Annotated in this window: 40 protein-coding genes and 1 pseudogene (2 of these 41 cut by a window edge); 29 read left to right on the top strand and 12 right to left on the bottom strand. The window is 72.0% G+C overall.

What is annotated here, in order from left to right; translation table 11 throughout:
• From ABT360_RS07370 to hflX, 3 genes are all read left to right on the top strand, one after another.
• Positions 1–1,926: the 3' portion of a RelA/SpoT family protein gene (locus tag ABT360_RS07370; protein ID WP_351812182.1), read on the top strand. Its footprint begins 225 nt before the window's first position; the window shows 1,926 of its 2,151 coding nt (coding positions 226–2,151); its start codon lies off the left edge, out of view; it ends in the stop codon at positions 1,924–1,926.
• A 203-nt stretch (positions 1,927–2,129) separates the two neighbouring features.
• The gene (locus ABT360_RS07365) at positions 2,130–3,641 is read left to right on the top strand and encodes a M1 family metallopeptidase (RefSeq protein WP_351812104.1); all 1,512 of its coding nucleotides are present in this window, start codon (positions 2,130–2,132) and stop codon (positions 3,639–3,641) included.
• A gap of 205 nt (positions 3,642–3,846) precedes the next feature.
• On the top strand, positions 3,847–5,340 hold the full coding sequence (gene hflX / locus ABT360_RS07360; protein ID WP_351812102.1) for a GTPase HflX: 1,494 nt from the start codon (positions 3,847–3,849) through the stop codon (positions 5,338–5,340).
• A gap of 94 nt (positions 5,341–5,434) precedes the next feature.
• Here hflX and ABT360_RS07355 read toward each other — a convergent pair whose 3' ends face one another.
• Positions 5,435–6,607 (bottom strand): trypsin-like serine peptidase, encoded by a 1,173-nt coding sequence (locus tag ABT360_RS07355; RefSeq protein ID WP_351812099.1) that lies wholly within the window; start codon positions 6,605–6,607, stop codon positions 5,435–5,437.
• 269 nt (positions 6,608–6,876) lie between these two features.
• Positions 6,877–8,052, bottom strand: coding sequence for a trypsin-like serine peptidase (locus ABT360_RS07350; protein WP_351812096.1), 1,176 nt, complete (start codon positions 8,050–8,052; stop codon positions 6,877–6,879).
• A 283-nt stretch (positions 8,053–8,335) separates the two neighbouring features.
• Between ABT360_RS07350 and ABT360_RS07345 the strand changes: the two genes are divergently transcribed.
• Genes ABT360_RS07345 through ABT360_RS07325 form a run of 5 tightly spaced genes read left to right on the top strand, consistent with a single transcriptional unit; the run spans position 8,336 to position 16,540 of the window.
• Entirely contained in the window at positions 8,336–9,703 is a 1,368-nt protein-coding gene (locus ABT360_RS07345; RefSeq protein WP_351812094.1) for a diaminobutyrate--2-oxoglutarate transaminase family protein, read from the top strand.
• Positions 9,704–9,734: 31 nt separating this feature from the next.
• A complete protein-coding gene (locus tag ABT360_RS07340) occupies positions 9,735–11,648 on the top strand; it encodes an IucA/IucC family protein (RefSeq protein WP_351812092.1) in 1,914 nt (637 codons plus the stop codon).
• A 40-nt stretch (positions 11,649–11,688) separates the two neighbouring features.
• Positions 11,689–12,423 carry a GNAT family N-acetyltransferase gene (locus ABT360_RS07335; RefSeq protein WP_351812090.1) on the top strand — a complete coding sequence of 245 codons (735 nt, stop codon included), beginning with the start codon at positions 11,689–11,691 and terminating at the stop codon, positions 12,421–12,423.
• A gap of 60 nt (positions 12,424–12,483) precedes the next feature.
• On the top strand, positions 12,484–14,499 hold the full coding sequence (locus ABT360_RS07330) for an IucA/IucC family protein (protein ID WP_351812087.1): 2,016 nt from the start codon (positions 12,484–12,486) through the stop codon (positions 14,497–14,499).
• 37 nt (positions 14,500–14,536) lie between these two features.
• The gene (locus ABT360_RS07325) at positions 14,537–16,540 is read left to right on the top strand and encodes an ATP-dependent DNA helicase (protein ID WP_351812084.1); all 2,004 of its coding nucleotides are present in this window, start codon (positions 14,537–14,539) and stop codon (positions 16,538–16,540) included.
• Between the two features lie 253 nt (positions 16,541–16,793).
• Here the strand turns inward: ABT360_RS07325 and lexA are convergent, their stop codons facing one another.
• Positions 16,794–17,582, bottom strand: coding sequence for a transcriptional repressor LexA (lexA, locus tag ABT360_RS07320; protein ID WP_351812081.1), 789 nt, complete (start codon positions 17,580–17,582; stop codon positions 16,794–16,796).
• A 541-nt stretch (positions 17,583–18,123) separates the two neighbouring features.
• Between lexA and nrdR the strand changes: the two genes are divergently transcribed.
• Positions 18,124–18,636: a transcriptional regulator NrdR gene (gene nrdR / locus ABT360_RS07315; protein WP_351812078.1), complete on the top strand. Its 513-nt coding sequence runs from the start codon at positions 18,124–18,126 to the stop codon at positions 18,634–18,636.
• A 154-nt stretch (positions 18,637–18,790) separates the two neighbouring features.
• The gene (locus tag ABT360_RS07310; RefSeq protein WP_351812075.1) at positions 18,791–21,682 is read left to right on the top strand and encodes a vitamin B12-dependent ribonucleotide reductase; all 2,892 of its coding nucleotides are present in this window, start codon (positions 18,791–18,793) and stop codon (positions 21,680–21,682) included.
• A gap of 155 nt (positions 21,683–21,837) precedes the next feature.
• Here the strand turns inward: ABT360_RS07310 and ABT360_RS07305 are convergent, their stop codons facing one another.
• Together ABT360_RS07305 and ABT360_RS07300 are read right to left on the bottom strand one after the other, a co-directional pair.
• Entirely contained in the window at positions 21,838–22,368 is a 531-nt protein-coding gene (locus ABT360_RS07305) for a TerD family protein (protein ID WP_351812072.1), read from the bottom strand.
• Between the two features lie 73 nt (positions 22,369–22,441).
• Positions 22,442–23,401 (bottom strand): DUF1152 domain-containing protein, encoded by a 960-nt coding sequence (locus tag ABT360_RS07300; protein WP_351812070.1) that lies wholly within the window; start codon positions 23,399–23,401, stop codon positions 22,442–22,444.
• 121 nt (positions 23,402–23,522) lie between these two features.
• Between ABT360_RS07300 and ABT360_RS07295 the strand changes: the two genes are divergently transcribed.
• The 6 genes from ABT360_RS07295 to ABT360_RS07270 all read left to right on the top strand — a co-directional run bounded on the left by ABT360_RS07295 (position 23,523) and on the right by ABT360_RS07270 (position 30,213).
• Positions 23,523–24,128, top strand: coding sequence for a YdbC family protein (locus tag ABT360_RS07295; RefSeq protein WP_351812067.1), 606 nt, complete (start codon positions 23,523–23,525; stop codon positions 24,126–24,128).
• Between the two features lie 152 nt (positions 24,129–24,280).
• On the top strand, positions 24,281–24,940 hold the full coding sequence (locus tag ABT360_RS07290) for a histidine phosphatase family protein (protein WP_351812064.1): 660 nt from the start codon (positions 24,281–24,283) through the stop codon (positions 24,938–24,940).
• Between the two features lie 12 nt (positions 24,941–24,952).
• On the top strand, positions 24,953–25,867 hold the full coding sequence (locus tag ABT360_RS07285; protein WP_351812061.1) for an ADP-ribosylglycohydrolase family protein: 915 nt from the start codon (positions 24,953–24,955) through the stop codon (positions 25,865–25,867).
• Positions 25,868–26,444: 577 nt separating this feature from the next.
• Positions 26,445–28,025: a DUF4153 domain-containing protein gene (locus ABT360_RS07280; protein ID WP_444852191.1), complete on the top strand. Its 1,581-nt coding sequence runs from the start codon at positions 26,445–26,447 to the stop codon at positions 28,023–28,025.
• Positions 28,026–28,726: 701 nt separating this feature from the next.
• Entirely contained in the window at positions 28,727–29,437 is a 711-nt protein-coding gene (locus ABT360_RS07275; protein ID WP_351812059.1) for a ribonuclease HII, read from the top strand.
• A 128-nt stretch (positions 29,438–29,565) separates the two neighbouring features.
• Positions 29,566–30,213 carry a hypothetical protein gene (locus ABT360_RS07270; RefSeq protein WP_351812056.1) on the top strand — a complete coding sequence of 216 codons (648 nt, stop codon included), beginning with the start codon at positions 29,566–29,568 and terminating at the stop codon, positions 30,211–30,213.
• A 477-nt stretch (positions 30,214–30,690) separates the two neighbouring features.
• Here ABT360_RS07270 and ABT360_RS07265 read toward each other — a convergent pair whose 3' ends face one another.
• Positions 30,691–31,320 carry a hypothetical protein gene (locus ABT360_RS07265; RefSeq protein WP_351812053.1) on the bottom strand — a complete coding sequence of 210 codons (630 nt, stop codon included), beginning with the start codon at positions 31,318–31,320 and terminating at the stop codon, positions 30,691–30,693.
• A 217-nt stretch (positions 31,321–31,537) separates the two neighbouring features.
• On the bottom strand, positions 31,538–33,718 hold the full coding sequence (locus ABT360_RS07260; RefSeq protein WP_351812050.1) for a RecQ family ATP-dependent DNA helicase: 2,181 nt from the start codon (positions 33,716–33,718) through the stop codon (positions 31,538–31,540).
• 223 nt (positions 33,719–33,941) lie between these two features.
• On the opposite strand from ABT360_RS07260, the gene ABT360_RS07255 reads away from it, so the two are divergent.
• From ABT360_RS07255 to ABT360_RS07235, 5 genes are all read left to right on the top strand, one after another.
• Complete coding sequence (locus ABT360_RS07255; protein ID WP_351812047.1) at positions 33,942–35,327, top strand: DUF4192 domain-containing protein; 1,386 nt, start codon at positions 33,942–33,944, stop codon at positions 35,325–35,327.
• A gap of 115 nt (positions 35,328–35,442) precedes the next feature.
• Positions 35,443–37,485 (top strand): glycogen debranching N-terminal domain-containing protein, encoded by a 2,043-nt coding sequence (locus tag ABT360_RS07250; RefSeq protein WP_351812044.1) that lies wholly within the window; start codon positions 35,443–35,445, stop codon positions 37,483–37,485.
• Positions 37,486–37,603: 118 nt separating this feature from the next.
• Complete coding sequence (locus ABT360_RS07245; protein ID WP_351812041.1) at positions 37,604–38,374, top strand: NUDIX hydrolase; 771 nt, start codon at positions 37,604–37,606, stop codon at positions 38,372–38,374.
• Between the two features lie 109 nt (positions 38,375–38,483).
• Positions 38,484–40,235, top strand: coding sequence for an ABC transporter ATP-binding protein (locus ABT360_RS07240; RefSeq protein ID WP_351812038.1), 1,752 nt, complete (start codon positions 38,484–38,486; stop codon positions 40,233–40,235).
• Positions 40,236–40,427: 192 nt separating this feature from the next.
• Positions 40,428–41,315 (top strand): FadR/GntR family transcriptional regulator, encoded by an 888-nt coding sequence (locus ABT360_RS07235; RefSeq protein ID WP_351812035.1) that lies wholly within the window; start codon positions 40,428–40,430, stop codon positions 41,313–41,315.
• A 348-nt stretch (positions 41,316–41,663) separates the two neighbouring features.
• Here ABT360_RS07235 and ABT360_RS07230 read toward each other — a convergent pair whose 3' ends face one another.
• Complete coding sequence (locus ABT360_RS07230; protein WP_179166852.1) at positions 41,664–41,831, bottom strand: hypothetical protein; 168 nt, start codon at positions 41,829–41,831, stop codon at positions 41,664–41,666.
• On the opposite strand from ABT360_RS07230, the gene ABT360_RS07225 reads away from it, so the two are divergent.
• Together ABT360_RS07225 and ABT360_RS07220 are read left to right on the top strand one after the other, a co-directional pair.
• Entirely contained in the window at positions 41,764–43,311 is a 1,548-nt protein-coding gene (locus ABT360_RS07225) for an RNA polymerase sigma factor (protein ID WP_351812032.1), read from the top strand. The genes ABT360_RS07230 and ABT360_RS07225 overlap by 68 nt on opposite strands.
• 154 nt (positions 43,312–43,465) lie before the next feature.
• On the top strand, positions 43,466–44,287 hold the full coding sequence (locus ABT360_RS07220) for a serine protease (RefSeq protein WP_351812029.1): 822 nt from the start codon (positions 43,466–43,468) through the stop codon (positions 44,285–44,287).
• Positions 44,288–44,697: 410 nt separating this feature from the next.
• Here ABT360_RS07220 and ABT360_RS07215 read toward each other — a convergent pair whose 3' ends face one another.
• Positions 44,698–44,925, bottom strand: coding sequence for a DUF7455 domain-containing protein (locus ABT360_RS07215; protein ID WP_073755413.1), 228 nt, complete (start codon positions 44,923–44,925; stop codon positions 44,698–44,700).
• 442 nt (positions 44,926–45,367) lie between these two features.
• Between ABT360_RS07215 and ABT360_RS07210 the strand changes: the two genes are divergently transcribed.
• The 3 genes from ABT360_RS07210 (at position 45,368) to ABT360_RS07200 (ending at position 49,743) form a co-directional block, all read left to right on the top strand.
• Positions 45,368–47,485, top strand: coding sequence for a DNA gyrase/topoisomerase IV subunit B (locus ABT360_RS07210; RefSeq protein WP_351812025.1), 2,118 nt, complete (start codon positions 45,368–45,370; stop codon positions 47,483–47,485).
• Between the two features lie 183 nt (positions 47,486–47,668).
• On the top strand, positions 47,669–48,154 hold the full coding sequence (locus ABT360_RS07205; protein WP_351812023.1) for a DUF485 domain-containing protein: 486 nt from the start codon (positions 47,669–47,671) through the stop codon (positions 48,152–48,154).
• On the top strand, positions 48,151–49,743 hold the full coding sequence (locus ABT360_RS07200) for a solute symporter family protein (RefSeq protein WP_351812020.1): 1,593 nt from the start codon (positions 48,151–48,153) through the stop codon (positions 49,741–49,743). Before ABT360_RS07205 ends, ABT360_RS07200 begins: the two co-directional genes overlap by 4 nt.
• A 5-nt stretch (positions 49,744–49,748) precedes the next feature.
• Here the strand turns inward: ABT360_RS07200 and ABT360_RS07195 are convergent, their stop codons facing one another.
• Positions 49,749–50,426 carry a DUF7342 family protein gene (locus tag ABT360_RS07195; protein WP_351812017.1) on the bottom strand — a complete coding sequence of 226 codons (678 nt, stop codon included), beginning with the start codon at positions 50,424–50,426 and terminating at the stop codon, positions 49,749–49,751.
• A 470-nt stretch (positions 50,427–50,896) separates the two neighbouring features.
• A pseudogene (locus ABT360_RS07190) lies at positions 50,897–52,609 on the bottom strand (sensor histidine kinase); the annotation flags it as partial.
• A gap of 452 nt (positions 52,610–53,061) precedes the next feature.
• Here ABT360_RS07190 and ABT360_RS07185 point away from each other — a divergent pair.
• Together ABT360_RS07185 and ABT360_RS35350 are read left to right on the top strand one after the other, a co-directional pair.
• Positions 53,062–54,111 carry a CobW family GTP-binding protein gene (locus ABT360_RS07185; protein ID WP_351812177.1) on the top strand — a complete coding sequence of 350 codons (1,050 nt, stop codon included), beginning with the start codon at positions 53,062–53,064 and terminating at the stop codon, positions 54,109–54,111.
• Between the two features lie 213 nt (positions 54,112–54,324).
• Positions 54,325–54,450 (top strand): hypothetical protein, encoded by a 126-nt coding sequence (locus tag ABT360_RS35350; protein WP_444852190.1) that lies wholly within the window; start codon positions 54,325–54,327, stop codon positions 54,448–54,450.
• A gap of 83 nt (positions 54,451–54,533) precedes the next feature.
• Here ABT360_RS35350 and ABT360_RS07175 read toward each other — a convergent pair whose 3' ends face one another.
• Positions 54,534–56,987: a DNA gyrase/topoisomerase IV subunit A gene (locus ABT360_RS07175; RefSeq protein WP_351812014.1), complete on the bottom strand. Its 2,454-nt coding sequence runs from the start codon at positions 56,985–56,987 to the stop codon at positions 54,534–54,536.
• Between the two features lie 264 nt (positions 56,988–57,251).
• On the opposite strand from ABT360_RS07175, the gene ABT360_RS07170 reads away from it, so the two are divergent.
• Positions 57,252–57,671: the 5' end (the start) of a M16 family metallopeptidase gene (locus tag ABT360_RS07170; RefSeq protein ID WP_351812011.1), read on the top strand. It continues 924 nt past the right edge of the window; 420 of the gene's 1,344 nt are visible here — the first part of the coding sequence; the start codon lies at positions 57,252–57,254; its stop codon lies off the right edge, out of view.

The following is a 57,671-nucleotide window of genomic DNA, read 5'->3' as shown; positions in this document are numbered from 1 at the left end:
TTCCGCAAGAGCGGCGAGCCGTACATCACCCACCCCCTCGCCGTCACGCTGATCCTCGCCGAACTGGGCGCTGAGACCACCACCTTGACCGCCTCCCTCCTCCACGACACCGTCGAGGACACGGACGTGACCCTGGATCAGGTGAGGGAGGAGTTCGGCGAGGAGGTCTGTTACCTGGTCGACGGGGTCACCAAACTGGAGAAGGTCGACTACGGGGCCGCCGCCGAGCCCGAGACCTTCCGCAAGATGCTCGTCGCCACCGGCAACGACGTACGCGTCATGTCGATCAAACTCGCCGACCGGCTGCACAACATGCGCACCCTCGGCGTGATGCGCCCCGAGAAGCAGGTCCGCATCGCCAAGGTGACGCGCGACGTCCTGATCCCGCTCGCCGAGCGGCTCGGCGTACAGGCCCTCAAGACCGAACTGGAGGACCTGGTCTTCGCCATCCTCCACCCCGCCGAGTACGAGAACACCCGCGCCCTCATCGCCGACAACGCCACCGCCCCGGACGCGCTGGCCGCCATCGCCGACGACGTCCGGACGGTGCTCAGGGAGGCCCGGATCCCGGCCGAAGTGCTGGTGCGGCCACGCCACTTCGTCTCCGTGCACCGCGTCCGGCTCAAGCGCGGTGAACTGCGCGGCACCGACTTCGGGCGGCTGCTCGTCCTGGTCGGGGACGACGCCGACTGCTACGGAGTGCTCGGCGAGCTGCACACCTGCTTCACCCCGGTGATCTCCGAGTTCAAGGACTTCATCGCCGCGCCCAAGTTCAACCTCTACCAGTCGCTCCACACGGCCGTCGCCGCACCCGACGGAGCCGTCGCCGAAGTCCTCATCCGCACGCACCAGATGCACAAGGTCGCCGAGGCCGGAGTCGTCGCCCTCGGCAATCCGTACGCGGCGCCCGCCGAAGGCGTCGAGCCCACGGGCGAGGACGGCGAGCGCAGCGACCCCACCCGGCCCGGCTGGCTCTCCCGGCTGCTCGCCTGGCAGCAGTCCACCCCCGACCCCGACACCTTCTGGACCTCGCTCCGCGCCGACCTCGCCCAGGACGGCGAGATCACCGTCTTCCGCCCGGACGGCGGCACGCTCGCCCTGCCGGCCGGCGCGACGTGCGTGGACGCCGCGTACGCGCAGTACGGCGAGGCGGCCCACACCTGCGTCGGCGCCCGCGTCAACGGCCGCCTCGCAGCTCTGGGTACCGTCCTGAACGACGGCGACACGGTGCAACTGCTGCTCGCCCGGGGCGAGGCGGGGGTGGAGGCCCGCGCAGGCGACATCGCCCAGCCCGATCCCGCCTCCGGGCCCTCGCCCGACTGGCTGAGGCACGCCCGTACCCCGGCCGCCCGGATCGCCATCACCGGCTGGCTCACCGCGCACCCCGAGGGCGTCAAGGTCCCGGCGGCCGCCCCCCGCCCGCCGTCCACCGCCGTGAGCGCCGACCCCCCGGCCGCCCGGGACGCCGCGGCGAACGCCGTCGTGGCCGACCTGCCGGACGCCTCGGTGCGGCTGGCCCGCTGCTGCACGCCCGTGCCGCCGGACGCGGTCACCGGCTTTCCGGTGCGCGGCGGAAACGTCACCGTCCACCGGGCCGGATGCCCCGCCGTACGGCGCATGGAGGCGGCCGGGCGGGTGCCGGTCGACGTGCGGTGGGGAGAGGCGGCCGAGTGCCGGGTCACGCTGGTCGCCGAATCGTTCGGCAGGCCGCGGCTGCTCGCCGATCTCACAGAGGCCATCGCCACGGCCGGCGCGGCGATCGTCTCGGCCACCGTCGAACCGCCCAGCGAGCAGCGCGTCCGCCACACCTACACGCTCCAGCTCGCCGACGCCGCCGAGCTGCCCGCCCTGATGCGCGCCATGCGCGACGTGCCCGGGGTCTACGACGTCAGCCGCGCCCAGCACCCGACCCCCGCCCCCCACTGAGTCCCCGCGCCCCCTCCCGGGCCCCGCAGGCTCCCCCGTGTCCGTTCCTGGGCCCCGCAGGCTTCCCCGTGTCCGTTCCCGGGCCCCGGAGGCTTCCCCGGGCCCGTTCCGCGCACCCTCCCGGCGGCGGGCCCGAGGCCGTTCGGGTGCGCGGGGAGCGCGCCGTCGTGGTCCGGGCCCGGTGCGCTGGTAGCGGTTGCCCCATGCCCCTCACATCGCGTGCACCTCGCACAGCTCGCACCTCGCGGCGCCTCCGGGCGGCCCTGGTGGCGGCGGCCTCGGCCGGCCTGATCGGCGCGGCGCTGCCCTCACCCCAGCCGCTCGGCATCGGCGACCCGCTCTTCCCGCAGCTCGGCAACCCCGGGTACGACGTCCTCGCGTACGACATCGCCTTCACCTACCGGGGCGACAACAGCAAGCCGCTGGACGCCGTCACCAAGATCGACGCGCGGGCCACCGACCGGCTCGACCGCGTCAACCTGGACTTCACCCACGGCACCGTCCGCTCGGTCGAGGTCGACGGCCGGCCCGCCGAGTTCGCGTCCAGCGGCGAGGACCTGGTGATCGAGCCGTCCCGGGCGGTCGGGCCCGGCGAACGGTTCCACATCGCCGTCACCCACACCAGCGACCCGGCCGGCCCCAGGAACGCGGGCGGCTGGGTCCGCACCGCCGACGGCCTGGCGATGGCCAACCAGGCCGACGCCGCCCACCGCGTCTTCCCCGGCAACGACCATCCCGCCGACAAGGCGTACTTCACCTTCCACGTCACCGCGCCCAAGGACCTGACGGTGGTCGCCAACGGGCAGCACGTGGCCCGGTCGCTCAGCGGTGACACCGGTACCTGGACGTACCGCGGCACCCGGCCCATGGCCACCGAGCTCGCCCAGGTGTCCATCGGCCGCTCCACCGTCGTCCGCCGTACCGGCCCGCACGGTCTGCCGGTGCGCGACGTCGTGCCGTCCGCAGACGTCGAGCGGATGGAACCCTGGCTGAAGCGGACCCCCGCCCACCTGGAGTGGATGGAGCGCAAGGTCGGCCCCTACCCCTTCGAGACGTACGGCGTGCTCGTCGCCGACGCCGACACCGGCTTCGAGCTGGAGACCCAGACGCTCTCCCTCTTCGAGCGCTCACTGTTCACCCGGGGCACCCTCCCCGAGTGGTTCGTCGAGTCGATCATGGTGCACGAACTGGCCCACCACTGGTTCGGCAACAGCGTCTCGCCGCGCCGGTGGGCCGACCTGTGGCTCAACGAAGGACACGCCACCTGGTACGAGGCGCTGTACGCGGAGGAGACGGCCCAGCAGCCCCTGGAGCAGCGCATGCGCCAGGCGTACACCGACTCCGACCGCTGGCGCGCCGCGGGCGGGCCGCCGGCCGCGCCCAGGCCGCCCGCGGCGGGTCAGAAGATCAGCCTGTTCCGGCCGGTCGTCTACGACGGCAGCGCCCTGGTCCTGTACGCGCTGCGGCAGGAGATCGGCAAGGCCGCCTTCGAGCGGCTGGAGCGGCGCTGGGTGACGCAGTACGCGCACTCCACGGCGAGCACCGCCGATTTCGTACGGCTCGCGTCGGAGGAGGCGGGGCGGGACCTGACCGCGTTCCTCAAGGACTGGCTGTACGGCGAGCGCACCCCGAAGATGCCGGGCCACCCGGACTGGCGCAGCAAGGCCCCGGCCAAGGGCGCCACGAAGGCACCGGCCCCCGCGGCCAAGCGCTGACCGGCGCTTCCACGCTCCGAAAACCCGCGTGACGGGCCCGGCCGTGCCGTGCGACCATCAACGGGTCGGCGGCGCTGCCGGGCCCCTGGAATGCCGAGGGCCCGCCCCGGGAATCAATCGGGGGAGTCACGCGTTGTGACTGACGAGCCGCTCGAGTCGGCGTGGGCCGCCCGGGCACCCACGATTCCCACGACGTAAGGATCCAATGACCTCCTCTTCATCCCCTTCCCAGGACGCGCAGAGCTTCGCGGACAAGACCCGCACCGAGAGCCTTCGGGCCGATGCCCTGATGGAAGAGGACGTCGCCTGGAGCTTCGAGATCGACGGAGAGCGGGACGGCGACCAGTTCGACCGCTCCGAGCGAGCCGCGCTGCGCCGTGTGGCGGGTCTCTCCACCGAGCTCGAAGACGTCACCGAGGTCGAGTACCGGCAGCTGCGCCTGGAGCGTGTGGTGCTGGTCGGCGTATGGACCTCGGGGACCGTGCAGGACGCGGAGAACTCCCTCGCGGAGCTGGCGGCGCTCGCCGAGACGGCGGGTGCGCTGGTGCTCGACGGAGTGATCCAGCGCCGCGACAAGCCCGACCCGGCCACGTACATCGGCTCCGGCAAGGCGAACGAGCTGCGTGACATCGTGCTCGAGACCGGGGCCGACACCGTCGTCTGCGACGGTGAGCTCAGCCCCGGCCAGCTGATCCACCTCGAGGACGTCGTCAAGGTCAAGGTGGTCGACCGGACCGCCCTGATCCTCGACATCTTCGCCCAGCACGCCAAGTCCCGTGAGGGCAAGGCGCAGGTCGCGCTCGCGCAGATGCAGTACATGCTGCCGCGGCTGCGAGGCTGGGGTCAGTCGCTGTCCCGGCAGATGGGTGGCGGCGGCGGTGGCGGCATGGCCACCCGTGGTCCCGGTGAGACCAAGATCGAGACGGACCGGCGACGGATCCGCGAGAAGATGGCGAAGATGCGCCGTGAGATCGCGGAGATGAAGACGGGCCGTGACATCAAGCGGCAGGAGCGGCGGCGCAACAAGGTGCCGTCGGTCGCGATCGCCGGGTACACCAACGCCGGCAAGTCGTCCCTGCTGAACCGGCTGACGGGCGCGGGCGTGCTCGTGGAGAACGCGCTGTTCGCCACCCTCGACCCGACCGTGCGCCGGGCCGAGACCCCGAGCGGCCGCCTCTACACGCTGGCCGACACCGTCGGGTTCGTACGGCACCTGCCGCACCACCTCGTCGAGGCGTTCCGCTCCACCATGGAGGAGGTCGGTGACTCCGACCTGATCCTGCACGTGGTGGACGGCTCGCACCCCGCGCCGGAGGAGCAGCTGGCCGCCGTGCGCGAGGTGATCCGCGACGTGGGCGCGCTGGACGTGCCGGAGATCGTGGTGATCAACAAGGCGGACGCCGCCGACCCGCTCGTACTGCAGCGGCTGCTGCGCATCGAGCGGCACTCGATCGCGGTGTCGGCGCGGACCGGCGCGGGCATCGACGAGCTGCTCGCGCTGATCGACGCCGAGCTGCCGCGGCCGCAGGTCGAGATCGAGGCGCTCTTGCCGTACACGCAGGGCGCGCTGGTCTCGCGTGCGCACGCCGAGGGCGAGGTCCTCTCCGAGGAGCACACGCCGGAGGGCACGCTGCTCAAGGCGCGGGTGCACGAGGAACTGGCCGCCTTCCTGGCGCCGTACATCCCCGCGGCGCACTGACGGTTCCGACGGCCGTGTGAACGCCCGAAGGCCCGCTCCCTCTTCGTGAGGGGGCGGGCCTTCGAGTTCACCGGGCGTGCATCAGCCGCCCCTGCTACTGGCCGGCGAACTTCTCGCTCATCATCGTGTAGATCTGCTCCGCGCCCCGGTCGAGACGGGGGCCGGCCAGCCAGCCCGCGGTCACCGGGCCGATGGAGGTGTTGGACACCAGCGCCAGCTTCCCGCCCGGCTTCTCGATGAACCAGCCGCCGCCGGATGACCCGCCGGTCATGGTGCAGCCGATCCGCCACATGGTCGGCGTACCGGGCGTCAGCGTGAGGCGGCCGGGGCGGTCGACGCACTTGTGCATCAGCGCACCGTCGTACGGAGGGGCGGCGGGGTAGCCCCAGGCGCCCATCGCGGGGATGCCCGCCGCCTGGGGGGCGTTGAAGTCGACGTCGAGCGCGACGCCGACCGTCTCCTCCAGGGACTTGGTGCCGTTCTCCGGCTTCACATGCATCACGGCGTAGTCGTACGGGGCGCCCTCGCCGCCGGTCGGGCCGCCCTGCGAGATCCACTCGCCGGAGGTCGAGACCCAGTCCGCCCAGTAGACGCCGTAGGGGGCGACTTCCTGCGGAGCGGCCTTCTCCAGCGCGGCCGGGGACTTGCCCAGGTCGTTGTACGCGGGGACGAAGGCGATGTTGCGGAACCAGCCGCCCGCCTTCCCGGCGTGCACGCAGTGGCCCGCGGTCCACACGAGGTTGGACTTGCCGGGGTTCTTGGGGTCCTTGATGACGGTCGCGGAGCAGACCATCGAGCCCTCGGGGGCGTCGAAGAAGACCTTGCCGACGGGCGCGGCGTTCCGGTGGTACGGCTTCTCCTCCGCCACGGCCTCCACCGGCCGCGGCTCGGGGTCGGTGGCGCCCTGGTCGCCCGTGACGGCCCCGGCGGCCATCGTCTTCTGCGGGGACTTGGCGGACTGCATCCGCTCGGGCTTCCACAGCCCCTCGATCACCGGGTTGACGAAGTCCTTGGCCTCACGCAGCCATGTGTCCTTGTCCCAGTTCTTCCACTCGCCGTTCTTCCACTTTTCCGGGTCGACGCCGTGCTCCCTGAGCTTGTCGGCGAGATCGGCCGGCAGCTCCGCGCCACTGGTTCCGGTGTCGGCGGGGCTCGAGGAGGCGGATGTGCCGCCCGCCTCGTCCCCGGTGGGGCCACAGGCGGTGGCCGTCAGCGTGAGAGCCGCGGCCAGGCCGGTGACGGCCAGGAGCGGACGTATGGATCGCATGAGAACGATTCCCCCTGATAACGCATGTGCATCGTGGAATGCCATGAACCTGACACGCAAATGGGCGGTCTTCCGGGACCGCCCGCGCGCGAATGCGCCCCTACTCTATGCCGGTCCGGCCAGGGGCAGTCGCCACCCACGGTGACCTGCACGGAGTCTCCACCGGCTGGTCAGACGGCCGGAATCGGGAAGCAGGGCGCCCGGAGGCCCGGGCCGGGCGCCGGGCGTTCCGGTTCACCACCGGAACGCCCGGGCACATGCCCGCCGGCCTACTGGCCCGCGAACTTCTTGCTGACCGCTTCGTAGATGCCCTTGGCCTCGTCACCCAGCCGCGGACCGGCCAGCCACCCCGCCGTCACCGGGCCGATGGAGGTGTTGGAGACCAGCGCGGGCTTGCCGTCCTTGCCCTGCGCGACCCACCCGCCGCCGGAGGAACCGCCCGTCATGGTGCAGCCGATGCGGTACATCGTCGGCTGGGCGGCGTCGAGGGACAGCCGGCCCGGCTTGTCCGCGCACTGGAACATCTGCTGGCCGTCGAACGGCGGCGCCGCCGGGTAACCGGTCGCCTCCATCTTCGCGATCTCCGGCGCGGCCGGGGCGGCGAACTCGACCGGAAGCGCCGAACCGACCGTCTCCTCCAGCGACTTGCCGTTGCCGCCCTTCTCCGGAGTCACGTGGATGACCGCGTAGTCGTACGGAGCGCCCTGGCCACCGGTGGCCGCACCCTGGGAGATCCACTGCTCGGAGGTCTGCGCCCAGTCGCCCCACCACACGCCGTAGGGCGCCATGTCCTCGCGGGTCGCGTTCTCCAGCGCGGCGCCGGTCTTGCCGCTGTCGTTGTACGAGGGGACGAACGCGATGTTCCGGTACCAGCCGCCGTCCTTGCCGGCGTGCACGCAGTGGCCCGCCGTCCAGACGAGGTTGGACTTGCCCGGGTTCGCGGGGTCCTTCACCACGGTCGCGGAGCAGACCATCGAGCCCTGGGGGCCGTCGAAGAGGACCTTGCCGGCCTCCGGGACGTTGTCGTGGAACGGCGCCTTCACGGCCTGGGCCTCGACCGGCTCGGGCGTCGGGTCCGTCACGCCCTCGTCACCGTCGACGTCCCCGTCCTCGACCGGCCGTTCGGGCTGTTCCGCGTCCCGCATCCGGTCCGGGTCCCACAGGTCCTCGATGATCGGGTTGACGTAGTCCTTGGCCTCACGCAGCCATGTGTCCTTGTCCCAGTTCTTCCACTCGCCGTTCCTCCACTTGTCCAGGTCGATCCCGTGCTCCTTGAGCCGGTCCTTCAGATCGTCCGGAATCGTGATCTTGCCGTCGGACGTCTGGCTCGCGGAAGCGGTCGGCTCACCGCCCGCGTTGTCCTCGCTCGGGCCACAGGCAGTGGCCGTCAGCGCCAGCGCCGCGGCGACGGAGGCTGCGGCGAGCAGCGGACGAATGGGTCGCATGTCGTGATCCCCCTGGAACTTCGTGACAGAGCACTTCTGAGCACGTCTTGACTCGTCTGGACTTCGGCACCGGAGTGCGGCCCCCACTATGCCGGTGCCGATGGGGACGGCGTGCGGCAGGGCGGCGGTTCCCCGGCCGCAAGGATCTTCACCGCGGCCGTGATCGGGAAGAGATGTCGTCGTTGGTACGTACGGGGGACGCAGAGTCACGCCCGTCGCCGCCGTGCGTCGGACGAGCCGCACACCGATGAGCAGCGCAAACGTTACCGGGAGGACCCGAGCCGTGGCCGTGACCGAATCAGCCCCGGTGGCACCGACGTCCGGGCAGGAAGGGATCCTTCGCCGCCAGTCGCTCCGCGAATCGGCCGCCCGCACCTATGCGCGCGCCCTGCCCATCGTCCCCGTGCGGGCACGTGGCCTGACCATCGAAGGGGCCGACGGGCGCCGCTACCTCGACTGCCTCTCCGGCGCGGGAACCCTGGCCCTCGGCCACAACCACCCCGTGATCCTGGAGGCCATCAAGAAGGTCCTCGACTCGGGCGCCCCCCTCCACGTCCTCGACCTGGCCACACCGGTCAAGGACGCCTTCACCACCGAACTGTTCGCCACGCTGCCCCGCCGGCTCGCCGACGACGCACGGATCCAGTTCTGCGGCCCGGCCGGCACGGACGCCGTCGAGGCGGCGCTCAAACTGGTGCGCAACGCGACCGGCCGGCAGGGCCTGCTCGCCTTCACCGGCGCGTACCACGGCATGACGGCCGGCGCCCTGGCCGCCTCCGGCGGAGCCACCGACGTACAGGTCACCCGCCTGCCCTACCCGCACGACTACCGCTGCCCCTTCGGCGTCGGCGGCGAGCGCGGCGCCGAGATCGCCGCCCGCTGGACCGAGAGCCTCCTCGACGACCCCAAGTCCGGCGTCCCCCACCCCGCCGGGATGATCCTCGAACCCGTCCAGGGCGAGGGCGGCGTGATCCCCGCCCCCGACACCTGGCTGCGCCGGATGCGCCGGATCACCGCCGACCGCTCCATCCCGCTCATCGCCGACGAGGTGCAGACCGGCGTCGGCCGCACCGGCGCGTTCTGGGCCGTCGAGCACAGCGGTGTCGTCCCCGACGTGATGGTCATGTCCAAGGCCATCGGCGGTTCCCTCCCCCTGGCCGTCATCGTCTACCGGTCCGGGCTGGACGTCTGGCAGCCCGGCGCCCACGCCGGCACCTTCCGCGGCAACCAGCTCGCCATGGCGGCCGGTGCGGCCACCCTCGCCTTCGTCCGCGAGAACCACCTCGCCGAGCGGGCCGCGACCCTCGGGACGCGCATGCTGGGACAGCTCCAGGGCCTGGCCGCCGCCGACCCCCGCATCGGGGACGTGCGGGGCCGGGGCCTCATGATCGGCGTCGAGCTGGTCGCCCCGGACACCTCCGCCGACGTTCCGCCCGCGGACCCCGCCCTCGCCGCGACCGTCCAGCGCGAGTGCCTCCGACGCGGGCTCATCGTCGAACTCGGCGGCCGCCACAACGCCGTCGTACGCCTCCTCCCTCCCCTGACGCTCACCGACGAACAGGCGGCGGCCGTCCTCGACCGCTTCGCCGACGCCCTGGCCGCCGCCGAGCGCACCCCTCCCCACCCGAACGACCCAGGACCGTCCCGCTGAACCCGAACCTCCTCACCAGAAAGCCCCCGCCGTGAACCCCACCCCCGTACCCGAAGCACCCGGCGCCGACGGCCCTCCCACCGCCCCCGGCGGCCCCCGCCCGGGCGAGTCGACGACAGTGCCGCGCCAGTATTCGGGAGGGTACGAAGACCTGCCCGGCCCCATGCCGGCCGCGACGGGCACGGCAGCCGCGAGCGGACCCCACGCCGACGGCCCCGACCCCCTCGACCACCCGGACGCGCACCACGCCGCCGACGCGGCGACCACCGAGAACCTCCTCCGCTGCTGGGTACGCGAGAAGAACCTCGCCCAACCGGCCGGAAACACCCTGCGCATCCCCCTCGACGCCACCGGGACCGCCCTCCTCGTCCCCGTCCACTACTGGTCGCCCACCGGCTGGCACCGCTTCGGCCCGCCCACCCTCGGAGGCGCCCCGTCCACCGCCCCGCCCGCCGACGCGGTGACCGTCGCCGCCCTCATCGGCCGCGAGTCCGGCAGCGGAGCCGACCACCGGGAGAGCGCCGACCTGGTCGGCCGCGTCGCCGACTCCGTACGCCGCACCGCCGACTTCATCACCCACCGGCGCGGCCACCCCGGCCCCACCGCCGACGCCGACCTCTTCCTCACCGCCGAACAGTCCCTGCTGCTCGGCCACCCCCTCCACCCCACCCCCAAGAGCCGCGAAGGCCTCTCCGACTCCGAAGCCCGGCTCTACTCACCCGAGTTGTCCGGCTCCTTCCCCCTGCACTGGATGGCCGTCGACCGGTCCGTACTCGCCGCCGACTCCGCCTGGACCGAACAGGGCCGCCCCCGGACCGCCGACCACCTCACCGCCCGCCTCGCCGGCGACCTCGCCCTCCCCGGCGACACCGCCGCCCTGCCCCTCCACCCCTGGCAGGCCCGCGAACTCCTCCACCGCCCCGCCGTCGCCGAACTCCTCTCCGCCGGCCTGCTCCACGACCTGGGCACCCACGGGGACCCCTGGCACCCCACCTCCTCCGTCCGTACCGTCCACCGGCCCGGCGCCCCGGCCATGCTCAAACTGTCCCTCGGCGTACGCATCACCAACTCCCGCCGCGAGAACCTCCGCAAGGAACTCCACCGCGGCGTCGAGGTCCACCGACTGCTCCGCACCGGCCTCGCCGAGGAGTGGCAGGCCGTCCACCCGGGCTTCGACATCGTGCGCGACCCGGCCTGGCTCGCCGTCGACACCCCGTCCGGCGAGCCCGTCACCGGCCTCGACGTGATGATCCGCCACAACCCCTTCGGCCTCGGCGACGACGCCGTCTGCATCGCGGGCCTGACCGCGCCGCGCCCATGGCCCGGCAGCACCCGGATGCGATCGCGCCTGGCCGTCACCGTGTCCCGGCTCGCCGCCCGCACCGGCCGCCCCACCGGAGCCGTCGCCGCCGAGTGGTTCCTGCGCTACCTCGACCAGGTCGTCCGCCCCGTCCTCTGGCTCGACGGCACGGCCGGCGTCGCCCTGGAGGCCCACCAGCAGAACACCCTGGTCATCCTCGACCCCGACGGCTGGCCCCGGGGCGGCCGCTACCGCGACAACCAGGGCTACTACTTCCGCGAGTCGCACCGCACCGCCCTGGAGCACCGGCTCCCCGGGATCGGTACCCACAGCGACACCTTCGTCGCCGACGACGTCACCGACGAACGGTTCGCCTACTACCTCGGCATCAACAACGTGCTCGGCCTCATCGGCGCGTTCGGCGCGCAGCGCCTCGCCGACGAACAACTCCTCCTCGCCGCCTTCCGCCAGTTCCTCACCACCGCCACCGGACTCGGCTCCCCCCTGCCGGGCCGCCTCCTGGAGAGCCCGACCCTGCGCTGCAAGGCCAACCTCCTGACCCGGTTGCACGGCCTCGACGAACTCGTCGGCCCCGTCGACACCCAGTCCGTGTACGTCACCATCGCCAACCCCCTCCGCCGCTGACACGATCCGCCCACCCGAACCGCCGAGAGGACAGCGCCCCGTGCCTCCCACCGATGCGAGCTCCGACACCGGACCCAGCTGCCACGCGCCGGCCGGCCCGGGCACGGAGGACACCCTGGACCTCCGGCTGCCCGACGAGCTGATCACGCTGTTCCGCGAGCACGACCCGGGCCCCGGGCAGCAGCGGCCACGCGGTGTCGGCGACGACCTCCTCGACGCCGTCGCCGACTGGGGCCCCGTCACCACGCCCCTCGGAGCCTTCCGGCTCGTCCCCGTGCACATCGAACGCGACCGGGAACTCATCAGCCGGTGGATGAACGACCCCGCCGTCGCCGCGTTCTGGGAACTCGCCGGGCCCGTAGCGGTCACCGACACCCACCTGCGCGCCCAACTCGACGGCGACGGACGCAGCGTGCCGTGCCTGGGCGTGCTCGGCGGCAGCCCCATGAGCTACTTCGAGATCTACCGCGCCGACCTCGACCCCCTGGCCCGCCACTACCCGGCCCGCCCCCACGACACCGGTGTCCACCTGCTCATCGGAGGCATCGCCCACCGGGGCCGGGGCGTCGGCACCACCCTGCTCAGGGCCGTCTCGGACCTCGTCCTCGACAACCGCCCGCGCTGCGCACGCGTCATCGCGGAACCGGACATCCGCAACACCCCGTCCGTCTCGGCCTTCCTGAGCGCCGGTTTCCGTTTCTCCGCCGAACTCGACCTCCCCGACAAGCGAGCCGCCCTGATGATCCGCGACCGCACCCTGCGACACCTGCTGTGAACAGCCCGCTGCTCCACATACACCGCTCGACCCGCATCGGTTCCACCCGGAGGAGTCCCCGTGCCGAAATCCCCTGCCACCTTCGACTCCGCGGAGCCGCCCGCCCCGCCGACAGCCTCCGCCCCGCCCGAGCTGAACCCGCGGGCCTGGGCGCGGGCCTCCCGCCACCTCCTCGCGAAGATGCTCGGCGAATTCGCCTACGAAGAGATCATCGAGCCCACCCGGCTGCCCACCCCGCCGGCCGACGATCCCCGGCCCGCCCCGGCCGCCCCCCGGCCCGCCCCGGCCGAAGAACCCCGGCCCGCCCCGGCCGACGAGCCCATGCCCACAGCGGACGGCGACTCCCGCTCGTCGCAGCCGCCGGACGGCGACTCCGGCTGGTCGTACCCGCCGGACGACGGCTTCCGGCTCACGCCGGAGGACCACACCGACGGGCGGCCGCCGACCGACGCGTACACGATCAGACTCGACGACGGGTCCGTGCTCGCCTTCGCCGCGCGCCGGACCGCCTACGGCAGCTGGCGGGTCGATCCCCACTCGATCACCCGTGACGGGCACCCCTTCACCGACCCGCTGGACTTCCTCGTCCGGGCCCGCCACGTCCTGCGCCTGGACGGAGCCACGCTCGGCCACCTGCTCCGCGAGCTGACCATCACGCTCGCCGCCGACAGCCGGCTGGAGCACACCGCGCTTCCGGCCGGCCGCCTCGCCGACCTCGGCTACGCGGAGCTCGAAGGCCACCAGACCGGCCACCCGTGGATCGTCTTCAACAAGGGCCGCATCGGTTTCTCCGCGGCCGACGCGGCCCGCTGGGCGCCCGAGGCTCGTCGAGCGGCACCACTGCCCTGGATCGCGGTCAGCACCACGCTCGCCGCCTACCGCGGCGTCCCCGCCCTCGACACCCCCGCGCACCTCTACGACCGGGAACTCGCCCCGGCCGTGCGCGACACGTTCGCCGCCGAGCTCCGCGAACGCGGCCTCGACCCGGCGGCTTACCTCTACCTCCCGGTGCACCCCTGGCAGTGGGACGAGGTGCTGCTGCCGCTCTACGCGCCCGCCATCGCCGAGGGCGCGATCGTGCCGCTCCCCGCCGACGGCGACCTCCGGATGCCGCAGCAGTCGATCCGTACGTTCCTCAACGTCACCCGGCCCGACCGGTTCAGCGTCAAGCTGCCGCTGTCCGTCCTCAACACCCTCGTCTGGCGCGGCCTGCCCACCGAACGCACCCTCGCCGCCCCCGCCGTCACCTCCTGGGTCCACGCACTGCGCGACGCCGACCCGTTCCTGCGCGACGACTGCGGGGTGATCCTCCTGGGCGAGGTCGCCTCCGTCACGGTCGAGCACCCCCTGTACGACCACCTCCCCGAGGCCCCGTACCAGTACAAGGAGCTGCTCGGCGCGATCTGGCGCGAACCGCTGCGACTGCCGCCCGGCGAACGCGCCCGCACCCTCGCGTCCCTCCTCCACACCGATCCCGACGGCCGCTCCTTCACCGCCGAACTGGTGGCCCGGTCGGGGCTCGGCCCCACCGTCTGGCTCCAGCGTCTCTTCGCCGCCCTGCTGCCCCCCTTGCTGCACTTCCTCTACCGGTACGGCACCGTCTTCTCCCCGCACGGGGAGAACACCATCGTCGTCTTCGACGACCGGGACGTCCCCGTACGACTGGCGATCAAGGACTTCGTCGACGACATCAACGTCAGCGCCCACCCGGTGCCCGAGCACGACACCATGCCGGACGACGTACGGGCCGTGCTCCTCGCCGAGGAGCCCGGGTTCCTGACCCAGTTCATCCACTCCGGGCTCTTCGTCGGCGTCTTCCGCTACCTGGCGCCGCTCTGCGAGGAGCAACTCGGCGTGCCGGAGCGGGACTTCTGGTCACTCGTACGGGCTGAAATCCTGCGGCACCAGGCCCGCTTCCCGGACCTCAAGGACCGTTACGAGCTGTTCGACCTGCTCACACCGCGTATCGAGCGGCTGTGCCTCAACCGCAACCGGTTGCACCTGGACGGATACCGCGACCGGGCCCAGCGGCCGCACGCCGCCGTGCACGGCACCGTCCCCAATCCACTCGCGTGATCCGATTGTCAGTGGCGCGCCGTAGGGTGGACGGGCTATGACGAAGCCATCCCTCCCCGAGCTCCTCCACGCCGCCGTCACCGCCGTCGGCGGCGTGGAACGGCCAGGCCAGGTCACCATGGCCGAGGCCGTGGCGCAGGCCATCGACGACGGCTCCCACCTGCTGGTCCAGGCCGGCACCGGCACCGGGAAGTCCCTGGGGTACCTGGTGCCCGCGCTGGCGCACGGGGACCGGGTCGTGGTCGCCACCGCGACGCTGGCCCTCCAGCGGCAGCTGGTCGAGCGGGACCTGCCGCGCACGGTGGACGCGCTCCATCCGCAGCTGCGGCGCCGCCCGGAGTTCGCCATGCTCAAGGGCCGCTCGAACTACCTGTGCCTGCACCGCCTCCACGAGGGCGTCCCGCAGGACGAGGAGGAGGGCCTCTTCGACCCTCCCCTGGCCTTCGGCATGGGGGACCCCAAGGCGGCCGCGCCCACCAGCAAGCTCGGCCAGGACCTGCTGCGTCTGCGTGACTGGTCCGACGACACGGAGACCGGGGACCGGGACGACCTGACGCCCGGTGTCTCGGACCGGGCCTGGTCGCAGGTGTCCGTCACCTCCCGCGAATGCCTGGGCGCGTCGAAGTGCGCGTACGGAGCGGAGTGCTTCGCCGAGGCCGCGCGGGAGCGTGCCAAGCTCGCCGATGTCGTCGTCACCAACCACGCCCTGCTCGCCATCGACGCCATCGAGGGCGCCCCGGTGCTTCCGCAGCATGAGGTCCTGATCGTCGACGAGGCCCATGAGCTGGTCTCCCGGGTCACCGGTGTCGCCACCGGCGAGCTCACGCCCGGGCAGGTCAACCGGGCGGTGCGCCGGGCGGCCAAGCTGGTCGACGAGAAGGTCGCCGATCAGCTCCAGACGGCGGCCGAGGGTTTCGAGCGGCTGATGGAGCTGGCGCTGCCCGGCCGCCTGGAGGAGATCCCCGAGGACCTGGGGTACGCGTTGATGGCGCTGCGTGACGCGGCGCGCGCGGTCATCTCGTCCCTCGGCTCGACGCGCGACAAGTCGGTCCAGGACGAGGACGCGGTCCGCAAGCAGGCCAAGGCCTCCGTGGAGACCATCCATGATGTCGCCGAGCGCATCACCCAGGGCTCCGAGTACGACGTCGTCTGGTACGAGCGCCATGACCGCTTCGGGGCGTCCCTGCGGGTGGCGCCGCTGTCCGTCTCCGGCCTGCTGCGCGAGAAGCTCTTCGCCGAGCGGTCGGTCGTCCTCACCTCCGCCACGCTCAAGCTCGGCGGCGACTTCAACGGTGTGGGGGCTTCCCTGGGCCTCCCTCCGGAGGGCACCGTCGGCACGGAGGACGAGGACGTGCCGGTCTGGAAGGGCATCGACGTCGGCTCGCCGTTCGACTACCCCAGGCAGGGGATCCTGTACGTCGCCAGGCACCTGGCCACCCCGGGCAGGGAGGGCAGCCGCGGCGACATGATGGACGAGCTGGCGGAGCTGGTCGAAGCGGCCGGTGGCCGTACGCTCGGCCTCTTTTCGTCCATGCGGGCGGCCCAGGCCGCGGCCGAGGAACTCCGCGGCAGGCTCGACAAGCCGATCCTGCTCCAGGGCGAGGACACCCTGGGCGAACTGATCAAGACTTTCGCGAACGACCCGGAGACCTGCCTCTTCGGCACGCTCTCGCTGTGGCAGGGCGTGGACGTTCCCGGGCCGAACTGCCAGCTGGTGGTGATGGACCGCATCCCGTTCCCCCGGCCCGACGACCCGCTGATGAGCGCCCGCCAGAAGGCTGTGGAAGAGGCGGGCGGGAACGGCTTCATGGCCGTCGCGGCGACGCACGCGGCGCTGCTGATGGCGCAGGGCGCGGGGCGGCTCGTCCGTGCCACGGGCGACCGCGGAGTGGTCGCCGTCCTTGATCCCCGCCTGGCCAATGCCCGGTACGGCAGCTATCTACGCGCTTCGCTGCCCGACTTCTGGTACACCACGGACCGCAACCAGGTGCGTCGTTCACTCGCTGCGATCGACGCTGCGGCCAAGGCCGCCGAGGCCTGAGCGGCTGGGTCCCATCGGGGCTGTGCCCGCGCCCGGTGTGCCCCTGGCCGGTCGCACGGTCCCGCCGGCGGCCCGGCTCCAGGGCGGGTGGACCGAGGCCGCAGGGGACCGGCGCAGGGCGCCCGACGGCGGGTGGGAGTGCTGGGGAGGCGTCGGGTCCGGGGCGGTGTCCGGTCCGGTGGCGGCGCACATACGTAGGGCCCCGGGACCGGCGCAGTGGGTCCCGGGGCCCGGTCGGAGCCGGCGCGGTGTGTCAGACGCGCCGGAGTACCGCCACCACCTTGCCGAGGATCGTCGCCTCGTCACCCGGGATCGGCTGGTACGCGGCATTGTGCGGGAGGAGCCAGACATGGCCGTCCTCGCGCTTGAAGCGCTTCACCGTGGCTTCGCCGTCCAGCATCGCCGCCACGATGTCGCCGTTCTCCGCGACCGGCTGGCGGCGCACGGTCACCCAGTCGCCGTCACAGATGGCCGCTTCGATCATGGAATCACCGACGACCTTCAGGACGAACAGCTCTCCGTCACCGACCAGCTGGCGGGGGAGGGGGAACACGTCCTCCACCGACTCCTCGGCGAGGATCGGCCCACCGGCCGCGATACGGCCGACAAGCGGAACGTACGACGCGGCGGGCTTGCCGGTGGTGTCGGTCGGCTGGGTGCTCGGCTGGTCGGACCCGCGGACCTCGTAGGCCCTGGGCCGGTGCGGGTCCCGGCGCAGGAAACCCTTGCGCTCCAGAGCCATCAGCTGGTGGGCGACCGACGAGGTGCTGGACAGCCCCACCGCCTGGCCGATCTCCCGCATCGACGGCGGGTAACCGCGCCGCTGCACCGAGTCCCGGATGACCTCGATGACCCGCCGCTGCCGGTCCGTGAGCCCGGAGCTGTCCGCCCGGATGCCTGGAGGTCGCCCGGGCAGCGAGCGCGTGGGCTTGGGCCCCTCCGCGTTCGTGGTCACTTCATTCATGGCATGCACCGGCTCGAGTCGGCTCTGGGAGCGGTCCTGGGCAGTGATGGTGGCGGCACTGTTTGCGGTGGTGGTCACGTCGGCCCCTCTCGAATGGTCTCCCTAGCTGGACAACGGTAGTTGCTTTCGAAAGGTTGCGCCAAACACACGTTCGAGTGAAAAATCGGGGATTGGCTTACATGTGCGTGTTACTAGGTGTATGTGCGATCGCTCGCCGATGTTTTCACCGGCCTCCAGGTCGTCTCCACTCACGGTAGCGCCCTTCCCGCCGACGCCCCCGGGCGCCCCGGTCGGCGATCCGCAACGATCTCCGGGGGGCTCCCTGTCGGTGATCTACGACAGGCCCCCGGTCCGGTGCCCCCGCCCCCCGGAATCCGTGGCGCCGCGCGCCTCCCGTAGGCTCTGGGGCGACCCCGGATCCTGCGGCGCGCGACACGCGCTGGGTGCCGAATAGACGGCTGAACCCCAGATCTAGTGGTTGGATTGGCCCGGCCACCCACAAGTTGTGGTCCCCCGGTCCATCGGGGGCGTGGTCATCGCCTATGCTTGTGGCTGCTTCGAGGGGCTCTGACGGGCCTTGACGAGGCTATTCAGTCGTGCTGTGAAGGAGGGTTGGGAGATGCACTGCCCCTTCTGCAGGCACCCCGACAGTCGTGTCGTCGACAGTCGCACCACCGACGACGGGACGGCCATCCGCCGCCGCCGCCAGTGCCCCGACTGCTCCCGCCGTTTCACCACGGTGGAGACCGCGTCACTGATGGTGATCAAGCGCAGCGGGGTCACCGAGCCCTTCAGCCGCACCAAGGTCATCTCCGGAGTGCGCAAGGCGTGCCAGGGGCGCCCGGTCACCGAGGACGCCCTCGCCCAGCTCGGCCAGCGGGTCGAGGAGGCGGTGCGCGCCACCGGCAGCGCGGAACTGACCACCCACGACGTCGGACTCGCCATACTCGGGCCGCTGCGGGAGCTCGACCTCGTCGCGTACCTGCGCTTCGCGTCCGTGTACCGGGCGTTCGACTCACTCGAAGACTTCGAGGCCGCCATCGCGGAGCTCCGCGAGCGGCGGCCCCCCGCGGAGGAGAGCGGGACCGGCGCGACCCCCGAGGTCCCGGTTCCCGCGGGCGCCGCCGACTGATCGTCCGGTCCGGCGAGGGACCGGTGACCGGCCGCTGGGCGGCATATGACGTGTCGCGGGCGCTGTGCGTGGTGCCCGGGACAACAGACAGAAATCTGTGCCTTGGGAAGATCTGGGCACTTCAGGGTGTTTTTGCCCGTATATGGGAGGCGGCATGACAGAGACGGCGAGCGGCCCGGCACGAGGGTCCCGTACCAAGGGATCCAAGGTGAGCAAGGGTCTGCGCATCGAGCGCATCCACACCACCCCCGGCGTGCATCCGTACGACGAGGTCGTGTGGGAGCGTCGTGACGTCGTCATGACCAACTGGCGCGACGGCTCGGTCAATTTCGAGCAGCGCGGCGTCGAGTTCCCCGACTTCTGGTCGGTGAACGCGGTCAACATCGTCACCAGCAAGTACTTCCGCGGGGCCGTCGGCACCCCGCAGCGCGAGACCGGTCTCAAGCAGCTGATCGACCGGATCGTGAAGACCTACCGCAAGGCCGGCGAGGAGTACAACTACTTCGCCTCGCCCGCCGACGCCGAGATCTTCGAGCACGAACTGGCCTACGCCCTCCTGCACCAGATCTTCAGCTTCAACTCGCCGGTGTGGTTCAACGTCGGCACGCCGCAGCCCCAGCAGGTCTCCGCCTGCTTCATCCTGTCCGTCGACGACTCCATGGAGTCGATCCTCGACTGGTACAAGGAAGAGGGCATGATCTTCAAGGGCGGCTCCGGCGCCGGCCTGAACCTCTCCCGCATCCGCTCCTCCAAGGAGCTCCTCTCCTCCGGCGGCAACGCCTCCGGTCCCGTCTCCTTCATGCGTGGCGCCGACGCCTCCGCCGGAACGATCAAGTCCGGTGGCGCCACCCGCCGCGCCGCCAAGATGGTCATCCTCGATGTCGACCACCCCGACATCGAGGACTTCATCCAGACCAAGGTCAAGGAAGAGGAGAAGATCCGCGCCCTGCGCGACGCGGGCTTCGACATGGACCTGGGCGGCGACGACATCACGTCCGTCCAGTACCAGAACGCCAACAACTCCGTCCGGGTGAACGACGAGTTCATGAAGGCCGTGGAGGCTGGCGAGAAGTTCGGCCTGCGTGCCCGGATGACCGGCGAGGTCATCGAGGAGGTCGACGCCAAGGCGCTCTTCCGCAAGATGGCCGAGGCCGCCTGGGCCTGCGCCGACCCCGGCATCCAGTACGACGACACGATCAACCACTGGCACACGTGCCCGGAGTCCGGCCGCATCAACGGCTCGAACCCGTGCAGCGAGTACATGCACCTGGACAACACCTCGTGCAACCTCGCCTCGCTGAACCTGATGAAGTTCCTGAAGGACGACGGCAAGGGCAACCAGTCCTTCGAGTCCGAGCGCTTCGCCAAGGTCGTCGAGCTCGTCATCACCGCGATGGACATCTCCATCTGCTTCGCGGACTTCCCGACCCAGAAGATCGGCGAGAACACCCGCGCCTTCCGCCAGCTGGGCATCGGCTACGCCAACCTCGGTGCCCTGCTGATGGCCACGGGCCACGCGTACGACTCCGACGGCGGCCGCGCGCTGGCCGGTTCCATCACGTCGCTGATGACGGCCACCTCCTACCGCCGCTCCGCCGAGCTGGCCGCGGTCGTCGGCCCGTACGACGGCTACGCCCTCAACGCCGAGCCGCACAAGCGCGTCATGAAGCAGCACGCCGACGCCAACGCCAAGGCCGTCCGCATGGACGACCTGGACACCCCGGTCTGGGCCGCCGCCACGGAGGCCTGGCAGGACGTGCTCCGCCTCGGCGAGAAGAACGGCTTCCGCAACTCCCAGGCGTCCGTCATCGCCCCGACCGGCACCATCGGTCTGGCCATGTCCTGCGACACCACCGGCCTGGAGCCCGACCTCGCCCTGGTCAAGTTCAAGAAGCTGGTCGGCGGCGGCTCGATGCAGATCGTCAACGGCACCGTGCCGCAGGCGCTGCGCCGCCTGGGCTACCAGGAGGAGCAGATCGAGGCGATCGTCGCCCACATCGCCGAGCACGGCAATGTGATCGACGCCCCCGGCCTCAAGCAGGAGCACTACGAGGTCTTCGACTGCGCCATGGGCGAGCGTTCCATCTCCGCGATGGGCCACGTCCGCATGATGGCCGCCATCCAGCCGTGGATCTCGGGCGCCCTCTCGAAGACGGTCAACCTCCCCGAGACGGCCACCGTCGAGGACGTCGAGGAGGTCTACTTCGAGGCGTGGAAGATGGGCGTCAAGGCGCTCGCGATCTACCGCGACAACTGCAAGGTCGGCCAGCCCCTCTCCGCCAAGAAGAAGGAGCAGGAGAAGGCCGAGGTCACCGAGAAGGCCGAGGAGACCATCCGCGCGGCGGTCGAGAAGGTCGTCGAGTACCGTCCCGTCCGCAAGCGCCTCCCCAAGGGCCGTCCCGGCATCACCACCTCCTTCACGGTGGGCGGCGCCGAGGGCTACATGACCGCCAACTCCTACCCGGACGACGGTCTCGGCGAGGTCTTCCTGAAGATGTCGAAGCAGGGCTCCACGCTCGCGGGCATGATGGACGCCTTCTCCATCGCCGTCTCGGTCGGTCTCCAGTACGGCGTGCCCCTGGAGACGTACGTCTCGAAGTTCACCAACATGCGCTTCGAGCCGGCCGGCATGACGGACGACCCGGACGTGCGGATGGCGCAGTCGATCGTCGACTACATCTTCCGCCGCCTGGCGCTGGACTTCCTGCCCTTCGAGACCCGCTCGGCGCTCGGCATCCACTCGGCCGAGGAGCGCCAGCGCCACCTGGAGACCGGTTCGTACGAGCCGGCCGACGACGAGATGGACGTCGAGGGCCTCGCACAGTCCGCGCCGCGCCAGCAGGAGGCCCCGAAGGCCGTCGCCGCCACCCCGGCCAAGGCGGAGGTGCCCGCCCCCAAGCAGGCGCACACCTCGGCGGAGCTCGTCGAGATGCAGCTGGGCATCAGCGCGGACGCGCCGCTGTGCTTCTCCTGCGGTACGAAGATGCAGCGGGCCGGTTCCTGCTACATCTGCGAGGGCTGCGGCTCGACCAGCGGCTGCAGCTGATCCGCGGGCGCTGACTGACTGATCAGAACGGGAGAGCCGGAGGTTCCGGCTCTCCCGTTCTGCTGTTCTGCCGCTCTCCCGTTCTGTGTGGTGCGCGGGCGTGCCACGCGTGCCGGGACGGCGTGTTTCCGGGTCGCTCCGCGTGTGTGCGGGGCTCAGGGCTGCTGGGCGCCCATCACCTCGGTGAAGGCCTGCGGGTCGGCGTCGAACCCCCGGACGGCACGCCGCCAGCCCCATCCCCCGGTGCCGTCGCGGAGGAACTCCACGATGGTCACGGCGGTGGCGTCCTGGAGGCCGGCGAAGTCGTAACGGTCCAGCTCCCGGTACCCCTCCTTCACGAGGACCAGGGCACTGGTGATGTCGGAGAAGGTCGCGCGCCCGCCGCCCTGCTGTATGGCGACGCCCACGACCACGCGCGCGTACTCCGGTGCGAGGCGGTTCAGTTCCAGCGTCATGGCCTCGTCGAAGCCGAAGCCCTGCCCGGTGCGGCTCTCCCTCTGGAGGTTGATGGTCCCGTCCGGCGAACGGCTGCCGAAGTGCACCAGATACACGGGGGCACCATGGGGATCGTCGGCTCGGTAGACCGCGGCGATGATGTCGAGATCATGGTCGGGGACTCCCGCGGGGCTCGGATCCCACTTGAGTGTCACCTCGACCTTGTCGACCCCCTTGTTGGCACTGCTCACGGGATTCCCCTCTCTCGTACGGGCATGGCCAACTGCCCGTGACCCAAAGCTCCGTGCCCATGGTGTCACGCACTCAGTGGGGGATCCGGCGCGGCGGACGCTGCCGGGGGACCTCGTCCCGGAAAGCCTCGATACGGCTGCTGACCTGACGGATGAGGTGGGTGTCCTCGATCCGGTCCAGGTACAGACAGCGCCGGGCCACGCCCTCCAGCTCGAAGGCGAAGTAGATCGCCATGAGGGGGTTGATGAACAGTTCACTGCCACGGGTACGGGACGTGAACCGCACATCCCCGAAAGAGCCTTCGACAGCGGCCGCTATGGAACCGTTGACGATGCTCGGGAAGTCGGGCGTACGGCTCTGCGCGTGCGCGACCGCGTCCACGAAAAGTGCACCCTCACGTGTCGCACGCGGAACGGAGAAGGCACCCAGATAGGCGCCGTCCTTCTCCAGGGCGGCGATGTTCTCCAGGACCAGGCCATGGCTGACGCCGTGGTACGCGTCGACTCCGAAACCGATAGAGGCGATGAGACGCTCGGGCACCTCCAGGCCGGCGAGGGCGGCCACGCTGGTCAGGTCCTCCTCCGGAGTGCCGAGCCCCGACTCGTCGCCCCGCATCAGGATGTCGGTACCGCCGTCGACCAGGACGACGGCGTCGATGTCGTAGTGCTCGATCAGCGCCTTGTACGCGGCGCGCAGAGGCTGGACCCCGACGCGGGGAAAGGCGTGGACGGTGCTGGGGAAGCCGTGCAGCGCCAGCCACTCGGCGAGGGTGCGCTCGGGGAAGTACGTCTGGTGCGGCGCCGATTCCGGAGTGACGACGGCGACGTCGGGCGCCAGCCAGGAGGTGAGGGGGAGGCCCTCGACGGAGCTGAAGGCCAGGTTGGCGAGGTGCACCTCCTTGCCCTGGTGGCGCAGTGACAGCGCCAGCGGGAGCCCCGCGTAGATGTCGAAGCCGCCGCCGGCGCCCGCGACGAGGACGCGTTCGGCGGATTCGAGGCGTGCGAAGAGCGGGTTCATGTGCAGCGCGGTCATCCGGCCATTGTGCCGTGGGCGTTCGCACCGCCTCCGGACGTGTGTGCCACGGTCGGTGGCCGATGGGGTGCGGTGTGCGAGACCGGGACCGGTGGGAGGCCCGGCGCCGTACGATGGCGCGGTGCTGGTCAAGTGGATTCGCTGCACCGTGGTGGACCGTCGTGGGTTCGAGCGGGGACAGCGGAAGTGGGCGGGGCTGCTGGGTGAGCCGGGTTTTCGGGGGCAGGGTGGCGGCTGGAGCCGGATCCGACCCGGTGTCGCCCATGTCTTCGCCTTCTGGGAGAGCCGGCCCTTCTACGACTCGTTCATGGCACGCTCGCACGACCGGCTGGCGGCCGCGCAGTCGGGCACGTACAAGGACATGCAGGTCAAGCTGTTCGACCACCGCTTCGATGTGAAGACGGGGTTCGAGCCCCGCTTCACCGACGCCGATGTCGTCCGCGTCGCGCACAGCAGGATCCACGAGGAGCGGGTCGAGCACTACGCGCTGATGCAGGAGAAGGTCTGGAACCCGGCGATGGCCGGGTCGCCGGGGATGCTGCGCGGGCTCTTCGGGGAAGCGCCGGGGAACGAGTTCCTCGTCCTGTCGATGTGGCGGTCGGCGGCCGAGTACGGCAAGTACCGCAGGGAGCGCGTGGAGCGGCTGGCACTGCGTGCCCAGATCGAGGCGGACGTGGCGGCGCTCACGGGGGACGTGGTGGACCTGGAGGCGGCGTGGACGGTGTGAGGCGGGGAGCGGCGGGGGCGGGAGGCGCGGCGAGGCGGGGCCGGGCGGGGAGAGGGTGCGGGGTACGGGGCGAGGCGTGGCGGGTACGCCGGATGGAGTCCGGACACCAGGCCGGGTGAGCCCGGCCGCAAGGGCCGATCTAGGGTCGTGGCATGGCACGACCGCGGCGCATCGTTCTCGTACGGCACGGCGAATCGGAGGGCAACGCCGATGACACCGTGTACGAACGCGAGCCCGATCACGCGCTCGGGCTCACCGACCGGGGGCGGCGGCAGGCCGAGGAGACGGGCCGGCGGCTGCGGGCACTGTTCGGGGACGAGCGGGTGAGCGTCTACATATCGCCGTACCGCCGTACGCACGAGACGTTCCAGCTGCTCGGGCTGGACCCGGCGCTGGTACGGGTCCGGGAGGAGCCGCGGCTGCGTGAGCAGGACTGGGGAAACTGGCAGGACCGGGACGACGTCCGGCTCCAGAAGGCGTACCGCGACGCGTACGGCCACTTCTTCTACCGGTTCGCGCAGGGTGAGTCGGGGGCCGACGTGTACGACCGGGTGGGAGCGTTCCTGGAGAGCCTCCACCGCAGCTTCGAGGCGCCCGACCACCCGCCGAACGTCCTGCTGGTCACGCACGGCCTCACCATGCGGCTGTTCTGCATGCGCTGGTTCCACTGGACGGTCGCGGACTTCGAGTCGCTGTCCAACCCGCGCAACGGTGAGACCCGGATGCTGCTGCTCGGTGAGAACGGGCGGTACACACTGGACCGGCCGTTCGAGCGCTGGCGAACCCCCGAGTCGTACGGCACCACCGGATAGAGTGGCAGTGCGATGACCGCTGATTCCTCTTCCGCCCGGCGCTTCGAACGCGCCCTGGCCAGCCTGCGCGGGCTGTCCGTGGGAGACGCCCTGGGCTCCCAGTATTTCGTACCCGACAACTATCCACTGCTGAAGCGGCGCGAGCTGCCGCCCGGCTCCTGGCAGTGGACCGACGACACCGAGATGGCCTGCTCCGTGCTGGCCGTCCTCGCCGAGCACGGCCGTATCGACCAGGACGCGCTCGCCCGCTCGTTCGCCGAGCACCACGACTTCGACCGGGGTTACGGGCCCGCCGTCAACCGGATGCTCCGGTTGATCCGTGAGGGCGGCGACTGGCGGGAACTGGCCGCCGGCCTGTTCAAGGGGCAGGGCTCCTGGGGCAACGGCGCGGCCATGCGCATCGCCCCGCTGGGTGCCTGGTACGCGGACGATCCGGAGCAGGCCACACATCAGGCGGAGATCTCCTCCTACACCACCCACCAGCACCGGGAAGCCGTCGTGGGGTGCATGGCGGTCGCGGCCGCCGCCGCCCTCGCGGCCGACCCGGCGGGGCCGCCGAAGCCCGAGGAACTGCTGGACGGCGTCGTCGCGCTCGTGCCGCGAAGCGCGGTGGGCGCGGGCCTCCGCCGGGCCCGGGACATGCTCGACTACGGCGACGCGGCGACGGTCGCGGCGGTGCTCGGCAGCGGTCGGCGTACGAGCGCACACGACACCGTGCCGTTCGCGCTCTGGTCGGCCGCCCGTTCGCTGGGCGACTTCGAGCGGGCGTTCTGGACCACCGCGCAGGTGGGCGGGGACGTCGACACGACGTGTGCCATCGCCGGGGGAGTGGTGGCCGCCACGGCCGCCGGGGCCCCGCCGGCCGAGTGGCTGGACCGCACGGAGACGTTGCCCGACTGGCTCCCCGTGGGACCGGTCGGCGTCTGACGGAAGAAGTGTCACGGTCCTGCCACAGGGTGGAGGCAGAACGGGATCCGGCCCGCCCCCGGGCTACCCTTTCGGCCACGCCGCCGCCTTGATCATGACAAGTGCGCGCTGACCAGACGCCGGGACCGTAACGACACTGCCTTTCGAGGTACGCGGGCCCCGGCCGGGAGGGGGTCCCGTGCCAGACACACCGTCCGTATCGCCGACACCACCGCCGCAGCCCCCACGGGACGAGGGCGGCCCAGCCGCCTCGCAGCCCCCGCCCCCTGTCGACCGGGCCGACCCCCCTCCGCCCGGCCCGGCTCCCGGCGACGCGCTCGGCACAGCGTCGGGTGATGCCGCCGGTCCGGCTTCCGGCACTGGGCCGGGCGATGCCGCCGGTCCGGCCTCCGGGCCTCTGCCGGGTGATACTGCCGGTTCGGCCTCCGGGTCTCCGCGGGGCGGCGCCGCTCTCGGTGCCGCTTCCGGCACCCAGCGGGGTGAGGCTTCCGGTGCCCAGCCGGGCGTGGCTTCCGGCGCCCAGCCCGGTGGCGCCCCCGGCACTCCATCCGCTGCCGCCCCCGGTGCCGCCGCCGACGTGGCCCGCGCACGTGCGGGGGCCGGGCCCTGGGCGCAGGGCATGGGGCAGCCGGGGTATCGGCTTGCCCCGCCGCCGGCCGAGACGTGGCTGACCCGCATACGCCCGCGCCCGCCCGCCCCGATACCGGCGGCCGCCCTCTGGTCGGCGTTGGCCACCGCTCTCCTCAGCGCGCTCCTGCTCGGCGACGGGCTGGGCCTGAACCTGCTGATCGTCGCCGTACCGGCCACCCTCACCGCCTACTTCGCCGCCGTGGCGGCAGGGCGCCGCATCCGCCCCTGGACCCTGGTCTGGGGCGTGGGCGCCCTCGCCCTGCTGGTGGTGCCCGCCCTGCGGGACGCGGGCTGGCCGACCTTCCTCGCCGTCGTCTCCGCCGTGGGCGTCGCGTCGCTCGCCCTGCACGGCAGCCGCAGCTGGCGCGGCATTCTCTTCAGCCCCTTCGGCCTCTTCGACGCGATCGGCCCGGGCCTCGTCTGGGCATGGCGCGGACTGCGCGAGCGGGCCGGTGGTGCCCAGGGCCGGGTGGGCCCGGTGTTGCGTACGACCGGCGTGGCCCTGGGCCTGCTGGTCGTGTTCGGCGCGCTGTTCGCGGGCGCCGACGCCGCCTTCGCCGACCTGCTCGGCTCGCTCGCGCCGGACGTGTCGGTCACCGACGGGCCCTGGCGCTTCCTGCTGTTCGTTATCGGCCTGGTCGGCGCGCTGGCCGCCGCCCGCACGGCCGCGGCGCCACTGCGGTGGGACCGCCTCAAGGCACGCCCGGGCCGCCCTCGGGCCCGTGTGGAATGGGCGCTCCCGCTCATCCTGCTCAACCTGCTCTTCGCGGTCTTCAACGCCGTCCAGCTCACCGTGCTCTTCGGCGGGTACGAGAAGGTGCTGAGCCAGACCGGCCTCACCTACGCCGAGTACGCGCGCCAGGGTTTCTGGCAGCTCCTCTGGGCCACCCTGCTCACGCTCGCCGTGATCGCCCTGGCCCTCCGCTGGGCACCTCGTGACGGCGCCCGCGATCGCACCCTGGTCCGGTCCGTCCTGGGCACCCTCTGCCTGCTGACCCTGGTGGTGGTGGCGTCCGCGCTGCGCCGGATGGATCTGTACGTGGACGCCTACGGGCTCACCCGGCTGAGGGTCTCCGTGGCCGCCATGGAACTGTGGCTCGGCCTCGTACTCGTACTGATCATGGCGGCCGGACTGATCGGCGCGCGCCGGCTGCACCTTCCGCGCGCCGTCGCGGTGAGCGCGGCGGCCGGCGTCCTCACCTTCGGGCTGCTGTCGCCGGACGGCCTCGTCGCCGAGCGGAACGTACAGCGCTACGAGGAGACCGGGAAGATCGACATCGGCTATCTGGACGGCCTGTCGGCCGATGCCGTACCCGCTCTCGACCGGCTCCCCGAGCCCCTGCGTTCCTGCGCCCTCGTGCACATCGCGAGGAACCTGGATGCCGACGAGAAGCCCTGGTACGCGGTGAGCCGGGGCGAGACCCGTGCTCAGGCCATCCTCGAAGAGCGCGGTGTCCCGGTCACGGGCTACTCCTGCGCGCCGCGGCGCGACGAGTACGAGGACGCATTCGACGAGTACGACTACTAGACGGCCGGTGGCGGCGCACGGCGCCCCGAGGCCGGGGACTGGGTCCAGGGGCGGGGAGTTCGCAGGCGGCGGCACACTGCTCCTCCTGCTGCCTCCGCCCCTCGCCGTACCGCGCGACGCCCGAGACGGCAGCCGGCGTCAGTGTCACGGCGCTCAAGGCCCTTCCACGATGATGGTCACCAACTCTCCCTCACGCGTGCTCGTTTGGTCGCGACGGCGGAAGACGTCATGGCCGGGGCCCGGACCGGTGAGGCCGCCCTCTGCCTCCGGATGCGTGACGCCATGTACTCCGAGCCCCGTTTGACACTCCGCTCGGTGCTTCGCGAATGCGACTGAATGGCGGCCCAGCGGTTTCGCGGGCTGATCCTCAAGGGGGTGATCGATCCCTTCGCTCGCCTCGTCCACGAGGAGCTCGTGCGCCGGGAAGGGTCGCATGTCCGGGAATCGAGCAGAGTGACGCCCGGGCCGATGTGAGCGGCGGCCTGGTTGTCGCTGTGGTGCGGGGCGTGATGGCGTATCGGTCGGTGATGTGCGGAAGCGAATAGGGCGGCGCTGGTCTTGCGGACCTGGCCGATCGGTTCATGATTCCGCTCCTGCGGTCGGCGACCGGGTGAGGGCGGCGGCAGGGCGTCGGCCTCCCTGACCCGGATCGCAATCCGGGTATCGCGGGCGGGGTCGGGCGGCGTAACCTGTCTGGCGCCATGCCGTACGAACCACCCACCCACACCGTCGAGCGCTCGATCAGAGCGACCACCGGCGCCAAGATCATCGCCGGAGTCGACGAGGTCGGACGCGGGGCGTGGGCCGGTCCCGTCACGGTCTGTGCCGCTGTCACCGGACTGCGCCGGCCACCCGCCGGACTGACCGATTCCAAGCTCATCAGCCCCAAGCGCCGTGCCGAACTGGCGGAGGAGCTGGAGAAGTGGGTCACCTCGCACGCCCTCGGGCATGCCTCTCCGGAGGAGATCGACGAGCTCGGGATGACAGCGGCGCTGCGGCTGGCCGCCATCCGCGCCCTGGACGCCCTCCCGGTGCGCCCTGACGCGGTGATCCTGGACGGCAAGCACGACTACCTGGGGCGGCCCTGGCAGGTCCGTACGGTGATCAAGGGCGACCAGTCCTGTGTCGCGGTCGCCGCCGCGTCGGTGATCGCCAAGGTGCGGCGGGACGCGATGATGGCCGAACTGGCGGCGGAGTCCGCCCAGTGCGCCGTCTTCGGGTTCGGGGCCAACGCCGGATACCCGTCGCCGGTGCACAAAGCTGCGCTCCGGGAATGGGGCCCCACGCCGCACCACAGGCTGAGTTGGTCGTATCTCGACGCGCTGCCCCAGTGGCGGCACCTCAAGAAGATCCGCATCTCCGCGGAGGCGGCCGAACTCGAAAGCGGGGGCCAACTCGGCTTCGATTTCTGAACGCCCGGCAGCGTCCCGCCCAACAGCAGGCCGCATCGAAGCATCGCGTGCGAGGGTCATCTGTACGCGATGCGTGTATGCGCCACCCGCCGGTGTCACTCGCACCGGCGTTTGATAGACATCCAGTTATGCCTCTCATCCCCGAGGAGCCTCAGATTCACGAGAGTGCCCAGGGTCCCCGCGCCACTCCGGCCGCCGGCCGCCCCGCGCCGACCCCCCGACCCGTACCCGGTCCGCGTTCCGCGGCCTCGCCGCGTCCCGGCCGCCCCGGCCCCGGCCCGGCCCGGCCCACGTCTCCGGCGTCGCCGCGTCAGCACACCGGTGCGGCGCAGCCCCCGACGTCCCGGCCGGAGAATCGTTCCGCGTCACGGCCCCCGTCCGATTCCCCACCGCAGATCCAGCTGATCCCCGCTCCCACGGACGGCGCGCTCGATGCTGCCGAAGAGGCGGTCGACCTGCTGCTCGAGACCGGCCGGGCGCCGGGCGACATCCTGGTCCTGACCACCGGTGACCAGCACCCGTGGGCGACCCACGAGCTGTCCTTCGGTGACGCGTCCTACTGGGCCCAGCACGACGCCCGCGACGACGTCTTCTTCGCGGACGCGGCTGCCGTGGAGCGCGCCTCGGCCCGGCCCGTGGTGGTCGTGGCGGTCAACGGCGGCGGCGATGACGCGGCTGCCCGCGCCCTCCCGGCGGCGATGGGCCGGGCGACCGCGCTGCTGATCGTCTGCGGTGACCCGCAGCGGATCAACTCGGTGCTCGGCGCCGGCGTCTGAGTCGTACGCGTACGCGCCGTTCCAGGGGCCCACGCCTGGCACCGTGTCCCGCCCGGGGCGCTGGTCGCCAGGGCCACTGGGGTTGTGCCGACGGACGTGCCCCGGAAGGGCGGTGCGGCGGCGTGCCGTGGCCGGAGCGGCCATGGTGGGCCGACCGGTCACGCGTGGCCGGCACGCCCCCGGTAGGTTGTCATGCGGGCGGTCGTGGCCACCGGCCTTGGTGCGCCTGCCGTGTGTCCGGCCGTGGTGACCGGTCGCGGTGACCGGTTGTGTGCCCGGCCTTCGTGCCCGGGCGTGTGACCGGCCGTGGTACCCGGTCGCGGGGCGGGTGGCGTGGCCACCGGCCGTGGCGACCGGCCGCCGTGGTGCGCCGGTCACCGGGGCGGGCGGTTCCTCGGTTCGGTCGGTGGGCGGTTCGGTCGGTGGGCGGTTCATCGGTACGGGCGGTCAGTGGCGCGCCCCGCGCGCCCGGTGCGATCAGCGGGCCGCCGTGCGGCGCAAGGGCTCTGCGGCGCCGCTCGCGGTGCGCGGGGCGGGGAGTATCTCGTCGGCCGAGGCGTCCGCCAGATCACCGGCCGGCGAGGCCGAGTGCGGGCGCCGGCCGCCCCGGCCCTCACCCAGTACCTGCCAGCCGCCGCGGGTCAGCGTGATGTACGCGCCGCACCGCAGCCCGTGCAGCGTGCAGGCATCCCGGAGCCCCCACATCCACGCGCCGTCCTCCTCCGTCCACCGCTCGTCGCCGTCGCGGCAGTACAGCAGGACGGCGGTCCGCACCGGGGTACGGCGCCGCAGGTCGTGCGGGATGACCCTGCGGAGGTGCGCGAGCAGGGCGTTGCGGAACTCCCAGCCGTCCGCGGGCACTGCGCGGCGGGCGAACGAGGCGCTGGCGGTCAGCCGTTCCTCGTGGTCGAGGACGGCGACCACAGCGGTGGCGGGCGTCGGATGGTGGCGGGCGTGCAGGCCGCTGACGACCTCGCGCGGATTGCGCAGCAGCGGGATACCGGCCGCCGCCCACTCGGCGGGTTCGAGTATCCGGGCGAGGCGGCTGGCGGAGTCGGCGGGCGTGCTGATCGAGGTGGCTGCGGACGAAGCGAATCCGAAGGTCACGGTCCTCCCTTCGCATACGCGCCCACAGAGCGGGCAGGGTCGAGTGAGGGACGCACCGGCACAGCCCTTCTGGACCGCGAACAGACCGTGCGGGGAGCGGATTCCAATTCTTGCTGGCGGAACGGGCAAGCGGCAACGAGCAATTGGGGCTGCTGCCTGGAATGGGTTGGTATGGCACTCATATCCTTCCCCGTCGACCCGAGTATGACGCGTCCCGTCATCCTTGAACGGCGAGGACCAGCGGAAACACCCCCTCCGCGCCGGCCCGGCGCAGGAGCCGTGCCGCCACGGCGAGCGTCCAGCCACTGTCCGAGAGGTCGTCGACGAGCAGAACCGGCCCGCCGGCCGACGCCAACTCCTGGGCCAGCGCGGGCGGCACGGTCAGCGCCCGGTGCAGTCCCAGTACCCGCTGCGCGCTGTTGGTCCGTGAGATCCGGGTGCCCGCCGCCTCCGGTGCGTAATCCACGGAACCGAGCAGCGGCATCCTGCCCACTTCGGCGATCCGGCGGCCCAGCGAGCCCACCAGGTGCGGCCTGCTGTGCGAGGCGACCGTCACCACCCCCACCGGCCGCGGCGGCGCGTCCGGCCCACCGGACGCCCAACCGCCTTGCGCCTTCGCCCAGTCGGCCAGCACCCGCACGACCGCGTCCACCACGTCGTCCGGTACGGGCCCGTCCGCCGCCCCCGGCGCCAGCATCGGACGCAGCCGGTTGCCCCAGCCGATGTCGGAGAGCCGCCCGAGTGCCCGCCCAGGGAAGGCCTGCTCACCGGCGGGGATACGGCCCTTGAGGTCGACCCCGGCCGCGGGCAGCCCGGTCGGCCACATCTTGCGCGGTTCGACCTCCACACCGGGCCGCCCCAGCTCTCCGCGCGCTGCGTCCAGCGCCGCCGCCGACACCTTGGCGTCGAACCGGGGCCCCGAGCAGTTGTCGCAGCGACCGCACGGAGCCGCCTCCTCGTCGTCCAGCTGCCGCCGCAGGAACTCCATCCGGCACCCCGTCGCCGACGCGTAGTCACGCATCGCCTGCTGCTCCGCCTCCCGCTGCCGCGCCACCCACGCGTACCGTTCCGAGTCGTACGACCAGGGCTGCCCCGTGGCGGTCCAGCCGCCCTTCACCCGGCGCACCGCACCGTCCACGTCGAGGACCTTGAGCATCGTCTCCAGGCGGGTGCGGCGCAGCTCCACCAGTGGCTCCAGGGCCGGCAGGGACAGCGGCCGGTCGGCGTGCGCCAGCACATCGAGGGTCCGGCGCACCTGCTCCTCGGGCGGGAAGGCCACCGAGGCGAAGTACTGCCAGATCGCCTCGTCCTCCTTGCCGGGCAGCAGCAGCACCTCCGCGTGTTCCACTCCGCGGCCCGCCCGGCCCACCTGCTGGTAGTACGCGATGGGGGAGGAGGGCGAACCGAGGTGCACGACGAAACCGAGATCGGGCTTGTCGAACCCCATGCCGAGCGCAGAGGTGGCCACCAGCGCCTTCACCCGGTTGGCCAGCAGGTCCTCCTCGGCCTGCTGGCGGTCCGCGTTCTCCGTGCGGCCGGTGTACGAGGCCACGGTGTGGCCGCACTGGCGCAAGTAGGCTGTCACCTCCTCGGCGGCGGCGACCGTGAGCGTGTAGATGATCCCCGAGCCGGGCAGCTCCCCGAGGTGGTCGGCCAGCCAGGCCAGGCGGTGTGCCGCGTCCGGCAGCCGCAGCACCCCCAGGCTCAGGCTCTCCCGGTCCAGCGGGCCGCGCAGGACGAGCGCGTCCGTGCCCGCTCCGGTGCCCAGCTGCTCGGCGACGTCCGCCGTCACCCGTGCGTTGGCCGTGGCGGTGGTGGCCAGGACCGGAACGCCGGGCGGCAGTTCGGCGAGCATGGTGCGCAGCCGCCGGTAGTCGGGCCGGAAGTCGTGGCCCCAGTCGGAGATGCAGTGCGCCTCGTCCACCACCAGCAGCCCCGTGGCGGCGGCGAGCCGCGGCAGCACCTGGTCGCGGAAGTCCGGGTTGTTGAGCCGTTCGGGACTGACGAGCAGCACATCGACCTCCCCCTCGGCCACCTCCCGCTGGATCGTCTCCCACTCCTCGGTATTCGAGGAATTGATCGTCCGGGCGCGGATGCCGGCCCGCGCCGCCGCCTCCACCTGGTTGCGCATGAGCGCGAGCAGCGGCGAGACGATCACGGTCGGGCCGCTGCCCCGCTCGCGCAGCAGCGAGGTCGCGACGAAGTACACGGCCGACTTGCCCCAGCCGGTTCGCTGCACGACGAGCGCTCGCCGCTTGTCGGCGACCAGCGCCTCGATCGCACGCCACTGGTCCTCCCGCAGCCGTGCGGCGCCGCTGCCGTCCCCGACGAGACGGGCGAGCACGGCATCGGCGGCTGCGCGGAGAGTGCTGGATCCTGCGTTGCTCGTGTGCTCCATGCCCCCATGCAACAGCACGGGTCTGACAACCGGCGAATGACGAACCGACGGGCGGGCCATCCGGCAGCCGACGGCGATACGACACGTCGCGCCGCGCGCGCATACCAGCCGGGCGCTCCGTGCGCGAGCGAGCCGTCGGCCCTGTGGACAGCGACGTTCCACGCTGGTCCGCGGTTATCCACAGGGGTCGACGCCCGACGCCGTTCGCGGGACCGTCGTGGCCATGAACAAGCACCACGACACCACCGGACCCACCGACGACCAGCAGCAGATCACCCTGCGCGGCCCCGCCGAACTGGCCGACGCCCTGCCGTACATGATGGGTTATCACCCGACCGACTCGATCGTGATGGTCGCCCTCCACGGCGACCGGGGCCGCTTCGGCGGCCGGCTCAGGCTCGGCATCCCACGCTCCCCGCGGGAGTGGCCGCCCGTCGCCGAGCAGCTCGCCGAGTGCCTCGTCGAAGGATGCGAGCGGCGCGGCTCACGACCCGACGGCATCGTCGTCTTCGTCTGCCAGGACCCGGCCGACGGCGAGACCGGCCGCCAGGTCATGGAGCGCCTGCGTCCGCTCGCCCAGCGCCTGCGCACCGCCTGCGGCACCCTCGACGTGCCGGTGTACGAAGCGCTCTGCATTTCCGACGGCCGCTTCTGGTCCTACTGCTGCCCCGACACCCGCTGCTGCCCTCCCGAGGGCAATCCCCTGGCCCTGCCGGGTACGTCGGTGATGGCGGCCGCCGCCGCGTACGCCGGCATCCAGGTGCGCGGTTCACTGCGGGACATGGAGGAGCGGCTGCGGCCGTGGCCGTACGAGGCGGCCGGGTCGGCCGAGCAGTTGCAGGCGCTCGATTCCACCGGCGCGGCCCTGGTGCCCAGGATCCTCGACGGGGAAGGCCGCGAGGCGGTGCGCACGGAGACGGTCCGGCTGGCGGAGAAGCTCATGCGGCGCCTCGCGGACGGCCCACGGATCAAGGACGTGTCGGCGGCCGACGCCCAGGACGACGCGCTGATCGGCCACGAGGAGGCCGCCGCGGTCATCCTGGGGCTTCAGGACCGGGAGACCCGGGACCGGGCGGCGGAGTGGATGGAGGGAGAGGAGGCGGCCCCTGCTCTGCGCCTCTGGCGGGCATTGTCCCGCCGTTGTGTGGGGGCCTACGTCGAGCACTCGGCAGCGCCGCTGACGCTTGCCGGCTGGGTCGCCTGGTCGACCGGTGACGAGCCCGGTGCACGGGTGGCGCTGGGGCTCGCACTGGACGTCGACCCGGAGTACGTCTTCGCCAGGCTCCTGCACCAGGCCTGCAACGAGGGCCTCGACCCCGAGTCGCTGCGACGGTGCCTCCGCGAGGAGCGAGAGGCGCGGACCCGTGCCGAGGCGCGGGCCGTGTCGGGTGCGCGGTCACGACGCGGTGCGCGGGCGGGGTCGGGCTCGGGGTCGGGCATGCGCACGGTGCGCCGCCGCACGAGGCGCCGGCCGGCGCGGCTCCACGGCGCCGAGAAGGGCGCCTCGGCCCCGCCCGCCGGTGCGGCCTGGCCGGACGCGGCCGCGGCCCGCGCCCGTACCCGCGCGGCCCGTCGCGGCGGAGGGCGCGGAACCCGGAGTGGGCGATGACGGCCGTGACCAGGACCCCGCCGGCACCGTTCCCCTGGGTGGCGGAGTCGTCCGACCCGTGCCGTCGTAACTCCAGCGGCTGTCCGGAGCGCACAGAAGGCTCAGCACACCACCCATGGACCCCACCGTCCCGTCCCGGCCCCCCGCCCCGCCGTTCCGCCGACCGCCGGCCACCGGACCGGCACCCCCGGGACCGGTGTGCCCAGGGGACCTGCCGCCCGTGCACGACGCCCTCGTCTGCGTGGCCCTGCCCTCCTTCGCCGTCTCCCCCCAGCACGGGCAGCTCACCGGCCAGGGCCTCGAAGGTGTCTACCACTCGGGCCGCCGGGTCCTTTCCCGCTCCCACCTGCGCGTGGCCGGCCGGGACCCGGTCACGGTGCAGGGCCGGCTCCTCTCCGCCGACCGAGCCCGGTTCGTCGCGGTGGTGCGTACCACCGCCGGACCCGGGCCCGATCCGGGCGTCGGCGTGGAGCGGGTCAGATGTGCGGACGGCACCGAGCGGATCACCTTCCGCAGCTCGGTGGGCCGCACCCTCCGGCTCCCCGTCGAGATCGCCCTCGGCACCGACCTGGCGGACCTGGGTGCCGTCGCGTCCGGTCGGCCCTCCGCCGAACTGCGCGCCGCGGTCCACGACTCGGGCCTGCGCTGGTCGGCGCCCGACGGCGGCCACGCGACCGTCACCGCCGACCCGCCTCCCGAGGACACCCTGGCCTCCGCCGGGCTGCTGCGCTGGGAGCTGGAGCTCCGTCCCGGCACTGCCCGCACCATCGCCCTCGACGTGCGGGTCATCGTCCCAGGCGCCACCAGGCCCGTGGGCCGGACGGGCGGCCACAGCCTCCTCGCCGACGCCCGCGCCGAGGGCGACGATCCGCGCGTGGAGCGATTCCTCCGGGTGGGCCTCGATGATCTGCGGGCGCTCCTGGTACGCGACCCGGCACACCCGGCCGACCTCCATCCCGCAGCGGGCGTGCCGTGGCGCTGCGGTCCGGCTCCCGCGGAGGCGCTGTGGGCCGCCCGTATGGCCCTCCCGCTCGGCACCCGGCTCGCCGTCACCACGCTGCGCACCGTCGCCCGCACCCAGCTCTCCGGCCCGGGCCCCGGTGCCGGACGGATCCCCGGACCGCTCCGCGACACCGGACCCCACCTGCCGCCCAGCTGCACCGGTACCGAGGCGACCCTCGCCTTCCCCACCGTGCTGGCCGAAGCCCGGCACTGGGGCCTGCCGGAGCAGGACCTCGCGGCGCTGCTCCCGGCCGCCGAGCGATGCCTCCACTGGCTGCGCACAGCCGCCGACGACAGCGGCCTGCTGCGCGAACCCGGCCCCGCCGGACTCCAGCGGGCCGAGACCCAGGCCCATGCCCATCGGGCCGCCCTCCTCGGCGCCGACCTCCTGGAGGCATGCGGACGTCCCGGCGCGGACTACTGGCGTGACTGGGCCCACGCCCTGCGCCACTGCTTCCAGGACGCGTTCTGGCTCGACGACCCGACCGGCGGCCGCCCCGCCGCCGCGCGTACACCCGCGGGCCGCCCACTGCCCCATCTGGGAGGCGGGGCGGCGCATCTCCTCGACACCGGGTTGCTCGGCTGTGGCCGGTTCGCCGACGGCCTGCTCGACAAGGTGCAGACCGAGCAGCTGGCCCGGCTCCTCGGGAGCCCCGCCCTGGACACCGGCTGGGGCCTGCGGAGCCTCGGCGCCAAGGAGCCGGCTCACAACCCCTTCGGACACCGCTCCGGGGCGGTGCGGGTGCATGAGACGGCCGTCGCCGTCGCGGGCCTGGCCACCGCGGGGTACGAGAGGGAGGCGACCTCACTGCTGCGCGGTCTGCTCGACGCGGCCGAGGCGTTCGCGTACCGGCTGCCCGAGATGTTCGCCGGCGGCCAGCGCACGACCGACAGCGCGCCCGTCCCGCATCCCGCCGCGTGCCGCCCCTCGGCGGTGGCCTCGGCCGCCGGTATCCACCTGCTCACGACCGTGGCCGGGATCCGCCCCGACGTACCGGCGCACACGGTCGCCCTTCACCCGATGCGCGGTGCCCCGCTGGGAGCGCTCCGGCTGTCCGGCCTGTGCGTCGCGGGCGAGCCCTTCGCCGTACGGGTCAGCAGGCTGGGACTGGGCATGGTCGAGGAGGCCGCTCCCGGCCTTCAGCTGGGAGTGTGACCCGGGGCGCGCCATACGCGCGGAGGGCGGCCCCCGGCCCGGCACCGGGGAGGAAGAAGTGAGGGCCGGGGCGGCCGGGGGAGGTGTTTATCGTCAGGAAGACGACTATGATCGCCGCATGTCGCCCTACGACCCGTCGGCCTTCCCGCCCTTCGCCGTGACCGTCGACCTGGTGGTGCTCACGGTTCGCCGCCACGCCCTGTGCGCACTGGTCGTACGCCGTGGGGAGCCGCCGTTCCAGGGGCGCTGGGCACTGCCGGGCGGGTTCGTGCGGCCCGACGAGGACCTGGGCGCGGCAGCGGCACGGGAGCTCGCCGAGGAGACGGGCCTGTGCGCCCACGACCCGGGCACCCCGCTCCCCGAAGCCGGCAACGGCGCCCACCTGGAGCAGCTGGCCACCTACGGAGACCCTGAGCGGGACCCGCGTATGCGGGTCGTCAGCGTCGCCCATCTGGTGCTCGCGCCCGACCTGCCCGCGCCGCGCGCGGGCGGCGACGCCAACAGCGCCCGCTGGGCACCCGTCGACGAGCTGCTCAACCAGGAGGGCGGTTCCGGCCGCGAGGACGAGCAGCCCGCGTCCCTCGCCTTCGACCACGCGCGGATCCTGGCCGACGGAGTGGAGCGCGCCCGTTCCAAGATCGAGTACTCGTCGCTGGCCACGGCCTTCTGCCCGCCCGAGTTCACCGTCGGCGAGCTGCGCCGGGTCTACGAGGCGGTGTGGGGGGTCGCCCTCGACCCGCGCAACTTCCATCGCAAGGTGACGGGTACGCCAGGGTTCCTGGTGCCCTCGGGCGGGACCACGACGCGTCAGGGAGGCAGGCCGGCCCAGCTCTTCAGAGCCGGAGGCGCGACCCTGCTCAACCCGCCGATGCTGCGCCCCGAGGTCTGACACCCCCGGCGGCCCCGCTCAACCCTGCGCCAAAAGTCCGAAATGTCGCGTTATCTTGCTGCGGTACCCGCCCTGCCGCCGAGCGGTTTCCTCTACCGCGGGAGAAGCGATGCTCCAGGCAATCGGACTGACCAGCACCCCCCGCCGAGACCGTCCGCCCGCCGTGGACGATCTGACCTTCGAGGCCCGGCCCGGCAGTGTCACCGCACTGCTCGGCGCCACCGGTTCGGGCAAGACCACCGCGCTGCGCATGATGCTCGAACTCGAACCCGGCCGCGGGATCACCTACTTCCGCGGCCGCCCCCTCCACCGCATCGCCCACCCCGCCCGCGAGGTCGGCGTACTCCTCGGTGATGTGCCCGGTCACCCCGCGCGCACCTGTCGCGGCCAGCTGCGCATGCTCTGCGCCGCCGCGGGCGTACCGGCCTCCCGGGCCGACGACATGCTCGGCATCGTCGGCCTCACCGGTCTGCAGGACCAGCGCCTCGGCACCCTTTCCCTCGGCATGGAACGCCGACTCGGCCTCGCCGCCGCCCTGTTGGGCGACCCGCACACCCTCCTGCTCGACGAGCCGGCCGCCGGACTGTCGCCCCGTGAGAACAACTGGCTGTTCAGCCTGATGCGCGCCCACGCCGCTCACGGCGGCACCGTGCTCTACACCACCGACGACCCCAAGGAAGCGGCCCGCACGGCGGACCACGTCGTCACCATCGACGAAGGGAGGCTCGTCGCCGACCAGGACGCGGCCGCCTTCGCGCGCACCAGGCTGCGGCCCCGTGTCGCCGTCCGCACCCCCCACGCCGCCCGTCTCGCCGCCCTCGTCAGCCGGGAGGCGCGCGCCGCGCAGCGCTCCGTCGAAGTGGTCACCGAGGACGGCAACCGGCTGTGCGTGTACGGCAGCGACTGCGCCGAGATCGGTGAAACCGCCTTCCGGCACGGCGTCCTCCTCCACCAACTCGCGGACGAGGTCGGCGACACCGGTCCGGCCCCGGACCCGGCCGTAACGCCCACCCCCGGACCCGACCCGGCGTCCCGACCCGGGGCCGAAGCCCCGCGTCCGCTCTCGCCCCCACTCGTGCCCAGACCCGTACGCAGCCCCCTCCGCCCTCTGCGGTACGAGCTGTGCCGTCTGCTCGGCGTGCCCACCACCCACATGATCGTCGCCGCCGTCCTCGTCGCATCCGCCGTCCTCGCCGCCTTCCTCGCCCGCTCCGGCGGCACCCCCCTGCCCGCGGTCCTGGCGTCCTGGCCCGGTTTCCTCCCGCTGCCGCCCGCCGCCCTGGGCGCCGGTCTGCTGGGCGCGCTGTCGTTCGGCGATGAGTACCGCCACCCCGTCCTCTCCTGCGGCCGGGGCGCCGTTCCCCGCCGCCTCGGCCTGCTCCTCGCCAAGCTCGCCGTCACCGCCGTCACCGCCGTACTGCTCGCCCTCCTCGTCGCGGCCGCCGACCTCGGAGCGCTCCGCCTCCTCTACGGAAACGACGCGATCCCGGTACCGGGAAACTGGGCTGCGCTCTGTATCGGCTGGGCAGGCCTCTCCGTCGGCTGCGCGTGGGCCGGGCTCCTGGCGGCCGGGGTCTTCCGGGCCACCGCCGCGGGGGTCGCCGCCGTGCTCGCCGTGCCGGTCGTCATCGCCCCGCTCGTACAGAAGGCGCTCGCCGGCCCGTCCGTGCGCTCGATCGCGGGGCTACCCGCCCGGCTGCGCGAACTGGCCTGGATGCAGTGGCCGTACGAGATCGATCGCTGGCTCCTGGCGGCGGCGCGGGGGCTCGCCCAACCGGTCGGCACGGCGCTGGTGTTGTCGGTGACAGCACTTACGTGCGCTTATCTGTTCACCGGACTGCGCCGTAGAGCCCGTTGGTAGCCGTCGTTGGCCCACCGGCGGGCTGTTGGTGACCGAGCGGTGACCACGGCGCTTCAAACGGTCACAACTCCCTTGGAAATTGCCCGGTTCCTTCCGATAAGGCGTCAATTGAAGAGCGAGCGCCGATCACCCTTTCGTGTGCTTTTCACCAAAGACCTCAAGGGGCGTGGAAGCCGCGCCGACAAAGGATGCGTGAGTACCCTTGCGCACACCATGATGACCGCCGCCCGCCCCGTGGAGACCGGCCTCACGGCTCCGGGCGGACTGGACCGCTACCCCTACGCGGAGGCTCCTGTCGCCGACCGCGTCGGGCCTCCCGCCTGGGACGGCGCCGACACGGAGCTGGGCCGGGTGGGCCGGCGGACGGCCGGCAGTCGCGGCCGAGGACTGCACGGCCAACTCGTCCAGCAGCTCGGCCAGATGATCGTCTCCGGCGACCTGGGTGCCGACCGGCCGCTCGTACCCGAGGAGATCGGTCAGCGCTTCGAGGTCTCCCGCACCGTCGTGCGCGAGTCGCTCCGCGTCCTCGAGGCCAAGGGCCTCGTCAGCGCCCGTCCGAACGTCGGCACCCGCGTCCGCCCGGTCAGCGACTGGAACCTGCTCGATCCGGACATCATCGAATGGCGCGCCTTCGGCCCGCAGCGCGAGGACCAGCGCCGGGAGCTCAGCGAGCTGCGCTGGACGATCGAGCCGCTGGCGGCGCGCCTGGCCGCCGGCCACGGCCGTGAGGACGTCCGGCAGCGCGTCGGTGACATGGTCGAGATCATGGGCCACGCCTTCGCCCAGGGTGACGCGATCACCTTCTCCCGCGCCGACGCCGAGTTCCACAGCCTGCTGATCCAGCTCGCGGGCAACCGGATGCTCGAGCACCTCTCCGGCATTGTCACCGCGGCCCTCCAGGTCTCCGGCTCCCCGGCGATCAGCTGCGACCGCCCCAGCGAGCCCTGTCTCGCCCACCACGCGCGCATCGTCGACGCCCTGGCTGCCGGCGACGGACCGGCCGCCGAGGCCGCCATGCGCCAACTGCTGACGGTGCAGCCCGAGGTGGAGCGGGTCGTCCCCGCGCCGCGCGAGCACTGACAGATCCCACAGCGCGTTGATCCTCGCGTACGCGGCGTGTGCCGCCGGGCCCCAGGGACCGCCTTGAGGGCCCGGCGCGCCGACAGCGCTCGCAGCGGCGGCCGACGGCGTACCGGAAAGCGCCGGTGCCGGCGTACGGGAAACGCCGGTGCCGCACCCCCAGGAACGGGGGATTCGGCGGCGCGATAGGGGGTGACCTCCCGGTCTGGGGGTATTTGGATGCATACGGGGTGTGACTCGGGACACGTGAATTGGGCGTAACGCTCCTCGATGCCCTGCGATGACCTAAGAGGTGACAGCCGAGGAGGGAATACAGCCGCCGTTCACGGCGCTGTGCACCTCCGAGGTTCAGCCCGCGTCGTCGGCACATCCCCAGCCGACGGTCGTCGGCTCCGGCCCGATCATGGGCGGGGCCGGAAGCCGTTTCCATCGTTCCGAGAGGTTGTTCGTGTCGGCCAGCACATCCCGTACGCTCCCGCCGGAGATCGCCGAGTCCGAGTCTGTGATGGCGCTCATCGAGCGGGGAAAGGCTGATGGGCAGATCGCCGGCGATGACGTGCGTCGGGCCTTCGAGGCTGACCAGATTCCGCCAACCCAGTGGAAGAATGTTCTGCGCAGCCTCAATCAGATCCTCGAGGAAGAGGGTGTGACGCTGATGGTCAGTGCAGCGGAGTCGCCGAAGCGCACCCGCAAGAGCGTCGCAGCGAAGAGCCCGGCAAAGCGCACCGCCACCAAGACCGTCACGGCCAAGCCGACCGTGACGAAGTCCGTCGCGGCCGCCGCGGCTCCGGCGGCCCAGAGCGCGGACGCGCCGGCCGACGAGGCCGGTACCCCTGCCAAGAAGGCGGCAGCCAAGAAGACCGCCGCCAAGAAGACGGCGGTGAAGAAGACCGCCGCCAAGAAGACCGTCGCCAAGAAGACCACGGCAAAGAAGGACGCCGACGAGGTCATCGAGGGCGAGGAGCTGCTCGAGGACGTCGCGCCCGGCAAGGGCGAGGACGAGGAGGCCGAGGGCGAGAACAAGGGCTTCGTGCTCTCGGACGAGGACGAGGACGACGCGCCGGCGCAGCAGGTCGCCGTCGCCGGTGCCACCGCCGACCCGGTCAAGGACTACCTGAAGCAGATCGGCAAGGTCCCGCTCCTCAACGCCGAGCAGGAGGTCGAGCTCGCCAAGCGCATCGAGGCCGGTCTGTTCGCCGAGGACAAGCTGGCGAACTCCGACAAGCTGGCCCCGAAGCTCAAGCGCGAGCTGGAGATCATCGCCGAGGACGGCCGCCGCGCCAAGAACCACCTGCTGGAGGCCAACCTCCGTCTCGTGGTCTCCCTGGCCAAGCGCTACACCGGCCGCGGCATGCTCTTCCTGGACCTGATCCAGGAGGGCAACCTGGGTCTGATCCGCGCGGTCGAGAAGTTCGACTACACCAAGGGCTACAAGTTCTCCACGTACGCCACCTGGTGGATCCGTCAGGCGATCACCCGCGCCATGGCCGACCAGGCCCGCACCATCCGTATCCCGGTGCACATGGTCGAGGTCATCAACAAGCTCGCGCGCGTCCAGCGCCAGATGCTCCAGGACCTGGGCCGTGAGCCCACCCCGGAGGAGCTGGCCAAGGAGCTCGACATGACCCCCGAGAAGGTCATCGAGGTCCAGAAGTACGGCCGCGAGCCCATCTCGCTGCACACCCCGCTGGGCGAGGACGGCGACAGTGAGTTCGGTGACCTGATCGAGGACTCCGAGGCGGTCGTGCCGGCCGACGCGGTCAGCTTCACGCTCCTGCAGGAGCAGCTGCACTCGGTGCTCGACACACTGTCCGAGCGCGAGGCCGGCGTGGTCTCCATGCGCTTCGGTCTGACCGACGGCCAGCCGAAGACGCTGGACGAGATCGGCAAGGTCTACGGCGTGACCCGTGAGCGGATCCGTCAGATCGAGTCCAAGACCATGTCCAAGCTGCGCCACCCGTCGCGCTCCCAGGTGCTGCGCGACTACCTCGACTGAGGTCAGGCGGTCGCACGAAGCGGAGGGCCCGGTCATCCCCGAAAGGGAACCGGGCCCTCCGGCATGTCCGGCGAGTCCACGCCTCGGGGGTGCGGGCCGCGGCGCGCTGGCCGACTCTGGGTGAAGCTGGATCACCGGAGAGTCAGGAGACCGCATGCGTCGTCGCATCAGCCGGAAGCGGACCGCGGCCGTGGCCGCCATCGTGGCCACGGCCGTCCTGCCGCTCAGTACGCCCGCTCCCGCCGCCGCAGACAGCGTCGTCGTCGGAGGACAGCCGGTACGTGCCTCCGACAGTCCCTGGGCCGTGGCCCTCTCCAGCCGTGACCGGTTCGGGGGTACGCGCGCGGGGCAGTTCTGCGGCGGTGTGGTCGTCGCGCCCACCAAAGTGGTGACCGCCGCCCACTGCCTGGGGGCCACGGTGCTCGGCACGGACGTGAAGGAGTTGAGCGACCTCAAGGTCATCGCGGGCCGCACGGAGCTGCGGGAGGCGGGAGGCCGGGAGATTCCGGTGACCGGGGCGTGGATCAGCCCCGCGTACGACGCCGATACGCAGTCCGGCGACCTGGCCGTGCTCACGCTGGCGAGCGCGCTGCCGCGTTCGTACGTCATCAAGGCGGCCCGGCGCGGCGACCCGGCCTACCGGCCGGGGACGAGCGCGGCCGTGTACGGCTGGGGCGACACAACGGGCGGCGGCTCGTACGCGTACACGCTGCGCTCGGCGAACGTGCGGGTGCTGCCGGACGAGGTGTGTGAACGGGCGTACCCGGCGCAGGCGGGGGGTGGGGGCTACCTGCGCGCCACGATGCTGTGCGCCGGACATCCCGAGGGCGGCCGGGACGCGTGCCAGGGGGACAGCGGAGGGCCGCTGGTCGCGCGCGGGCGGCTCATCGGTCTGGTGTCCTGGGGCAGCGGCTGCGGGGAGGCGGGCAGTCCGGGGGTGTATACGCGCGTCTCAGCCGTCCTGCCGACGCTCTGAGGCTCCCTCTCCGCCCGGTCGGCCGGTGGGGCGTACGTACGGGGTGGCCTGCGGCGTCAGGCGGTCGGCGGACGCGCGAGGAGCTGCCGGATCTCGGTGACCGAGGGGTGTCTGCCCGCTGCCGCCCAAGCGGATGTGAGGCCGCCCCAGGCCCCTCACCGGCTGGTCCCCTGCCGCGTTCGGACTGCAGGCGTTCGGACGGCAACCCGACACAGGCGGCCGGCCGGGCCTGCCACGTGGACCGGGTGCTCAGGCGCCGTGCGCGCCCCACGGCGGTGGCCGGTCGAGGTGTCGCTACGGCGTGCGGCCGTCCCGCGACGGTATGAGAACGGGCGACCGCCCCCGCTGGCGGGGGCGGTCGCCCGTCGGCCGGTCCGGGACCAGCCCCTGGCTCGTCGTGGATGCGAGGGTCAGCGGTCCTCTTCGACTGCGTTCGGCACGGTGGTGAGCCGGTCCGTCTCATCCTGTATTTCCGCGGCGATCTTCTTGAGTTCCGGCTCGAACTTGCGCCCGTGGTGGGCGCAGAAGAGCAGTTCACCACCGCTGGTCAGCACGACGCGCAGATATGCCTGGGCGCCACAGCGGTCGCAGCGGTCGGCGGCCGTCAGCGGGCTCGCGGGGGTCAGAACAGTAGTCACGTCGCCTCTTCTCTAGCTCGACGAGCTGTCGTACCAGGGTCAACATCCAACCAGGCCGAAAACGTTCCCGCTCGTGGCTTTTCCCTGAAAGTTTTTCCAAGGAGGCTGTCTGCTGCCGGTTGGCGGCGAATGAGCCGTATTGCTGTGCTCTACGGGTTTCGCGTTGCTTGTCTCGTTCAGTCTCGTTCAGCCCTCCCGGCTGGCTGCCGGTTGTTCATGAGGACGTGCCCGGAGCCTAAATGGTTCATGCCTGGAAGGGAACGTGATGTCCACGTCACTCCATCGAGGGATCGAACACCCTTGCGACTCTGGACTAGCATGAGTTTTCACGTGGGTGGCGTGACAACGGCTCTACCAGGCCTCTGTACCCTCTGACCCGGTGACAGAAGCCGGGCCTCTACCCCCACAGGCCACTTTCCATATTCAGCGAGGAGCGAACCGCGTGACCGCCGAGACGTCCGTGCCGTCCAGTGCGCTGCTGACCGCAGACCGTGACGGTTCCAACTACACCGCGCGGCACCTGCTCGTCCTTGAGGGGCTCGAGGCGGTTCGCAAGCGGCCCGGCATGTACATCGGGTCCACCGACAGCCGCGGCCTGATGCACTGCCTCTGGGAGATCATCGACAACTCCGTCGACGAGGCTCTCGGCGGGTACTGTGATCACATCGAGGTCATCCTCCACGAGGACGGCTCGGTGGAGGTCCGGGACAACGGGCGCGGCATCCCCGTCGACGTCGAGCCCAAGACCGGCCTCTCCGGCGTCGAGGTCGTCATGACCAAGCTGCACGCCGGCGGCAAGTTCGGCGGCGGTTCGTACGCCGCGTCCGGCGGTCTGCACGGCGTGGGCGCCTCCGTGGTGAACGCGCTGTCGGCCCGGCTCGACGTCGAGGTCGACCGCAGCAGCTCCACGCACGCCATCAGCTTCCGCCGCGGCGTCCCCGGGATCTTCACCGAGTCGGGTCCCGACGCCCCGTTCGACCCCGGCAACGGGCTGCGCAAGACCAAGCGCGTGCCGAAGACCCGCACCGGCACCCGCGTGCGGTACTGGGCGGACCGCCAGATCTTCCTCAAGGACGCCAAGCTCTCCCTGGAGCACCTGCACCAGCGCGCCCGCCAGACCGCCTTCCTGGTGCCCGGCCTCACCATCGTCGTCCGGGACGAGCGCGACCTCGACGGCGAGGGCAAGAGCGAGGAGACGTTCCGTTTCGACGGGGGCATCAGCGAGTTCTGCGAGTACCTGGCGCAGGACAAGGCCGTCTGCGACGTGCTGCGGCTCACCGGCCAGGGCACCTTCAAGGAGACCGTGCCCGTCCTGGACGAGCGCGGCCACATGACCCCCACCGAGGTCACCCGTGAGCTCGGCGTCGACGTCGCCCTGCGCTGGGGGACGGGGTACGACTCCACGATCAAGTCGTTCGTGAACATCATCGCCACCCCCAAGGGCGGCACCCATGTCACCGGCTTCGAGCGCGCGATCACCAAGACCGTGAACGAGGTGCTGCGCTCCAGCAAGCTGCTGCGCGTCGCCGAGGACGACATCGTCAAGGACGACGCCCTGGAGGGCCTCACCGCCGTGGTGACGGTGCGGCTCGCCGAGCCGCAGTTCGAGGGCCAGACCAAGGAGGTCCTCGGTACGTCGGCGGCGAACCGCATCGTCGCGAACGTGGTCGCCAAGGAGCTCAAGGCGTTCCTGACCTCCACCAAGCGCGACGCCAAGGCCCAGGCCCGCGCGGTGCTGGAGAAGGCCGTCGCCGCCGCTCGTACGCGGATCGCGGCCCGTCAGCACAAGGAGGCGCAGCGCCGCAAGACGGCACTGGAGTCCTCGTCGCTGCCTGCCAAACTGGCCGACTGCCGCAGCGACGACGTCGAGCGCAGCGAGCTCTTCATCGTCGAGGGGGACTCCGCGCTCGGCACGGCCAAGCTCGCCCGGAACAGTGAGTTCCAGGCGCTGCTGCCGATCCGCGGAAAGATTCTCAACGTCCAGAAGTCGTCCGTCTCGGACATGCTGAAGAACGCCGAGTGCGGTGCGATCATCCAGGTCATAGGAGCGGGGTCCGGCCGGACCTTCGACATCGACGCCGCCCGGTACGGCAAGATCGTCCTGCTCGTGGACGCCGATGTCGACGGCGCGCACATCCGCTGCCTGCTGCTGACGCTCTTCCAGCGCTACATGCGGCCGATGGTCGAGGCGGGCCGTGTCTTCGCCGCCGTACCGCCGCTGCACCGCATCGAGCTCATCCAGCCCAAGAAGGGCCAGGACAAGTACGTGTACACGTACTCGGACAACGAGCTGCGGCAGACGCTGCTGGAGTTCCAGCGCAAGGGCGTCCGGTTCAAGGACTCCATCCAGCGCTACAAGGGCCTCGGTGAGATGGACGCCGACCAGCTCGCGGAGACCACGATGGACCCGAGGCACCGCACCCTGCGCCGGATCAACATCGGTGACCTGGAATCCGCGGAGCAGGTCTTCGACCTGCTGATGGGCAACGACGTGGCGCCGCGCAAGGAGTTCATCACCAGCTCCGCCGCGACCCTGGACCGTTCCCGCATCGACGCCTGATCCGTCTCCCCGATGTCCCGTCTCCCCGATGCCCCGGTTCCCCATGGCGGGCGGAGCCGGGACATCCGGGTGTGACGTCACCTGATGGGGTGAAGAGCAGCGAGAGAAGAGTCCGGGATGTCCCCGGTCTGACCATCCTTGTGAACGCGGCCGAAACGGTTCGCCGACAAGGAGAGTTGACCGGTGGAGAACAGGGAAGGACTCGATTCCGCCCCCGTGCGGATCGATGACCCGTGGTACGACGCACTGGCCTCCGGCTGGGGCGAGGTGGACGGTACGGCCGCGCAGGCGGCCGTGGTGCCCGGCCCCGCCCCCTCGGCGCAGGCGCAGGCGCAGCGCAGCGCGGCCGACATCTACCTGGAGGTGCAGCGCAGCGCCGCCTTCCAGGAGGTACGCGGCCGGTACCGGCGCTTCGTCGGGCCGGCCGTCCTGGCCTTCCTCGCCTGGTACCTGGCCTATGTCGTGGCGGCGACCACGGCGCCCGGGCTGATGGCCCGCCCGGTGGCCGGGGCGGTCAACGTGGCGATGGTCGCGGGACTCGGGCAGTTCCTCACCACGTTCGGGCTCACCTGGGCGTACGTACGCCACGCCCGGTTGCACCGTGACCGCGCGGCGCTCGATCTGCGGTGGGACACCCAGGAGTTGACGCGAGGGGTGGTCGAGCGTTGACCGGAGACCACCAGGTCCTCGCGCTGTTGCTGTTCAGCGCGTTCATCGTGGGCACCCTGGCGATCACGACATGGGTGAGCCGTCACCGACATGGATCCGCCGAGGAGTTCTGCGCCGGAGGGCGGCTGTTCTCGCCCATGGAGAACGGCTTCGCGATCGCCGGTGACTACATGTCCGCCGCGTCCTTCCTGGGGATCTCCGGCCTGATCGCGCTCTTCGGCTACGACGGGATGCTGTACTCGGTCGGGTTCCTGGTGGCCTGGCTGGTGGTGCTGTTCCTGGTCGCCGAACTCGTACGCAACTGCGGCCGGTTCACGCTCGCCGACGTGATCGCGGCGCGGATGCGTGAGCGGCCGGTGAGGATCGCGTCGGGAACTTCCTCGGTCACCGTGTCCGTTCTCTATCTGGTGGCGCAGATGGTGGGGGCCGGCAGCCTGGTCGCGCTGCTGCTGGGCGGTACGAGCGGAGCCGCACGCTCCTGGACCGTGATCGGCGTGGGCGCGCTGATGGTGATCTATGTGTCGTTGGGAGGGATGCGAGCCACCACCTGGATCCAGATCGTCAAAGCCGTGCTGCTCATGGCGGGCGCGCTCGCGCTCACCGTGCTCGTCCTGGTGCGTTTCCACGGCGACGTCAACCACCTGCTCACCACCGCCGCCGAACGCAGCGGCCACGGCCGGGACTTCCTGGCACCCGGACTCAAGTACGGCGGAGACTGGATCGCGCGTCTGGACTTCATCAGCCTCGGCCTCGCCCTGGTCCTCGGCACCGCCGGGCTGCCGCACATCCTGTCCCGCTTCTACACCGTGCCGACGGCCCGGGCCGCCCGCCGCTCGGTCGTCTGGGCGATCGGGCTCATCGGCAGCTTCTACCTGATGACGATCGTCCTGGGCTTCGGCGCCGCCGCGATCCTCGGCACGGCGGAGGTCCGCGCGTCCAACGCCGCGGGCAACACGGCCGTGCCGCTCCTCGCCCTCGACCTGGGCGGCGGTGCGGGCTCGACCGGGGGAGCGGTGCTGTTCGCCGTGGTCGCCGCGGTGGCCTTCGCGACGATCCTGGCCGTCGTCGCGGGCATCACGCTGGCCTCGTCGGTGTCCGTCGCGCACGACCTGTACGCCTCGCTGAAGCGGCCGGGAACGAAGCGGTACGGAGAGGTCGCGGTGGCGCGCGTCGCGGCCGTCGGTGTGGGCGCGGTCGCGATCGGTCTCGGGCTGCTGGCCCGGGACCTGAACGTGGCCTTCCTGGTCGGGCTCGCCTTCGCGGTCGCCGCCTCCGCGAACCTGCCGGTGCTGCTGTACACCCTGTTCTGGCGGAAGTTCACCACGCGCGGGGCGGTCTGGTCGGTGTACGGAGGGCTCGTCCCGTCCGTGCTGCTGGTGGTGCTCTCACCCGTCGTGTCAGGCAGCCCCGAAGCGCTCTTCCCGGGCATGGACTTCCAGCTCTTCCCGCTCCAGAACCCCGGCTTGGTCTCCATCCCGCTGGGCTTCCTCGCCGGCTGGCTCGGTACGGTCACCTCGCCGGAGCCGCCGGACGAGGCCCGGCACGCCGAGACGGAGGTACGGGCGCTGACGGGCGCGGGCGCGGTGTAGGCGGCCTACGAGGACGCCCATGTGTAGCGGTGCTCCGGGCGGCCGGTCTCGCCGTACCGCAAGGTCAGACGCACCCGGCCCGCCCGCTCCAGGAGCTTCAGATACCGCTGGGCGGTCTGCCGGCTCACCCCCGCCCGTTCCGCGATCTCCTGCGCGGACAGCGGGCCGTCGGCGGAGAGCAGCACCTGGCGTACGAGCTCGGCGGTGGTGGGGGAGTGGCCCTTGGGCAGATCGGGCGCTCCCGAACCCACCGACAGGGCGCCGAAGATCCGGTCGACCTCCGCCTGCTCTGCCTCGCCGCCGCCGTCGAGCGTGCGCCGCAGCGCCGCGTACGCCTCCAGCTTGGGGCGCAGGCCCGCGAAGTTGAACGGCTTCACCAGGTACTGGAGCGCGCCGTGGCGCTGAGCCGCCTGGACGGTGGCCACGTCCCGGGCCGCCGTCACCATGATCACGTCGGTCTGGTGCCCGCGTCGGCGCAGCTCCCGCACGACCGCGAGGCCGTTCTCGTCCGGCAGGTAGTGGTCGAGCAGGATCAGATCGACCGGAGACTCCTCGACCCGGGCGAGCGCCTCCGCAGCGGTATGAGCGAGCGCGACGACTTCGAAGCCCGGCACCTTGGCCACGTACGCGGCGTTGATCTCCGCGACCCGGGTGTCGTCGTCCACGACGAGCACGCCGATCACCGCGCCCCTCCCGGGCCTGTCGGCCGCTCCGTCGCGGGGTGTGGCCGGGCCGCTTCGCCGAGCCGTCCCTGGGCCGTGTCGGCGGGGCGGGCCCGGGTCGCCTGGGCGGGACGAGCCCGTGTTTCTTCGGCGGGCTGGGCGGTGCTCCCTTCGGCGGGCCGTGCGGTGGTCCCTTCCGCGCCGTGTGCCCGAGACCCTTCACCGGGGTTCGCTCGGGCCCCTTCGCCAGGTTGCGCTCCGGCGGCGACGGGCGGCTGCTCCGGGGTCTCCGGCTGCGCCGTTCCCGTCACCCGCTCACGCCGTGCGCGCGGCTCGGGCGCCACGGGCACGGCCGTCCCGGGTGCGGCCCTTCCCGGGCGGCCGGGGACCACGGCCGGGCCTCCAGCGGCCCGTGATGCCCCCTCAGCGCCCGCGTGGCCGAGCGGCTGTGCCCCGGCGGGTGCCACCGGTCCTCGGGCGCCCGCCGGGCCGGTGGCTGGCTCCTGCGCCGTCGGCTCCTCCGTGCTCTCCCGACTCCCGGTGGCCGGGGCGCGGTCCGTCAGGGCCTCCGGGAGGACGACGGTGAATTCCGCCCCGCCGCCGAGGGCCGCCGACACGACGGCGGTGCCGCCCTGGCGCTCCGCCAGGCGGCGCACCATGGCCAGGCCCAGTCCACGGCGGCCCCCGTGCGCGGGGAGGTCCTTGGTGGACCAGCCTTCCGTGAAGACCAGCTCCCGCCGCTCGGGCGGCACGCCCGGCCCGCTGTCGGTGACCCGGAGGACCGCCGTACGGCCCTCCGCACGCAGCTCGACCTCGACGAGCGGCTGCTCCGACCCCGCCGCCGCGTCGACCGCGTTGTCGACGAGGTTGCCGACGACCGTCACCAGCTCGCGCGGGTCGACCAGCCGGTCGGGCAGCAGTGTGCCGGGCGCCAGGCGCAGCGAGACGCCACGCTCCGCCGCCACGGTGGCCTTCCCCACGAGCAGCGCGGCCAGCAGCGGGTCCTGCACCTTCTCCGTGACCTGCTCGGCCGTCGCCCGGTGCACGCCCACCACCTCGGTGACGAACTCCATCGCCTCCTCGTACATCTCCAGCTCCAGCAGCCCCAGCAGCGTATGCATCCGGTTGGCGTGCTCATGATCCTGGGCGCGCAGTGCGTCGATGAGACCGCGGGTGGAGTCCAACTCGCGCCCCAGCCGCTCCAGCTCCGTCCGGTCGCGCAGGGTGGCGACCGCGCCTCCGTCGTCCGTCGGCATCCGGTTGGCGATCAGCACCCGCTGCCCGCGTACGGCCACGAGGTCCTCGCCGGTGACCCGCCCGGTCAGCACCTCGGTCGTGCGGCCTTCGCCGAGCGCCTCCTCCAACGGCCGGCCCGTGGCCTCGGGCCCCACGTCCAGCAGCCGCTGCGCCTCGTCGTTCATCAGCCGGATCCGCCCCGCCCGGTCCAGGGCCACGACACCCTCACGGATGCCGTGCAGCATCGCCTCGCGCTCGGCGAGCAGCGCCGAGATGTCCGAGAAGGCCAGGTCGTGGGTCTGGCGCTGGAGACGCCGGGAGATCAGGTACGCGGCCAGCGCCCCGACGGCCAGGGCTCCGCCCGCGTACGCCAGCAGTCCCGGGATCGCGGCCAGCAGCCGCGCGCGGACGCTGTCGTACTCGATGCCGACCGACACCGCGCCGACGATCTCGCCCGCCGCGTCCCGCAGCGGAACCTTTCCGCGCGCGGAGCGCCCGAGCGTCCCGCTGTCGATCTCCATCACGTCCTTGCCCGCGAGGGCCTCGCTCGGGTCCGTGGAGACGACCTCGCCGATCTGGTCGGGGTCGGTGTGCGACCACCGCACACCGCGCCGGTCCATGATCACGACGTACTCGGCGCCGGTGGCCGTCCTGATCCGCTCGGCCTCCGCCTGTACGGGCCCGGTGGCGCTCGGCGGCGTGCTGGTGAGCTCCTCGGCGACCTCGCTCGACGCGGTCGTCTCGGCGATCGCCAGGGCGCGCCGCATCGCCTGGTCGTCGAGCTGGGCACTCAGCGGCGCCAGGAACAGCCCGGTGGCCAGCACCGTCACGCCCACGACGATGGCCAGCTGCATCAGCAGGACCTGCGAGAACACCCGTTGCGGCCAGCCGAACCGCCGACGCCGCGCCGCCGACCCGCGCGCGGGCGGCGCGGCGGCCGAGGGCGACGAAGGCGTGGCGGGGCTCATGGCAGGAACCGTAGACGGAGCCCCGCCCGTAACGAAATGTCCGGCGTCACTCCGTCCCCGGCCCCTGGCGCCGGTCCGGTTCCGGCATCGCTCCGGCCCAGGCCCAGGCGCCTCGCGCTGATCCGGCTCCGGCTCAGGCCCCGGCCCCGGCTCCGGCCCCGGCTCAGGCCCCGGCCTCGGCTCAGGCCCCGGCCTCGGCCCCTGGCGCCGATCCGGCTCCGGCATCGCCCAGACCCAGGCCCAGGCCCCGGCCTCGGCGCCCCGCTCCGGTGCCTCCCGCCCCGGCGCATTTCACCCCGGTGCCTCCCGCCCCGGCGTCGGCGTCACGGCGCCCCGCCCCGGCGCCCCGCCCCGGCGTCACGGCGGCTTCGGTGCCGAGCGGAGCCCGCCTATCCTGGGGGCCGCAAGCCGCCGGACGCGGAGCCGACCGAGAAGGGTGCCCCTTGAGCAGCGTGCAGCAGATCCCCGTCGTCGTCCTCGCGGGCTTCCTCGGGTCGGGAAAGACGACCTTGCTCAACCATCTGCTCCGTAGCGCCAGAGGCACCCGCATCGGCGTCATGGTCAACGACTTCGGCTCCATCGAGATCGACGCCATGACCGTCGCCGGACAGGTCGGTTCGACCGTCTCCCTCGGCAACGGCTGCCTGTGCTGCGCCGTCGACGCGAGTGAGCTCGACACCTACCTGGAGACGCTCACCCGGCCCTCCTCCCGCCTCGACGTCATCGTCATCGAGGCGAGCGGCCTCGCCGAGCCGCAGGAACTGGTGCGGATGATCCTCGCCAGCGACAACGAGCGCGTCGTGTACGGCGGGCTCGTCGAGGTCGTCGACGCCGCCGAGTTCGACGCCACCCGGGGACGGCACCCCGAGACGGACCGCCACCTGGCCATCGCGGACCTCGTCGTCGTCAACAAGGCCGACCGTGTCCACCCGGACGAGCTACGGCGCGTCCACGCGGCCGTCGCCGACCTCGCCGACCGGGCCGCGGTGATCGACGCCGCGTACGGCAGGGTCGACCCCGAGCTCCTCTTCGACCGCGCGGCCCGCACCGACGACGGCGGACCCCGCCAGCTGACCTTCGAGGACCTGGATCTGTACGTCGTCCAGGACGCCCACCCGCACGCGGCGTACGACACCGTCTCCTTCACCGCCGAGGAGCCGATGCACCCCCGCCGACTGCTGGACTTCCTGGACTCCCGCCCCGAGGGCCTCTACCGCATCAAGGGCTTCGTCGACTTCGGCGCCCTCGACCCCGCCAACCGCTACACCCTGCACGCGGTCGGCCGCTTCCTCCGCTTCTACCCCGAGCCCTGGCCGCACGGCGGACAGCGCCTCACCCAGCTCGTCCTCATCGGCTCCGGCACGGACGGAGACGCCCTGCACAAGGCCCTGGACGGATGCCGGGTGACCGGCCCGCAGGACGTCCCGGAGGAGCACAGCATGTGGGGCGTCCTGCGCTACGTGCCCGAGCCTGCGGGCGGGGCCGTCGAAGAGGCTTCATAAGATCGGCCGACGGGCTGCTGCCCGAGGACGGCTGGGTCGCCACGGCCGCGGCGTACGACTAGGGGAGGGCCGTCAACCTCGCCCGTTAGGGCCTCTCCGCCCGCTATTGCGACCCGCAGGAGGCGGAGCAGACGATCGTCCACGCGGGCGCGCCGGCGAAGGCCGCGTACTCCTCCTGGGAAGGCTTTCTCGGCGGGCTACACGCTCGGAAGGGTGCTGCGCTTCGACGGCGAGGAGTACGGCGAGGAGTACGGCGACTTCTACGCGAGCGCCCTTGCCGCCCACCGGTTGCTGACCGGCGACGAGGGCAGCCCCTGGCGGAACATCCCCTGGCGGTGACGGCCACCGGCGCGCCCGCTCTCCGGCCCGCCCGCTCTCGGGGCGCGCCCACCCCTCGGCGGGCGCGCCCCCGAGCGCGTCCGTTACGACGCCGGTCCCGCCAGCACCTCCACCTGCTTCGGCAGCGGCGTGCCCGAGCCGTCCCGGCGCGGGTCGATCTCCGGAAGGTCCACCGGGGTGCCGTTCTTCTGCGCCGCGCGGGCCGGGGCCGCGCCGGCCCAGGCCAGGACCAGCACGTCCTCGCCCTTCAGGAACCGCTGGCAGCGCACGCCGCCCGTCGCGCGGCCCTTGCGCGGGTACTGGTCGAACGGCGTCAGCTTCACCGAGGTGGCCGCCTTCGGGTCCAGCGCACCCGACGAACCGGCGGCCGTGAACACCACGGCGTCCTCGGCCGGGTCGACCGCGGTGAACGAGAGCACCTCGGCGCCCGCCGACAGCTTGATACCGGCCATACCGCCCGCCGGACGGCCCTGCGGCCGCACCGCCGAGGCCGGGAACCGCAGCAGCTGGGCGTCGGAGGTGATGAAGACCAGGTCCTCCTCGCCCGTGCGCAGCTCGGCCGCGCCGACGATCCGGTCACCCTCCTTCAGACCGATGACCTCCAACTCGTCCTTGTTCGCCGGATAGTCCGGCACCACGCGCTTGACCACGCCCTGGAGCGTGCCGATGGCGAGGCCCGGCGAGGACTCGTCGAGGGTCGTCAGGCACATCACCGCCTCGTCCTTCTCCAGCGTCAGGAACTCCGACACCTGCGCCCCGCCCGAGAGGTTCGGTGCGGACGCCGTGTCCGGCAGCTGCGGAAGGTCGATCACCGACAGCCGCAGCAGCCGCCCGGTGGACGTCACCACGCCGATCTCGCCGCGCTGCGTCGCGGGCACCGCCGAGACGATCACGTCGTGCTTGGTGCGCTTGCCGCCACTGTCCGGCAGCGGCTCGCCGCTCGCCGTACGGGCCAGCAGACCGGTCGACGACAGCAGCACCCGGCACGGGTCGTCCGCGACCTCCAGGGAGGCCGCCGCGACCGGCGCGCCCGCCGACTCCAGCAGCACGGTGCGCCGCTCCGTACCGAACTTCTTGGCCACCGCCGCCAGTTCCGAGGAGACCAGCTTGCGCAGCTCGGCATCCGACTCGAGGATCCGGGTCAGCTCCTCGATCTCGCTGTTCAGCCGGTCGCGCTCGCTCTCCAGCTCGATCCGGTCGAACTTGGTGAGCCGGCGCAGCGGGGTGTCCAGGATGTACTGCGTCTGGATCTCGCTCAGGGAGAAGCGCTCGATCAGCCGCTCCTTGGCCTGCGCCGAGTTGTCGCTCGACCGGATGACACGGATGACCTCGTCGATGTCGAGCAGCGCCACCAGCAGGCCCTCGACCAGGTGCAGTCGGTCCCGCTTCTTGGTGCGCCGGAACTCGCTGCGCCGCCGGACCACCTCGAAGCGGTGGTCCAGGTAGACCTCCAGCAGCTCCTTCAGACCCAGGGTGAGCGGCTGCCCGTCGACCAGGGCCACGTTGTTGATGCCGAAGGACTCCTCCATCGGCGTCAGCTTGTACAACTGCTCCAGGACGGCCTCCGGGATGAAGCCGTTCTTGACCTCGATGACCAGCCGCAGCCCGTGCTCGCGGTCGGTCAGGTCCTTGACGTCGGCGATGCCCTGCAGCTTCTTGGCCGCCACCAGGTCCTTGATCTTCGCGATCACCTTCTCCGGGCCGACCGCGAAGGGCAGTTCGGTCACGACGAGGCCCTTGCGGCGCGCCGTCACGTTCTCCACGGTCACCGTGGCACGGATCTTGAAGGAGCCGCGGCCCGACTCGTACGCGTCCTTGATGCCGGACAGGCCCACGATCCGGCCACCCGTGGGCAGGTCCGGACCCGGCACGTACCGCATCAGGGTCTCCAGGTCGGCGCCCGGGTGCTTGATCAGATGCCGGGCGGCGGCGATGACCTCGCCCAGGTTGTGCGGGGGCATATTGGTCGCCATGCCGACCGCGATCCCGGACGCGCCGTTCACCAGCAGGTTCGGGAAAGCGGCGGGCAGCGCCACCGGCTCCCGCTCCTGCCCGTCGTAGTTCGGGTTGAAGTCGACGGTGTCCTCGTCGATCGACTCCGTCATCAGCGACGTCGCGTCGGCCATCCGGCACTCGGTGTACCGCATGGCGGCCGGCGGGTCGTCGTTGCCGAGCGAGCCGAAGTTGCCGTGCCCGTCCACCAGTGGCAGGCGCATCGAGAACGGCTGCGCCATGCGCACCAGGGCGTCGTAGATGGACGCGTCACCGTGCGGGTGGAGCTTGCCCATCACCTCACCGACGACCCGGGCGCACTTCACGAAGCCGCGCTCGGGCCGCAGGCCCATCTCGTTCATCTGGTACACGATGCGGCGGTGCACCGGCTTCATGCCGTCGCGGGCGTCCGGCAGGGCCCGGGAGTAGATCACCGAGTACGCGTACTCGAGGAAGGAGCCCTGCATTTCGTCGACGACGTCGATGTCGAGGATCTTCTCCTCGAAGTCGTCGGGCTGCGCGGTCTTCGTGCTGCGGCGGGCCATCGCGGCTGCGGCTCCTTCACCAACAAGGTTGATCTGACGCCGACCATTGTGGACCGTCCCACTGACAACGCCGACCGCGACCCGGAAGAGGGACGGCAGCGGGATCCGGGAACTTCGCCAGGTGTCGGTCCGCTTGCATACAGTGGCAGGACGTCCACAGCGGTCCGCGGCAGGTCGCAGCAGCCGCATACAGTGGCAGCCTTCCGCAGCGGCCCGCAGCTGGACTTTTACCCATAGCTCCACATAGCGATCGAAGGGACGTACATGCCCATGGGTCACACGGCCACAGCCCAGGCCGGCTCCGGCGGCCTGACAGCGACCGAGCACCGCCTGGCCAACGGCCTGCGCGTGGTGCTCTCCGAGGACCACCTGACCCCGGTCGCCGCGGTCTGCCTCTGGTACGACGTGGGCTCACGCCACGAGGTCAAGGGCCGCACCGGCCTCGCCCACCTCTTCGAGCACCTGATGTTCCAGGGCTCGAAGCAGGTCCAGGGCAATGGCCACTTCGAGCTGGTGCAGGGCGCCGGCGGCTCCCTGAACGGCACGACCAGCTTCGAGCGCACCAACTACTTCGAGACCATGCCCGCCCACCAGCTGGAGCTGGCGCTGTGGCTGGAAGCAGACCGGATGGGCTCCCTGCTCGCCGCGCTCGACGACGAGTCCATGGAGAACCAGCGGGACGTC

Origin of the sequence: Streptomyces sp. NPDC000229, from assembly GCF_040300825.1 — a bacterium.
GTDB lineage: Bacteria > Actinomycetota > Actinomycetes > Streptomycetales > Streptomycetaceae > Streptomyces.
This window is presented reverse-complemented; position numbering and strand designations above follow the sequence as displayed.

Coding starts and splice junctions, on each gene's coding strand:
- ABT360_RS07365 (WP_351812104.1), top strand. CDS start 2,130: ATGCCCCTCACATCGCGTGCACCTCGCACAGCTCGCACCTCGCGGCGC.
- hflX (WP_351812102.1), top strand. CDS start 3,847: ATGACCTCCTCTTCATCCCCTTCCCAGGACGCGCAGAGCTTCGCGGAC.
- ABT360_RS07355 (WP_351812099.1), bottom strand. CDS start 6,607: ATGCGATCCATACGTCCGCTCCTGGCCGTCACCGGCCTGGCCGCGGCT.
- ABT360_RS07350 (WP_351812096.1), bottom strand. CDS start 8,052: ATGCGACCCATTCGTCCGCTGCTCGCCGCAGCCTCCGTCGCCGCGGCG.
- ABT360_RS07325 (WP_351812084.1), top strand. CDS start 14,537: ATGACGAAGCCATCCCTCCCCGAGCTCCTCCACGCCGCCGTCACCGCC.
- nrdR (WP_351812078.1), top strand. CDS start 18,124: ATGCACTGCCCCTTCTGCAGGCACCCCGACAGTCGTGTCGTCGACAGT.
- ABT360_RS07310 (WP_351812075.1), top strand. CDS start 18,791: ATGACAGAGACGGCGAGCGGCCCGGCACGAGGGTCCCGTACCAAGGGA.
- ABT360_RS07300 (WP_351812070.1), bottom strand. CDS start 23,401: ATGACCGCGCTGCACATGAACCCGCTCTTCGCACGCCTCGAATCCGCC.
- ABT360_RS07290 (WP_351812064.1), top strand. CDS start 24,281: ATGGCACGACCGCGGCGCATCGTTCTCGTACGGCACGGCGAATCGGAG.
- ABT360_RS07285 (WP_351812061.1), top strand. CDS start 24,953: ATGACCGCTGATTCCTCTTCCGCCCGGCGCTTCGAACGCGCCCTGGCC.
- ABT360_RS07275 (WP_351812059.1), top strand. CDS start 28,727: ATGCCGTACGAACCACCCACCCACACCGTCGAGCGCTCGATCAGAGCG.
- ABT360_RS07270 (WP_351812056.1), top strand. CDS start 29,566: ATGCCTCTCATCCCCGAGGAGCCTCAGATTCACGAGAGTGCCCAGGGT.
- ABT360_RS07260 (WP_351812050.1), bottom strand. CDS start 33,718: ATGGAGCACACGAGCAACGCAGGATCCAGCACTCTCCGCGCAGCCGCC.
- ABT360_RS07255 (WP_351812047.1), top strand. CDS start 33,942: ATGAACAAGCACCACGACACCACCGGACCCACCGACGACCAGCAGCAG.
- ABT360_RS07250 (WP_351812044.1), top strand. CDS start 35,443: ATGGACCCCACCGTCCCGTCCCGGCCCCCCGCCCCGCCGTTCCGCCGA.
- ABT360_RS07245 (WP_351812041.1), top strand. CDS start 37,604: ATGTCGCCCTACGACCCGTCGGCCTTCCCGCCCTTCGCCGTGACCGTC.
- ABT360_RS07240 (WP_351812038.1), top strand. CDS start 38,484: ATGCTCCAGGCAATCGGACTGACCAGCACCCCCCGCCGAGACCGTCCG.
- ABT360_RS07230 (WP_179166852.1), bottom strand. CDS start 41,831: ATGAGCGCCATCACAGACTCGGACTCGGCGATCTCCGGCGGGAGCGTA.
- ABT360_RS07220 (WP_351812029.1), top strand. CDS start 43,466: ATGCGTCGTCGCATCAGCCGGAAGCGGACCGCGGCCGTGGCCGCCATC.
- ABT360_RS07175 (WP_351812014.1), bottom strand. CDS start 56,987: ATGGCCCGCCGCAGCACGAAGACCGCGCAGCCCGACGACTTCGAGGAG.